Genomic DNA, 57,671 nt, shown 5'->3' with positions numbered 1-57,671 from the left:
GGCGTCGATATCACCATCACGAATGGCATCTGCAGTTTCGTTAAAATTGAGCCGCTGAGGGGTAAAATCTTCATAACTAATGCCATTGGCTTCCAATAAGGCACGCGCATTTAGCTCAGTGCCACTACCTGGTGCACCAACAGACACCCGCTTCCCGGCCAAGTCAGCGATAGTCTCGATATCCGACTCAGCCAGCGTTACCAACTGCACTGCATTCGGGTAAACAGAGGCCAGTGCACGGGTGTTTTCAATCTGACGACCGTCAAAATCGCCACTGCCGTTATAAGCCTGATAAACCGTATCAGCCAGCGCTAGCGCCAAATCGGCGTCGACGCGCATGATCAGCCCCATATTTTCGACGGAGGCACCGGTAACCTCAGCCGTCGCCTGAGCGCCTTCAATATGGTTATTAATCATCTCAGCAAAGCCGCCGCCGATCGGGTAATAAACCCCGCCGGTACCGCCGGTCGCGATTGAAAGCTGTTGCGCACTGGCTGGCAGTGCAACAGCCAACATGGATGCTGCCACTGTATATTTGAGAGTTCGCATAAGCGGTTCCTCCGTCCTGTTGGACTTATAAGTATGGTTGACGATAAGGCGCTGTGAAGTCCCTGCCTCTGGTTACCGTAAACGGCAAGCAAACGCGGTGCAATGACGTTAGCACGGCATTAGCGTGAGATGCTAATGCAACGCTATGCGCTGATAAACCCTGTATAAATATCGTTACCTATGCCAAATGTCTAAAATTTATTGATAATAGTGATTAGTTAATGCAGATCGCCACGTCCAACGTTGGCCTAAGGAGATACCATGGAGCACGATGCGCCGCGCCCGAACCTAGCCATCAGTGCCTATCGCGCCCTGAAGCACGACATTATTCGCGGCCGTTATGCACCTGAAGAGAAGCTGCTAATGAGCCGCCTAAAGGAGTATTACGGCGCCAGTACCGGTCCACTACGCGAAGCGCTTTCCCAACTAGTTGCCGACCGCTTGGTGATTGCGATTAGCCAGCGTGGTTATCGCGTTGCCCCCATGTCGCTGGCCGAGCTGAATGATATTTACGACGCACGCGCTCAGTTAGAAGGTCTGATTTTGCGCCTGGCCATTGAGCGCGGTGACGACGACTGGGAAGCCAATGTCCTCGCCACTGCTCATCGGCTAGCTAAAGTGACTGAAGTAAGCTCCCCTGATGAGCTGCTCGATGGCTGGGATTTGCGCCATAAGGCATTTCATACCGCTATTGCTAGCGGCTGCAACTCGCCACACCTGTTACAGATGCGCGACACACTGTTTGATCAGGTAGAACGCTACCGCCACCTGTGGCTGCAGGAAACGGTGATGTCTCCCCAGGCACTTGAAATCAAAAGACAAGAGCATGCCGCCTTGGTAGACGTCATCCTGGCTCGTGATACAGAACAAGCGGCTAACCTCATGCGTGATCACTTAATGACGCCCGTGCCGATCATTACCCGTGTTCTCAAGGAACGTGGGATTAATTAAATTGTTTATTTTAAAATGTAGATATTTCAAGAAAACGACGATACATTGGATCATATCAAAATGACTATGTAGGAGTTCACGCCATGACCCGCTTCAACTGGGACGACCCGCTGCTGCTCGAACACCAACTCACCGATGAAGAGCGTCAAATTCGTGATGCCGCTCACGACTACTGCCAGGAAAACCTGCAGCCACGTGTGCTGAGTGCTTTTCGTGAAGAGCGCTTTGATCGTGAGATCATGAGCGAGATGGGCGAGCTTGGCCTGCTGGGTGCAACCGTCGCTCCTGAATATGGCGGCTCAGGCGTGAACCATGTGGCCTACGGACTGATTGCCCGTGAAGTAGAGCGCGTTGATTCAGGCTATCGCTCAGCGATGAGCGTGCAGTCATCATTAGTGATGTATCCGATTGAAGCCTATGGCTCTGAAGAGCAGAAGCATAAATACTTACCTAAGCTCGCCAGCGGAGAAATGGTCGGCTGTTTTGGCTTAACCGAACCTGACCATGGCTCAGACCCTGGCTCAATGATCACGCGGGCAGAAAAAGTCGACGGCGGCTACCGCTTAACCGGGGCCAAAATGTGGATTACCAACAGCCCGATTGCCGATATTGCGGTGGTTTGGGCAAAGTCCGCCGCCCACGATAATCAAATCAAAGGCTTTATTGTTGAGCGCGGTACCGAAGGCTTCAGCACCCCCAAAATTGAAGGCAAAGTGTCACTTCGTGCCTCCATCACCGGTGAAATCGTACTCGACAATGCCTTTGTCCCTGAAGAAAACCTATTGCCTAACGTTAGCGGTTTAAAAGGACCTTTCGGTTGTTTGAATAAAGCGCGTTTTGGCATTGCCTGGGGCGTTATGGGCACCGCTGAGTTCTGTTGGCATGCCGCACGCCAATACACCTTAGACCGCAAACAGTTTGGCCGCCCGCTGGCTGCAAATCAGTTGATCCAGAAGAAACTGGCAGATATGCAAACCGAAATTACTCTTGGCTTGCAAGCAGCGCTTCAAGTAGCACGCCTGATGGATAGTGGCAATTGGGCACCGGAGATGATCTCACTCATCAAACGCAACAACTGTGGTAAAGCGCTGGATATCGCTCGCCAGTCTCGCGACATGCACGGCGGCAACGGCGTTTCCGATGAGTACGGCGTTATTCGCCATATGGTGAACTTAGAATCGGTAAACACCTACGAAGGTACTCACGATGTCCACGCCTTAATCTTGGGCCGTGCCCAGACCGGCATTCAGGCATTTTTCTAAACGGCGAGCAACAAGTGAGGCACCTAATGAGCACAACAGCCAAGCCACTAGCAGGCATCAAAGTAATCGACATTTCACGCGTACTGGCTGGCCCGTGGTGCGGGCAAATGCTCGCAGACATGGGGGCTGATGTGATCAAGGTAGAGCGCCCCGTCAGCGGCGATGATACTCGCCACTGGGGCCCTCCATGGCTCTCTGGCAGTTCAGAGTCGGCCTACTATCTATGCGCCAATCGAGGCAAGCGCTCGGTCACCGTCGATATAGCCAAGCCGGAAGGCCAGGCATTGATTAAACAGCTCGTCGCCACCTCCGATGTGTTGCTTGAAAACTTCAAAGTGGGCGGTTTGAAAAAGTACGGCCTGGACTACGAGAGCCTGAAGATACTGAATCCTCGGCTTATCTACTGCTCAATCACCGGCTTTGGCCAGGAAAGCCCTTACGCACACCGCGCCGGTTACGACTTCATGATTCAGGCAATGGGCGGCATTATGAGCTTAACCGGCAAGCCTGATCATGAGCCCGGTGGTGGCCCCGTCAAAATCGGCGTTGCCTTTACCGATATTTTTACCGGCCTATATGCCGCCAACGCCGTGCTGGCAGCGCTTTATCAGCGCCGCGATAGCAACGTTGGATGCCATATTGATATGGCATTGATGGACGTGCAGGTGGGCGTACTGGCGAACCAAGCCCTTAACTACTTAACCTCCGGCCAAATACCTCAGCGGCTGGGGAATGCACATCCCAATATCGTTCCCTACCAAGCGTTTGCCACTGCCGATGGCCATATGATTGTTGCCGTCGGTAATGACGAGCAGTTTAAGCGCTTCTGCCAGGTAATTGATCAGCCGGCACTGCCGCTAGACCCAAGATTCGCCACCAACGGCGCACGAGTGCAGCACCGCACTGTATTGGCTCCTCTACTGGAAGCCGTATTACTAACGCAGAAAACCGATGAATGGCTGGCTGCCTTTGAAGCCTCCGGTGTTCCTAGTGGGCCAATCAACACCTTGGATCGCGTTTTTGACGACCCCCATGTTAAAGCACGTGGCTTGAAACAAACGCTCCCCCACAGCCAAGCAGGCCATGTCGACTTAGTCGCGAACCCTATCCGTATCAACGGCGAGTCCATCAGCGCCCAGACTCCCCCCCCTTCACTGGGCGAGCACACGCAACAGGTACTTGACGAGCTTGGCATTACCAGCGAACAGCGTCACGCTCTGCAACAAGCGGGCATTATTTAACACTCGTCCGTCTCCCACTTTGCGTATCTACTATCTACTTAGCGATTGATCTTAGCGCCCGCTCGGGCGCTTTTTTCGTCTCAGCCTTCCCATAAGCTTCTATACAAAACCTATATACAAAGTTAGCAAGCGACTAAACGCCTTTCCGCTATGATTAGATAGTTAAAAACTTTAAATTGACCGACAATGGCTAACGTAAATTGGTCAGAAGGTAACTTGGCGCGCTGCTATAGGGGGATTTCATGGGTCACTGCGCACGGGTAGACGGTAGCTGTAAGCGATGCGAGGGGGACCTTCCTTTTAATTTTACAATGGCTTTTCAACCGATTGTGGACGTGTCACTTGCTCGTGTGGTGACACATGAGGCACTTGTCCGAGGGCCTAATGGCGAATCTGCCTGGAGCGTTATTTCTCAGGTGACTGACGGTCTACTGTATCGATTTGATCAAGCTTGTCGCGTTAAAGCGATAGAGATGGCAAGCGCTTTGAATATGCCAACGGCGTTATCAATCAACTTCTTACCCAATGCTGTTTACGAACCGGAAGCCTGCATTCAAGCAACGCTTGATATTTCTCGACGCGCTGGATGGCCAATGGAGCGGCTAATTTTTGAAATCACTGAAACCGAACGCGTGCGTGACCGCCAGCACCTGCGCAATATCATCGAAGTCTATCGCGAGATGGGCTTTAAAACAGCCCTTGATGACTTTGGCAATGGCTATGCCAACTTAGATTTATTGACTGACCTAACACCGGATAAGCTCAAAATCGACCGTGAGCTGGTGATGAACTGTGATCATGATACGCGTCGCCAAGCGCTGCTCAATTCCATCATTTTGCTGGCGAAAGAGTTGAACATAACGCTTATTGCTGAAGGGGTAGAAACACGCGAAGAAGCATTATGGCTAGCGCGGGCGGGCATTGTTCGCCAACAGGGCTTTTTTTACGCCAAGCCGGCTATTAATTCCTTAGGCCCCGACCTAACCTTTCGATTATTAGACTTACGAGAAGAGGTGTGTGCAGACTTAAAAGCATCAAGCTACTGATGCAAACCGATTACCTGCTGCCTATTACCGATTATCTTTTAACTACTCTCCATTAACTACTATCTTTTAATCAGCGTCTTTTAACGACTGTCTGTCACCTGCTGTCTGTCATCTATCACCCATTACCTCCGTTTTATCGTCTATATAACGAATCTGAAGCAATGAAGATCGAACCTGTCACATAAGCAAGTGACACTGCACATTTCTCACAGGCAACATCCAACACCCAAAGGAGTTGAGCCATGAGCAACGCCGAGCTAAACGAACTGAAACAGAAGTATGTCGCCGCGGGTGCCGCCAGCCCCGCCACTGCTTTTGCGGATCGCGCTGAGAATGCTGAGATCTGGGACGCCGACGGCAACCGCTTTATCGATTTCGCGGGGGGGATTGGCGTTTTGAACGTAGGGCATCGTCACCCTAAAGTGGTTGCTGCGGTGAAAGCCCAGCTGGATAAGCTCATGCACACCTGCCAAACCGTGATGCCCTATGAGGGCTATGTAAAAGTTGCTGAAAAACTTAGCCACCTCGTACCAGTTCGCGGCCACGCCAAAGTAATGCTGGCTAACTCTGGTGCCGAGGCGTTGGAAAATGCCGTTAAAATTGCCCGTGCAGCCACCGGCCGCTCTAACGTCATTTGTTTTGACGGTGGTTATCACGGCCGAACGTTCTACACCATGGCAATGAACGGCAAAGTAGCTCCCTATCAAAGCGATTTTGGCCCGATGCCGGGCACGGTATTCCGCGCGCCTTATCCGGTGCCCTACCACGGCGTCAGCGAAGACGAAGCTATCCGCGGCCTGAAAATGACCCTGAAAACCGACGCCAACCCAAAAGATACCGCCGCGATTGTCTTGGAGCCGGTGCTTGGCGAAGGCGGTTTCTATCCTGCATCTAAAAGCTTCCTGGAGAAGATCCGCGAAATTTGTGATGAACATGGCATGCTAATGATCATCGACGAAGTGCAGTCTGGCTTTGGCCGCACCGGCAAAATGTTTGCCATTGAGCACAGCGGCGTTGAGCCGGACATCATGACCATGGCGAAAAGTATGGCTGACGGCATGCCAATCTCTGCGGTTGTCGGCACCGATAAGGTTATGGACGCCTCAGGCCCTAATTCTCTGGGTGGCACCTATACCGGCAGCCCTACTGCCTGCGCCGCGGCACTGGCGGTAATGGAAGTATTCGAGGAAGAAAACATTCTTGAGAAAAGCCGAGCGCTGGGTGAAAAATTAGCGGCGCGTTTTGGCGAGTGGCAAACCAAGTTCGACTGCATTGATAATGTGCGCAACATGGGCGCGATGGCGGCATTTGAACTGGTCTCGAACAAAACGGACCGTACGCCCAATCCGGAACTGGCCGCAGCGCTGTGTAAGAAAGCCCGTGAAGAAGGGTTGATCCTACTTTCCTGCGGCATGTACGGCAATACGATTCGCTTTTTGATGCCCGTCACCATTGAAGACAGCGTGCTCAACGAAGGGCTGGATATTATTGAATCCTGTTTGGAGTCGCTGATTTAAAAACTATTAGCACTAACATAGACGCCGCCCAATCGGGCGGCGTCTGGCTATTTCCTGTACACACAGTTCCTGTATACGCAGTACAAGAACTACGTGCAAGAACCAGCACAAGACCAAAACGTCCCCTCCCAGATCGATTTTAACAACCGTGTCGCCATCCGGTCCCTTCACGTCGCTATTAGAAATAGTTGGCTGGTCAATGACTGTAGTTTAAGAAATCTTCAATAATAAACAGTGGGGAAGATTGCATGATTTCTAAAACTACTATGAAAAACAGCAGTTTTAAACCGCTCAGTAAAGCGTCCATGGCGTTAGGCATGTTGCTGGTTAGCGGCTATTCCTATGCGCAATCAATCAGTATGGATTTTTCCAATGAGTATAACGCTACGTCAATACATGCTCAGGGAGATGCTTACTTTATTGATAAAGTAAAAGAGCTAACAGGTGGCGATATAGGTATTACGCTGCATACAGGGGGAGCATTAGGGTTTAACTCAGGTGACCACTTTTATGCTGTCGCTGATGGCGCCGTTGATATAGCTGATACGCTCTCGGGCACTATGAGCGGGATTGATTCCATTTTTTTACTCTCTTCCTTACCGTTTATTGTGGAAGATATTGAAGATGCACGACGCCTATATGAAATAGCCAAACCTTACTATGAAAATGTATTTGAAGATAATGATCAAATATTACTCTATGCATCTCCCTGGCCACCCAGCGGTATCTGGTCAAAAACAGCAATAGCCAATCAGAGCGATCTTGAAAACTTGAAAATCCGTACCTTTGACCGCAATGGAACGGAGACCTTTCGCAACGTGGGCGCCTCCCCCGTAAGTCTGTCGTGGGGCGATGTGGTGCCGCAGTTGGCGACCGGCGGCATCAGCGCGGTATTAACCTCGGCAGAAGCCGGTGCCAACGGCAGCTTCTGGGAGCATCAAGATCATTTTTCAGCGGTTCAATATGCCATTCCGCTTAATATGGTTCATATGAACAAGGCAGTATTTGATTCATTGAACGCTGAACAGCAGCAGGCCCTTCTTGAAGCAGCCAATCTGACCGACCAGCATAATTGGGCGGCGGTTGAGGTACGTACCGAAGAAAACTACCAGACGCTTAGCGAGCACGACGTAGCCATCAGTGATCCCGTCTCAGCTGATTTGCTGAATGCCCTCTCTGAAGCATCAACCAGCGTTGTTGAGAGCTGGCTTGAAAACACCGGTGATATGGGTCGGTCAATTTTGACTGAGTTCAGGGGCGAGCAATGATCATGCTAAAGAGCATGGAGCGCATCTCCATGCTACTTAATAGAGCCGGCGCAGTGATTGCCATCATGCTGATAGTTTATATGCTTGGGCATATTCTGTTGGAGATAGCACTGAGGTTTTTTGGCCACTCCACCTATATCCTGGATGAGTATATTGGCTATGCAGTCGCCACGATGTCTTTTCTGGGCCTCCCTTATGTACTTGAAAAAGGGGGGCTTATCAGAGTTTCCCTGCTACTTGAGCGTATCCCTGCGAATAGGCGGTGGCCGCTTGAGTTTTTCAGTAGCCTATTAACTGCCAGCTGCTTTTTATGGATATCTACGTTCTGGTTTCAGAATGTTCAGCGAAGCTTTAGCCGCGGTGTGGTCAGTGAAACACTCGCGGAAACGCCGATTTGGATACCTGAAGGCGCCATACTGATTGGCATGTGGCTGATCTCCTTTTCGCTTCTTGTCAGAGCCTTGAAAATACTGATGCTGCGCTCTCAGTACTTGCCTGTAACTGAATAAGATTTAACTGATGGGAAGTGACTCATGGATATTTTTTGGACGGCTATAGGCGTTGCGCTTCTGCTGCTTTTCTTACTGACCATGGGGACTTGGATTTTTGCCGCCATGCTGGCAGTTTCCATAGGTTCTCTCTGGCTGTTTGGAGATTTCAGTGCAGATCGCATTGGCCTGATTTTATCGCGAATTTTATACCGAGCTAGCAATAGCTGGGAGTTATCAGCCATTCCCTTGTTTATTCTCATGGGAGAATTAATATTTCGCTCTAATATCTCTGAGCGCCTGTTTAAGGGTCTGGTGCCGATTACCAGCCACTTGCCTGGCGGAATCCTGCATACCAACGTTTTGGGCTGCACCCTGTTTGCGGCAGTAAGCGGATCAAGTGCGGCGACAACCGCTACGATTGGTAAAATTACCACGCAAGAGCTGAAACAGAGAGACTACGACAGAAACCTATCCATTGGCTCATTAGCGGGTGCCGGTAGTCTGGGTCTATTGATACCGCCATCGATTGTAATGATCGTCTATGGTGTTCAGGCCGAAGTCTCCATCAGTCAGCTATTTATGGCGGGCGTGGTGCCCGGACTGTTGATAGCCTTTCTATACAGCTGCTATATCGGCTTGAGATCATGGATGGCGCCAGCTTTGGCACCCAAGAGTGTGATATCTGATCAGACGATCTGGCAGTCCTTCATATTACTGCTGCCCATATTGGTGCTGATCTCCATCGTGATTGGATCAATCTATAGCGGTATTGCAACGCCTTCAGAAGCGGCAGCGGTGGGTGTTGGGGCCACTTTGCTGCTATTAGGGTTTGAAAGACAGCTAAACATCAGGCTGTTTATTGATGCATTTCGTGGAACGCTCATAACGTCGATCATGGTATGTAGCCTTCTCATCGCGGCCACGCTTTTGTCCACGGCAATGGGGTATCTGCATCTTCCGCGCGAGTTGGCTGGATGGATTGCCGAGCAGGGCTTTAGCCCCATGGTACTACTGTTTGCCCTGGCCATTTTCTATATCGTGCTGGGGCTGTTCCTAGATGGCATTTCAATTACCGTGATGAGCTTGCCAATTACGCTGCCGATTGTCTTGCTAGCGGGGTTTGACCCCATTTGGTTCGGTATCTTTCTGATTATTATGATCGAGCTTGGACAAATTACCCCACCCGTCGGTTTCAATCTCTTTGTACTGCAAAGCCTGACAGGTGAAAGTATCAGCCGCGTAGCCTGGGCTTCGCTACCATTTTTCCTGCTCATGTGTGTAGCTGCACTGCTGGTCAGTATCTGGCCACAAATAGCTCTATGGTTGCCCAGAGTCATGGCCGGTTAAGCGCAGGTAGCCATCAAAAAAATGCCGCCCGGTCCAATCGGGCGGCGTTGCTTTAACGCGGGCGTCGGTCGCCTTCGAGGAAGTTAGCTGTAAAGACCGCTTTACCGTGAGTCTCGAACGACCACTTCATCACATCGCTTAAAGCGGTCATCACCGCATCGAATTCCCCGAACACTTGGGTACTCATTCGATTAGGGTGAACTTCTAATCCCGTGGCTTCCAAACGTTTTACCACGTCTTTCACCACTGGCTTAAAATCATCGGCCAGGGGGTAATAGCTTAGCTGTACGGAAAGATACATCCTGCCTCCTTATGCGCTTTATGCGCGCTTACTGGCTCCTTGTGAAAAGCTCTGCCAGGCCGCCAATATAGCCGCCCGTGTCTCATCAGGATGCTCCATAGGGAACATGTGGGTGCCGGGAACTTCGCTAGTAACTAACCCACGACGCTGAAGCCGCTTGACCCGTGTAGGGGTGAGTAAGTGCGACTCCTGCCCTACTACCAAGTGGACCGGCACACCGACTCGCCGTGGCAATCCCGACAGGTGATCCGGTAGGTGGCGAAAAATCTCTACCTCAATACCTGGGTCAAAGGTTAGCTCAGCGCTACCGTCATCCAGTAAGCGCGTACCTGCTTCAATGTAGTCGTTCAATGCCTCTGGGGTAAAGCGGCGAAATAGCCCTCGGCGTCGCAGCGAGTCAGCCATGGCTTCTCGGCTAGGCCACACACTGCGCCGCCCCTGGGTTTTACCAGCAGGGGTGATGCGATCCATAAAACCAAATCGCTTCGCCGCTTTCATCACCCAGGCATCCGGCCCCAGCATCAACGGCGGGTCAAGCATAATGACGCCGCAGAAGCGTTCTGGCTGCTTATCTGCCGCCATGGCCATCAGCGTACCGCCTAACGAGTGACCAACACCTAATAGCGGTGCGTCTGTAACCGGTAAATAGCTCAACAGCTCATCGACTAAATTGCCCCAGTTATGGTTCACCGGGTAGTCTGGGTGATGACCCAATCGATCTAGCGGATGGAGGTCAAACGACTCTGCCAGTGGTTCCAGCAGCGTGCGATAGCTTAAGCCAGGAAAGCCATTCGCATGGGCAAACACTAAACGAGGGCGTTGGGTGGCATGGGCAGACATGGTTAGCTCGCAGGATAAGAAGACAGAAATGCTACGTGGGGCACGCCACGCTAGCTAGTAAGCACAAAAACTATCATACGTCTGTTTTAACGCGCCTTTGTATGAGCGTCAATCGACATAAGTATTAACAGGCTAATTAAAACAGCGAGAGTTGCTGAACGGCGGCTTCTTCTGCCAAGCGGTAGCCCACACCTAGTAGCCGAACTGGCTTCTCCCCTCGCGCCCAACCAATAGTCAGCAGGGATTCGAATTGCTCCTGGTTGGGTGCGGGGTCGGCGTGCTCCACTGTCGTTTGGGTAAAGTCATTGAATTTTATCTTTACCATTAACCCGCGCACGGCGGGCGCGGGGTCTAGTCTGGCATAGCGCTGCTCTAAGTCGTTGAGCAGATCCGGTATCTGTTGGCGACAGGTTTCCAGGGTAGGTAAGTCCTGGGAGTAGGTTTGCTCGGTGCTGATCGATTTACGCTCACGATGGGTTTTCACCGGCCGCTCGTCGCGCCCAAAGCTAAGCTCGAACAGCCGATGCCCGAAGCGGCCAAACTGTTCGACCAGCTCGGTGAGCGGGCGAGCCCGCAAATCCGCACAGGTTTGAATATCCAACCCCGCCAATTTTTCAGCCGTGCGCGGCCCTACCCCGTGGATTTTCTTGACCGGCAGTTGCTGCACAAAGCCATCGATATCGTTCGGCGTGATCACAAACAGACCATCGGGTTTACGCCAGTCGCTGGCAATTTTGGCAAGAAACTTGTTGGGCGCGACGCCTGCCGAGACGGTAATGCCTACTTCCTGCTTAACCCGTTGGCGAATCGCTTCGGCCATGCGGGTGGCGCTGCCGTTGCACAGGGAAACATCAGTAACGTCTAAAAAGGCTTCATCTAGCGAGAGCGGTTCAATCAGTTCGGTCACATCGCGATAAATCGCAAACACTTGACGCGCCACCGCTTTGTATTTGGCCATATCACCGCGGATCACGGTCAAATGTGGGCAGCGTTTGAGTGCCTGCGCCATGGGCATGGCCGAATGGATGCCAAATTCGCGGGCGGGGTAGTTACAAGTAGCGACAACCCCGCGCTGCTCAACGCTGCCACCTATCGCAATAGGCACATCGTTAAGCGCTGGGTTGTCGCGCATTTCAACCGCTGCGTAGAAGCAGTCACAGTCGCAATGAATAATTTTGCGCACAGGTTGCCCTTGCCTCCGCCCTTACCTGTAAATAATCACAGTTTACCACAAGAGTGATGTGAGCAATGACATCACTGATGTGCTAGGCGGAACAGCTCTTCGCGGGGGCGCTGTGAACCCGTCCGTGGGCGCTACTTTCGCCATCTGACCGCCAAGGATGGCGGGAATGCCGGAAAAGTCGGGAACTGTTTTCCGGCCATGGCGAAAGACCCCCGCTATGAGCTATTACCGCCGTGATGGCTTACTTTTCAGCTTGGGTAAATCAAGTACCGCAAAATGTTCTTAGTACCTGCTCGTTTTCCGTTGCGGGGGCTGCAAGGCGGCGTGCTTCTGCGGATTCATCAAAGGGCTGGGTGACCACCGCAAGTAAGCTGTGAAACGGCGTAAAATCGCCTTCATAAGCCGCATCAATAACTTCCTGAATGCGGTGATTGCGGGGAATAACAACCGGATTAGCACGCCGCATAGCAGCTAAGCGCTCGCTGTCTTGGCTGGCAACCTGTACGGCTTGCCACTTATCTAGCCATGCCGCCAACTCATTGGGCTGAGTCGTCAGCGCCAGCAGTGCTTCCTTGTGCGTTTCACTTGCAGTGCTGGCGTAATGCGTCAGCGCATCAAAGGTAGCGGTCATATCCATCTGCCCCTGGTGCATCTGACTTTCCAGCGCCGCCATTAGCGTTACCTCTTGGTCACTGTCCGCTGCAAGGCCAAGCTTATCCGCATGCAGGCGGCGTTGCTCGGCATCAAACAGTGACCCAAAGCGGCGGATGATATCAGTGGCCTGCTCAACGACGGTATCGCCCTCTTCGCGCATCAGCGGCAGCAGCGTTTCGGCAAAGCGGGCTAGGTTCCATTGAGCAATGGCGGGCTGGTTATCAAAGGCATAGCGCTTGCCTTGATCAATCGAGCTGTAGACTTTTTGCGGGTCAAACTGCTCCATAAAGGCACACGGGCCGTAATCAATGGTCTCTCCAGCAATGCTGCAGTTATCGGTATTCATCACGCCATGAATAAACCCAAGGCTCATCCACCGCGCCACTAGCGCTGCTTGGCGAGCAACCACCGCTTCTAACAAGGCTAAATAAGGATCGTCTGCACTAGCGGCTTCGGGATAGTGGCGCTCAATCACATGATCAGCCAACGCTTTCAGGGCAGCTTCGTCTCTACGTACCGCTGCAAATTGAAAAGTGCCTACACGAATATGACTGCTTGCCACGCGGGTAAAGACTGCGCCTGGCTCAGGCAGTTGGCGCACGACTCGCTCACCGGTCAAAACGGCGGCTAACGCGCGGGTGGTGGGTACGCCCATTGCAGCCATAAACTCACTGACCAGATACTCCCGTAGCACTGGGCCTAATGGAGAACGGCCATCACCGCTACGGGAAAATGGTGTGCGGCCGCTACCCTTGAGCTGCACGTCGCGCCGTATCCCAGCCTTATCGACGACCTCGCCCAGCAACAGTGCGCGACCATCGCCCAACTGCGGTACAAAATTACCAAACTGATGCCCAGCGTAACCAAGCGCCCGTGGTTCTGCGCCCGGTGGCAATTGGTTACCACTAAACCATTGGGCAAGGGTGGCATCATCAGGCTTATTCTTCAGCTCTGACTCAATCCCCAGCGTTTCTGCCAGGCGCTGATTAAATACAATCAGCGTGGGCTGGCTCACTGGCGTTGGCTGGCAGGCAACCCACAGTGGCTCGGGAAGCGTTGCAAACTGGTGTTCAAATGACAGCACGGGTGACTCCGCTGTTGGTGACAATCGTTACTTAGTACCCTAGCACTTTAGTCAAGTAAACGCTGCCGCAAACAGCTGACAGCGTGCTCTAACACTGGCGTTAACGGCGCACGCCACTGATGGGTTAATAGCGCATCAGCCCGCGTGACGCCCAACGACAGCGAGGCCACCGGTAAGCCCATGGCGTGGGCATCGCGGCACAAGCGGTAGCCGGAATACACCATCAACGAGGTGCCCACAGCCAGCACGGCATCAGCGTTTTGTAGCCCCGCTTGGGCAGCCAATCGCCGTGCTGGCGGCACCACATCACCGTAATAAACAACCTGGGGCTTTAAGATGCCTTGGCAGCGCGGGCAATCCAGCACCCTAAATGTCGAAAAATCAGTCTCTAAATCCGCATCGCCGTCGGGCGCATAGTGAGCATCTAGCGCTGCAAAACTTGGGTTCATCCTGGCCATTTCGCTGTGCACGGCGTGGCGCATAAGTTGATAACCGCATGCCATGCACGCCACCACGTCTGCTCGCCCATGCAGATCAATGACCTTGCTGGAACCAGCCCGCTGATGCAGACGATCCACGTTCTGTGTTACCAGCAGTTCCACGTAGCCCATGCTTTCAAGCGCCGCTAACGCCTTATGCGCACCGCTCACTTGGGCTTCTCGCATAGCTTTGAAGCCGATCAATGCACGCGCCCAATAACGCTGGCGCACGGCAAGTGAGGCCATAAAATCGCCATGCTGTACCGGCGGCGGTCGCTTCCACTGCCCGTCGGCATCGCGGTAATCAGGAATGCCGCTATCGGTGCTTACTCCCGCACCAGTAATCACCCACAGTTTGGGGTGGCGCTCGATAAACCCTGCCAGCGCCTCCCCCGCCTGCACGATGCTATTTGTCATTTCCACGGCCTGCGTCAATGGATCACCCTATGCAACACTGCGACAAGTAACCGATACTGTATGACAATAAAGGGTCATGCAATATGCCCTCGTTATTCAACGTAAGGAGTGTCTCATGCAGTGGGATCACGAGATTATCATTGTCGGCGGTGGCATGGTGGGTGCCGCTCTAGCGGCTCGTTTAGGCCATACCGGCATGTCGGTTGGGCTGGTAGAACGCGGCAGCGCCCCCACCCCGCTCAGCGGCGATTATGACCTGCGTATCTCCTCACTCAATGCCCGTTCATTGGCGTTTGTAAAAGCGAGCGGCACCGTGCTTTCCGAAGAGCGCTGCTGCCCGTTTCGTCATATTGATGTCGCCAACCAGGATGGCTCCGGCCACTCGCTGTTTTCTGCCCAAGACAGCGGTATGGACGACTTCGGCATTTTTATCGAAAACCGCACCCTGCAATATGCGTTGTGGCAACGTTTAGAGAATCTTCCCAGCGTGACCTGCTACACCCAGTGCGCACCGCTCAGCACCATGGCGGCCAGCACCGGCCGCATGCTAGAGCTAGATAACGGCAAAACCTTAAGTGCCCGTTTGATTGTTGGCGCAGATGGCGCGCATTCAACATTACGAGAACTTGCGGGCATTGCCGTTAGTAGCTACGACTACCATCAGCGGGCGATGATTATTAATGTAGAAACCGAGCTACCCCAACAGGATATTAGCTGGCAGTGCTTCACCCCAACCGGCCCGGTTGCCATGCTTCCCTTACCAGGCCATCGTGCATCGCTGGTGTGGTATGACAGCGACGAAGCCACCAAAGCTCGTGAACAGCTCTCCAACGACGCCCTAAAAACGACCATTGAAACAGCCTTTCCCAAGCGGCTAGGCAAGCTAACGCGAGTGGTCGCAAAGGCGAGCTTTCCAATTAGACGTCAGCACGCCAAACGCTATATCGGCAAGCGCTTAGCATTGATCGGCGATGCCGCCCATGTGGTGCATCCGCTGGCCGGACAAGGGCTGAATATTGGTCTGCACGATGCCGATACCCTGGCAGAACTGATCATCAAAGGCCGAGACCCAGGTGACTCTATCAACCTGCACCGCTTCGAATGCCAGCGCCGCTTGGCCAACCAAGCAATGATTGCCGCCACCGATAGCTTCCATCACTTGTTTACCGGTGCAAAACCGCTACGCCAGTTGGGCGACCTCAGCCTGCACTTAGCCGAACGCGTACCGCTCGCCAAACGCATGATGATGCAACAAGCTAACGGGCTAAACCCATTTAAAATGCGCTAAAGCCGACTAAACTAGGGGGTGGCAACGCAGCATTGCCAACAACAATCATAACAACCCCTCATTTAAGGAAGGCGAATGGTTCTCACGCAACGACACTCTTTATGGACCGTGGTGACAGTTACCAGCCTCGGATTACTCGCAGCATCACCACTACTAGCCTGGGATGGCGTCGTCGAAAAACAAGTCTTTGAGATGCAGGACTTCACCACCCAAGGCGGCGAGATGATTCCCGAACTTGCGGTGGGCTGGGAAGCCTACGGTGAATTAAACGACGCCCGTGACAATGCCATTTTAATTACCCATTTCTTTTCTGGCACCAGCAACGCAGCAGGTCGTTATGACCCAGATGGCGAGCCAACCGGCTATTGGGATGCCATCATCGGCCCCGGTAAGCCACTGGATACCGACGAGTACTACATTATTGCGTCCGATACGCTGGTGAACCTCAACGCCCACGACCCCAATGTCATCACCACTGGTCCCGCCTCTATCAATCCAGACACCGGCAAACCGTGGGGAATGGACTTTCCTGTGGTAACGATTCGCGATTTTGTCGAAGTACAGCGTGCGCTGTTAGAGAGCCTGGGCATTGAGTCGCTACATGCAGTCATGGGCGCCTCCATGGGGTCGCTGCAAGCGTTTGAATGGGCCAGTGCTTACCCTGACAAAGTGGATAGGTTGATTCCCGTTATCGGTGGCGGCGTTGCCGACCCCTGGTTGCTGGCAACGCTTAGCGCTTGGGCAGCGCCCATCCGCTTAGATGCCAACTGGAATGAAGGCGACTACTACGATGGCGAGCCACCCACCGATGGCCTAAAAGAAGCGCTCAAGATCGTCACACTTAACGCCAATCACTGGCAGTGGGCCAACGAAACCTTCAACCGCGATTGGGCCGATGAAGAGCGCGACCCCGCTCAAGATATCAACGCCCGCTACGCCATTGAGCAAACGCTAGATGACGTCGCCGCCGCCCGCGCCGAACTTTCCGATGCCAACCATCTGCTGTATTTGGTTCGTGCCAACCAGCTCTTTATGACTGGCCACGGTGATTCGTTAGAAGAAGGACTGGCCGCCATCGACGCCCCGACGCTAATGCTCTACAGCGAAAACGATCTCGTTTTCGCCCCCGAAGGCGTGCGTCGCACTGCCGAGCTGATAGAAGCCGACGGCACCGAAGTAACGCTTGAAACCCTGGAAGGCAACCGCGGCCATTTAGATGGCGTTGTCTCTATCGACCAAGCCAGCGATACCTTGCGGGAGTTTTTGAAATAGTGTTCTTGAGACAGCGTTTGAAATAGGTTTTGAGACAGCATTTAAGACAGCTTTTGGAAAAACCTGTGGGATAACGAAGTGAGCACTGGCTTCCTTAGAAGCCAGTGCTTGAAGACTACGAAGCGCTGCTGATCGTCCAGCTTCGGTATCACTACTGATAAACGCGCGGAAAACTACTCGCCCACCACCTCAGAAAAGTGGCCCGTTTTTTCCAAGGTGTATTCGCTAAAATCCCGCGCCAAGAAAAGCGAGCCGGAATAGGCGCCCTCAGCTTCTTGGCAGATGTCCTCGATAGACGGCGACGCATGGGGGCTGAGCTGATAGCGAGGGCTGAAGTGCGTCAGCACCAAATTAGGTAGCTTTATCGATTCGGCAAAAGCAGCAACAAGTTTGGCGTAGCTATGCCCCACATCGCCGGCCTTCTCGGCCATCTCTTCGGTATAGGTAGCTTCATGCACCAACACCTGCGCTTCAGCACACGCCTCGCTCAATAAGTCAGGTTGATCATTATCCCCAGCGATCACCACTTTCCTAGGCGTGTTCTTGAAGATTAAGTAGTCCTGGCTTCTTAACGGCTCACCTGCAAACTCAATATCAATCCCTTGCTTCAACTGTCCCCACAGCGGCCCTCTTGGAATCCCCTTTTGCGCTAGCTTAGCCACGTCCAGGGCAGCATCAACCTTGCGCTCCGTAAACGCATAAGCATAAGACGCCACCCGATGCGAAAGACTGAATGTCTCAACGGCGATGTTCTCAAACTCAACGCTAGGCAGGTCGTCCGAGTCGATAAATTCCAAAGCGAAAGGTAAGCATAGCTGCGTCACCTCACAGGTTGCCGCCAACCAAGTTTTGATATCCGCGGGGGCAACAATGGTCAGTGGCGCTTTCCGGCCACCCATGGCGGCACTCGCCAAAATGCCCGGCAGCCCGTAGCAGTGGTCGCCGTGCACATGAGTAATCAAGATAGCCTTCAACGAATGGAACGACAGCTTGGTACGCAAGACCTGATGCTGGGTGCCCTCACCACAATCAACCAGGTACCAGCCCTTCCCTTTGCTTTCACGCAAAGCGATCCCAGAGACATTTCTTTGTTTAGTGGGCACACCAGCGGAGGTGCCGAGGAAGAGTAGGTTCATCGCTTATTTTGAATGGTCTTTGAGGTGGTCTGTGGAAGGGCCGAATCTAATAGTGATAACGACACGAAATGATCGTAATCGCATTATCATCAACGGCGTAGACTAATCGATCCGTATCATCTATACGTCGCGACCAAAAACCAGCTAAGTTTTCCTTTAACGGCTCTGGTTTACCAATACCTTCAAAGGGTGAACGCCTAGCGTCGTTTATAAGCTTGTTTATTCGTTTCAGCGTTTTTTTGTCCTGGGTTTGCCAATACAGGTAATCGCTCCAGGATTCGTCAGTCCATGACAGTAAACGACTACTCATCAATCAAGTCTCTGTGGGTTACCTTACCTGCTTTGAATTGTTCTATTGAACGATTCAAATGCTCAGCATTCGCTGGTGAGCGCAGTAAGTGCACCGTTTCCATCAGACTGTTGTAGTAGTCTAGCGACATAACAACAGCATCTTCCGAATCACGGCGAGTAATCACCGCTGTATCCGCGTCATTAACAACGGAATCTAATACCGTTTTCAAACTATTTCTTGCTTCTGTAAAAGACACAATTTTCATAGAGCCTCCACATGTACGCTTTACAGAACAAGTATAGCTCCACACCTCAACATGTACAATATAACGAACATGTCAGCCATGACAGCTAATGCCGCCAACACGCACAGTTTTGTAGTAAAGGGGAAGCCACAGTTAAATGGGCATCGCCGTGGCGAACTTGGTTATACTTCAGGCTCCTCTGGAATCTGAACCATAAGGTCAGTAACCCCGATATCCACACCCGCCTGAGATAGCAAAGTAGAAACTTGCCCACGATGGTGAGTTTGATGATTAAAGAAATGAAGAACCAGGCTCGAGTATCGTTTATTTGCAGGAACCCCCTTGCTATTGCGATAGCTGAGAATGACATCCAGGTCACCGTCGGATAGTTCGGCTACCCAATCGATAATCCTCTGATCCAACCAGCGTCGGTGTTCAGACAGACGACCAACATCGTCAAAGACAATCTGATCCAACGTAGTCGGCTTTGGAAAATCAGCAACCTCGCGCAAAGAGACCACACAGGAGGGATGTGTAGCAAACCGTTTAAGCCAGATAGTGTCAGCCACGAGGATATGATTCAGGGTTCCTAAGATGGAACCGAAGAATGCCCCACGGTCTTTGGCTAAATCAGTGGCAGAGAGGTGGCCTGCAGCCTCATAAACCTTTGAGTTCATCCACTGATTGTAGGAAGCCAGCATTGCAAAGTGATCTTTAAGGCCCATCCGAGGTTCCTCTCAGGTATAACGCCCAACTCAGCGGACGATGGAGGCGAAGTGTAAATTGTTCCACTGTAGCTGATTGTTTAGTGTCACACCCTATTCATCGCTGCTGTGTTTATCCTTGTTTTTGCGCATATTCTTGAAGCAATTCGGGGAACTTTTCCTGCGGTGGAAACTTACAAAAACTATGCTCTGCGCCAGTGATCGCCCACTCCAGTTTTTCATCTGTGTAAGTTTCAATAAATGGTTTGTAGGTTCGAGAATCCTCTAGCAACGTTGAGCGAACATTGACAAAGTTATCCATGCCTTCGGGTCGAGTGAACAGCCAGCTCATACAATGCCCGCAGAAATAGTGGCGAGTGTTCCCATGCAGCCCACCGATAACAGGCTCTCCGGATTTAATTGAGAATGCCTCGCTCGGATAAAGCGAACTCAAGCTAAACGCGCTAGATGTCATTTGCTGACATCCTGTGCAGTGACATGCCATGGTGATCATTGGCTTAGCGCTAACCTCAAATTCTACCTGTCCGCAACGGCAATGGCCTTTAACCTTACTTGATGTACTGTCCACTGAACTTTACCTCTAAGTTGGATATGGTTAGCACTCTCCCCCTTCCTCAGTCCAGAGGTTGGGAAAATGGCTAGATGACTCATAACGCCGCACTCTGCGGAAAATTTTGAGCCGCTAAGCGGTGGCAAAATTTTCCGCCAACAGTGAATTGTTAGAGGGTATGTATACACTGCAAAATGAACGCAACACGCTCATTAATATTGCCTCGTGGGACTTCTAGTGTTTCGTACCCCCATTGCGAATACCACCTTTTCATACCCTCAAACACCGCTACGGACTCCTCAAACGTTTGATCACGCTCTGAATCAGTATCGTAAATTTCTTTCCATGGCGGCAGAAGAAAGACAACGCTGTTATAGGGAAATTTTTGAACGTATTGCGCTATTTCATCTCGCGTTAATGCGCTCTCCGCATCGAGCATATACAGAGCATCCAGTACTCCGCGATCAAACAACATGACACGGTCGCAGGAGGCTGCATTCTGATACTTTTCGATATCCGCACTAAGTATCTCTTGGGCAAAAGAGACAGGATCCGGTCGAGGCGATAACCCCGCTGCTAACCGCTCTTTGATTATTTTCCTAGCGGACTCCGGTGCGAAGCTATATCCACGCTCCGCTAGAGCACTCAGAATGGTCGTTTTTCCACCACCAGGGCCGCCGGTGACTACGAATCGATGGTTCATCTCACTCCTAATGAGGCTGTAGAAAATCTGAGTTCGAGCTGTCTCCACTGCTTAGTAGAAGTCGGCTTACCCCATCACCCGCTCATCCGATTTCAAAAGACGCCACGCCAAATAGGCGAGCTAACGGCAGAGTTGGCGCCTCACCCCGGTACATTCGGGCAGTTTCAAATGACGCCCTCATGCCATGCTGCTCGGCCAATGACACCGCCGCTGGGTTGATGGCTGGCACATCAAGGAAAATCGGGTCCGATGGCGTCGTGCGGGCCCTCAAGGCGAGAAGAAGCGACTCGGCCAATGCCGGGCTGTCCGCTAACAGGGGACCGATCTTGTAACCGTTACGGCATTTTCGGATGACCCCATAGCCAGACAGCACGCCATGCTGCATAACGCCCAGCGCATGAGCATCGGGCTGGCTGATCCAGGCACGGGTGAACTGTTCCCTGTTGGCAGGAAAAAAGGGCCGGTCATAGGCGTCAATGGTCTCAAAAGGCAGGCTGGATAGATCGACGACCCCAGCGTGCTGGGGCGCCTTTCCGCCACCCACTCCCTCGTAGCGAATGTTGCGATAGGCCAGCGTAAAACCGGATTTCCGGTAATTTTCCTGCTGATCAACGACACCATCGAGCCCGATGTGCAGGCCTTGAAGATAGCTCATCCCGGCCTGCCACAGTTGAAGCCCATACCCTTGTCCCCGGTATTCCGGCTTGACGATATAGAAGCCAAGAAAACCAAAGGCGTCATCGTATTTGATCACCGAGATGGTAGCGATAGGCTCGTCGTCAAGCAGGCCGACGAGGAAACCCTTAGGGTCGGTGGAAAAATAGCAGTCGGCATCATGGAACCCCGGATTCCAGCCTTCCTTTGCGGCCCACTCCATCGCGAGCTCCAACTCTTCGCGATTCATCGCCCTAATCCTATAGCTGTTATTGTTCATTGGTTACTCTACGGAACATGAAAACGTCTTTATAGCTTAGGCCTTATCAGAAAAGCGCACATGGCTAACTAACAGGATCGATGAAGATGCACTAACAGATGCACGCTTAGGCTCGAAACCGATTGTTGTCGCCATCTCACCTGCCCCTCCTCCATTCATCCCCTTTAGGGCACAGCCACTGTTGGCAAACTACCCAAACGTCACGTTTCGGCAACCCCGTTAACGGCCAACTAGGGGAAAGCTTAAAATAGCGGAGTTGAGCAACAGCACTAAGACTGCTTTTAACTGAGCGATATACATACTAGCCTCCCTCCAAACCATTGCTGTTTTAACCCGCGCTGTTTTTCTAGCATCAGTGTTAGGTAGTCACGCAGCGGATGGGCTGGATGTAGCACAGCGAGATGTTCGCGCAGCCTGCGTTGACTGGTGAACTGTTTGGAGGGCACGTGTAACGGCGTAGCATTTTGGCTGAGCCACTCGATGGCGGGCAGGAGCATATGGGTAGCTCTGCTATCCATTGCTTGGCTTATCCCTTTGGGATCGAAATCACCGGCGTAGATATGTGGCCGATGGTTTTTATACCAAGCCTCGGCCAGTAAGGAAGAACCACCGCCATAATAGCTATCGCCAAGGTAGACCACCAGCGGGTTATCGTAGCCGCTTAATGCTGAAATATCCGGCGAAAATTCATAAAAGCTGTCCAGGTTTTCGACCTGAATCAGAACATCGCACGCATTGAGGTGGATGTCGCGCCAGTCAATATCCTGGATAGCACGTGGTTGGGTGGTTAGCCAAGTGGGGACTGCGATTGCAGGCAGATTGACTAACACTCGCGAAGCGCGGGGCTTTTCGCGGATGTTTTTATCTTCATTGTATCCACTCTGGGCCTGCTGGATGCTGCTTGCGCCACTTTGGTAATTGCCTATTCGGGTTTGCCCCAGCTCTTGCAGAGTGAGGTCGATTGCATTGATTTGCTGTGCATTGAAGAGGTGTGCGTCGCCGCGCCGCACGTAGCTAAGCGGAACATCATGGGCATCGCACCAGTCCAGCAGCTTGATTAACGTCGTGGTCGGTTTACGAACAACGCTGGGCTTTGTGCGCAGATCAACGACTATTTTTTGTAAGAATTTATAGACAGATGCGGGAAGTACTTCGTTCATACCGCCACCGCCAGTGCAACGTCATGAATCAGGCGCAGATCATTAAATGGGCTGGCCGGTGACTCGTCTTGGTGTAAGCGAAACGCCTGCTGCTCACTACGTGGTAAGCCCTGGTATTCGGAGATCACCTGAAACAGCCAAATTTCATCCGGCCAGTCGAGGTGACTGTCATACAGATAAGCGAGAGCGCTGATTGGCTTAGCGGGGGGCTGATCTAACACCGCAAGATAAAAGCGTTCGACATCTTGTTTAAGCGCCTGTTGGCGCGCAGCGGCAAGGGTATCTTCCGGCGTGAGCGAAGGCACTGCCGACTCAAGAGTTTGCGTGGCATGGCGTGGGGTTGGCAATTCATGCAGCAGTTCGGCCAGCACGCGACTTTCTAGCGCGCGATCTAGCGCTGGTGCAGCGGCGGCATGTAACGGCGCAGCGTGGTTGAACAACGCTGGTACATCGCTGCGTTTGGCGTAATTACTCGGCACAAAGCCTGGGTGTTCGCGCATAAACGCGACCATGCCGCTGATCAGGCGGCTGCGTGCCTGCTGTTTGCGAAAGCGTGCCATTAGCTCAATTAACCGCCGCTGCACTTCCCGCAGGCTGGTGTAATGGTGACTTAAGCGCTGTTGTAGCTGGCTGATCAGTAGTTTACGCAGGCTGCCATCGCTGCCTACTAACGCAATCAGCTCGTCGAAGTCGATCAGTGCCAAGCCATCCAACAATCTAACAATCTGCTTCTGGGCGCGATCGTTTTCGCGGATCTTATCGCTCAACTGGCTAACAAAGCCGAAATCGCTGTTGAGTCGCTGCCAGAGACTATCAATGGCATCAGCAAAGCGGCCGTCTAGATCATCAACTTCCTGACGCAGGCGCAGCAGTTGCTGCTCCTGTCGCCAATGTTCGCCGCGGCTGCGGGCTTCCCGGTAGCTGTGCACCAACGAACGCACCAGCTCAAGGGTTTCCGCGACATCGGCATTTACATGACGGCGGGTCTCGTCGGCAAGCATTTCAGCGATCAGTTCGCGCACCTTGGGGGCGAGCTTTACGCCGCTCTGCTCGTCGGGCCGCCATAGCACCCGAGCGGCCAACAGCTTACGCAGCGCACTGTCGTTGAGTCCGTCTAACGGCACGTCATCACGAGTGTAGCCCTGCATCAGTCGTTCGGCATGCTTGCCCAATAGCGCCAGCCGTTCAGCGCCAGTTTTTAGCAGGCGGCTTTCCAGTTCGCTCACAGCAGCGCCTCCTGGGCACCCTCTTCCCGCTCCGCATCGATGGGCAAGTTTTCCTCATCGCGGATAAAGCGCACCACCTCGATCAGATAATCAATTTTACCGGTGACTATAAACACCTGACGCTCAGCATGGGGCTGAAGCAAATAGCCATGCTCTTTCAAGCGCTTAAATAGCTGCTTTACCTGGGCATCCAACTGGTCGCTCTGGGAACCAAAGAAGCTGTCCGTGGCCAGCCTTTCCAGGCGCTCACGCAGGCTTTGGTTGTCTTCGCACTTAGCGCTGAACTCGGCGGGCTTAAGCACATCGCCAGGGGCTGCCAAGGTGTCGCGGCCTAGCGCCTCTTGAACCAGCTGCAGCCATTCCAGCAGCGGTAACAGGCTGTTGACCGTGTCACTCAGTTGGCGCGATAGCTGCTCCCGAGCGGCTTCATTAAGCTGTCGCCAGGCTAAAAAGTAGACACTGCCTTCATCATTGCTCGCCAGCCTGCGGTTGAGCGGGCGCAGATAATCATCAATCGCGTCGCGGGTCTCTTCATTTGCCAGGTGGCGAAAGGCATTGTCGTCACTGATCGCGCAGACAAACTCACCAGCCAGTAAGCGTTCCAATAGCGGGCCATGTTCGATCATGCGGTCACCTCTTGCTGACGCTCCTTGATCCGCTGTGCAAGCGGGCTAAGGCGCGGCTCAATACGTTTTAGCAGGCGCTGGCTGGGCTGGTTAGAGTCCCGCTCAATCAGATAGCGATTAGCAAATAGCAGCAGCACATCCGATTCGGGGTTGGGGAAAGCACCGACAATATGGATACGGTTGCTGTCACAAGCGTCGAACAACTTTTCGACATTGTGATAGGCCAACGTGCCAATTTCATCAATCGGCCAGTGGATAGCGATTTGTGCATCCCCCCGCAGCAGCCGCGTAAACGCCAGCAGAAACTTACATAAAATCAGGTAGGCCATGCCATGGCTGGAAGACTCCAACAGCTGGCGGTCGTTTTTGATTACCAGATCAGTGCCACCTTCGTTTAGGTGCAGCTCAAGGCGCAGCAGGCTTTCAAAGCTGTACTGCTGGTCGCTGCGCAGCAAATCGACCACATCGGCCAGTGCGTTTAGATAATCGTCGCTAGGCAGCATCTGGCCGGATTCCCGCCACGCTTTATAGCGCTGGGCAAACAGCTTTAAAGGCTCCCAGAAGCCCAGTTCATCAATCGTCGATTGAATGCGCACTTCCGCTTTGCTGATGCCTTCTAAACGCAGGTCATCCGCCACTTCGTCGGAAAGCCGACGACTTTGCGCACTAATACGGCGGTTTAAGTCACGGAAGACAATAAAGAATTTATCCAGGTCATCGCTTAAATTGCGCCCTTCCTGAATCAACTGCTGCTGTTGATCTTCCAATAGTTTGAGCATGTCACGCAGCAGCGGCAACATCAGTCGTGGACTGTCGTTTGGCAGCTTCTCTCGTTCACTTTGCAGTGCATCGGCAAAGCCGCTGCTGGCATCTTTAATCAGTTGGCTTTCTACCTCCAGGCAGCCCCGGCGCAGCTGCTCAAGCTGCTGATGGCGGCTGGTTAACGCTTGGCGCGCACGCTCAATGCGCTCCTCCATATCACCCACGGCCTCCGCTAAGGGTGCACCCTCTGAAACGATGTCCAAACTTTCCAACTGGGTCAGTAAAGGCTTTAGGGCTTCTACACTGCCGTGGGCATTTGCGCGCTGAATTTTTAGTTTATTAACCGCTGCCTGATGCGCTTCACGTGCGCTATGGAAGTCATTTTTGAGGCGCGCTTTTTCGCGCTTCAACTGTTGATCAAGCTGAACAAGCTCGGCTTCCTGGGCCACCAGCTGAGGCTTGTGCTGGCCCCACTCCACACGCATAAAACGTTGATACTCGGTGAGTTCTTCCTGGCGAGCGGCGATTTTACGAATACGTTCACTCTGCTGCTCTAGGCGTTTCTTCGTTTCCTGCAGCTGCGCGGGGTCCACACCCTGCTCGGCAAGCTCCTGGCTAAAGGCGGCTTCCAGCTCACTGCACTGGCGCTTGTGTTCGGCGTTGGCATCGTTGAGCTGCTGTTTGTACTGGCGTAGCTGCGCATCAAGACTATCCAGTTGGCTTTGCGCGTCGGCTTTTAACTCCAGCAACTGGCCTTGATGTGTCTCAGCAAGCTCGGCAAGCGACTGGCGTTTCTCTTCGCGCAGTTCGGCCTGAGCCTGCTCTTGGCGAGTCAACGCCGCTTGGTGCTCCGCTCGGCGTGCCTGCTGGCGCTTGGTATGGCGCTCTTGCTGCTGACGGCGAGCCTCAAGGGCATACTCCACTTCCTGTTCGGCCCGCTGATACCCCATACGCGCCTGATCTTGCGCTTCGTCGGCCTGCTGAACCCGTTCGTTGTGCTGCTTTAGGGCTTTTTCGGCAGCGGCACACTCGGCTTGGGCATGCTTTTTGGCGCTATCCGCCTCTTCAATCGCCGCCAGCAAACTGGCTTCGTCCTGGGCATAATCCGGCAGTGCAATGGCACTTAGGTCCAGCGCTAGCCCGAATAGGTCATCGCTGGCGCCTTCAGCAAGCTGCGGGGCGAGGTCGCGGCGTTCAAGCAGCTCTGGCGCAATGACCTTGCCAAGCTGCTGCTCCCAACCGGGGCGGTGGTAACGCAAGAAGTGGCGCAGGCTACCCTGCTCGGGGTCGCGCTGTTGATAGAGTGCATAGCAGTGCTGTTCGGCCCGCTCACGCTGCTGACGACACTGCACTAACTGCTGCTCGGCGGCATCGCGTTCACGTTTGTGGCTTTCAAGCTCACGGCGCAGCGCTTCCAAGGTTGCAGAAGCGGCGCTGCGTTCCTGCTGTGTTTGGTCTAAACGCGCTTGGGCAAGCTCAGCTTCTTGGGCTTCTTCAGTAGTTTGGGTGGGCATTGCCAGCTGCGCTTTTAATTCGGCTAGCTGCTCAACACCCAGCTCTAACTGCGCTTGATACTCACCCTCTAGCCGCTGGCGCGCTTGCTGATAGCGCTCGTTATGCTGCTGTTCGGCTTGCCACTGCTGCTCGCGACGCTGCGCTTTTTCCTCGACCAGGGCATCTATCAATTCCTGGTTTTCTTGAGTTTGACGGGCAAGTGCTTCGGAAAGCTCGCGCAACCGGCCATCTAAGCGCGCCTGGCTCTCTTTTACCGCATCTTGCATGACTTGCAGATGCTGCTGAAGCTGATCACGCTGCTCACGCCACTGGGGCAAGGCGTTGATGTCTCGCTCCAGGCCGGTCATATCGGCATCGGCGTAGTGCTCAAACTGGGTTTGCAGATCATTCAGGCGGCGCTGAGTGTGCTGCAAATCGCTTGCGACTTCACTGTGGCGGTCGTTCAGCTCATCGCGCTGCTGGGTGTAGGCATTTTCACGCTGTTGGAATTCGCGCTGGTGGCGGTTTAACTCACCATCCAGGTTCGCAATACACTTCTCTGCCTGCTGATAGTCGGCGCTTAGCTGGGGTTTCAACTGCCACAGCGTGGTCTCTAACTGAGCCAATTCGCGGTCGATGCCGCCAAGCTTGGTCAGCGCAGCCTGCAGCGGCTCCAGGCGCATGGACTGGCGCATCTGGGCAATCCACTCCCGCGCCTTGGCACTGCGAATACGGGTAACTGGCAGCTCGACGCCATCCTCTTCGAAAATTGCCGCCAGCATGGTTTTGAGGGTGTCCATCTTGCCCTCTTTTGCATGCACAGCAGAGACCAGTTTTTCGATATGACGGATACGTCGTTCAGGGTTAACCAGGCTAAACTGCGCCGCGATTTGGCGCAGCTTTAATCCATCGCGGCTATTACCGTGCAGCTGGGTAAAATCGTTTTGAATCACCGAGCGAAACTCGGAGGTGGCCCCCAACTTGGAAGAGACAGCAATCCCGCTGCGGCGCAGTCCGCTAGACCACTGTGGGTACTCCAGCGCCAAGGGGCCTTTTTCAGTTTCGATCAGATAGTCTTCTGGCCGGTAAGGGGCACCGACAAATCGGTACTCCACGCCACCTTCTTGCTTGCGCGTCAGCACGACTTGGCAAACATTGCCTGCTTCGCGGCGGTATTCGTAGACAAGATAGCTTTGACGAGTGGGCAAGTAGAAGGCATCAAACTTCATGCGGGTTTTCGGCACCACCTTATTGGGCAGCTCGCCATAAAACACCGGCACTAACCGCTGAAGCGTGGTTTTGCCTGACGCGTTGGTGCCGCAGATATTAGTGTGGCCATCCACATTGAGTTCAACCACCCCCGACAAGTGGCCGTGAATCATAATGATGCGTAGCAAATGCGCCATGCCGTGTCCTTGGTCGTCAAACGTCCGAAAACGCTATCTTGCCAGACCTGGAGCAAGGCGACATCTGTTCAGGTGTGAACTATTGATTTATCTATTGGCAATGCACATTTAGATCGGCTGCTGGCCCATCTGCATTTCGTCCTAGCTCTCTTTCATTCGCCCTTTTAGTCACTGTCTTAGTCACTGTCTTAGTCACTGTCTTAGTCACTGTCTTAGTCACTATCGCAGTTACTATCTCAGTTACTATTTCAGCTACTCTCCCACGCCGCTCACTACAAAATCCCTAGCAACGCCTATGTGGTAATCAATGGCCTCACGGCAAGCCTCGGAACTGCCGCTTCCCAATGCATCTAGCAGCTTAAAATGACTGGTGGCAATGGTATCGGGGGCTTCGTGGGTTTTGGTAATCAGCGTAATACACAGGCGAAGTTCGTGGGTTAAGCCATCAAATGCCCGCAGCAGCCGCTCATTGCCCGCAAGATGAATCATTAAGCGATGAAACTGCAGATCCTCCTCAATGCGGCGTGTTCCATCATTGCTGGCTGCCGCGGCGCACAAGATCTCTACCTGCTGTTTTAGCGCGCGCTCTGCATCGCTGCTATAGCGCTCAGATAAGCGTTGGATAGCATGGCGTTCCAGGCATAGCCTCAGATCAAAAACATCCTCTAATTCAACGGCATTCAACGCCCTAACAAAAAAGCCGCGTCTTGGCTTTGAGATTAAAAGCCCACGACTTTCCAATAAGCGGGCGGCCTCGCGAACTGGCGCGCGGCTGACGCCTAAATCCCGGGAAAGCTGCACTTCTGAAAGCCGCTCACCGGGTAAAAAGTGTTGCTGGATAATCGCTTGCGTCAAATAGTCTGCCACTTGTTCAACAAGGTTTTGCTGTTGAATAAAGCCGCCGGGAGCCACTGGTGAAGAGGCCATAGAGTTTACTCTTATTAGATATTACGTACTTTTAGTATGACGCAAAAATACATTCTGTCGACGGCCGATTGACGACTGTCGACAGTTATACAAACCAATGCTATGTTCAAAAAGGCCTCATATAACGATCTATAACCAAAATCCATAACAACAACTGGGCTGTTTTGTATCACGCCTCGCTCGCCTAACAATAACGTAAATCCATTACGTGACAGGCTTTAGCCTAGTAACCGAGGAGCAGAAACAAAATGAGAACACCTTTGGCTTTGGCAATTTCCGCTGCAGCACTCGCTTTTTCGTCGGCCGCCCTAGCAGACGACCCGAAACAAGGGGGGACGGTTAACACTATTATTCAACCAGAACCGCCAGGCTTAGTGCTGGGAATGGTGCAAAACGCGCCTACGCGCACCGTGGCAGGCAATATCTATGAAGGGCTGCTGCGCTACACCACGGATCTGGAACCCATGCCACAGTTGGCTGAATCATGGGACATCAGCGACGATGGCCGCACCTATACTTTCCACCTTAGGGAAGATGTTACCTGGCACGACGGCGAACCCTTCACCGCTGACGACGTTGTATTTTCTGCCGATGTTTTCCACCGCGAACTGAACCCCAGTGCGCGGGCCGTTTTACAACATGTGGAAAGCATCGAAGCAACGGATGACCACACGGTGGTATTTACCTTAACCGACCCCTTCGGCCCATTCCTGATCTCCTTTGAGGCAGGCACCTTCACCATGGTGCCTGAACACCTGTATGCGGGCACCGACTTCCGCAACAACGAACACAACGATCATCCGATTGGCACAGGCCCTTTCAAGTTTGCTAATTGGGAACGCGGCACCGTGATCGAGCTGGTTAAAAACGATGACTACTACGAAGATGGGCTTCCCTATCTGGATGGCGTCAACTGGCACATCATTCCCGATGGCGGCTCCCGTGCCGTTGCCTTCGAGAACGGCACTATTGATGTACTACCCAGCGGTACCGTTGAGAACTTTGATATCCCGCGTTTATCCGCGATGGATAACGTCTGTATGACGGAAGAAGGCCATGAATATTTCAGCCCCTTCGCAATGCTATGGATGAACAACCGAGAAGGCCCCACCGCCGACAAACGCTTCCGCCAAGCGGTGATGTATGCCATGGATCGTGAGTTTGCCAAAGACGTGCTGTGGAATGGGTTAGGCAAAGTGCCGCTCTCGGCTTTTGGTTCCAACGCGCGCTTCCAACATGACGATTTAGAGCCCTACGATCACAATCCAGAGCGTGCCCGTGAACTGTTGGCCGAAATGGGTTACGACGGCGAAGAGATAACTATTCTGCCGCTTCCTTACGGTGAAACGTGGACCCGCTGGGCTGAGGCCGTACAACAGAACCTGCGTGAAGTGGGCATTAATGTAAGCACCCAAGCCACCGACGTGGGCGGCTGGAACCAGCGCCTCGGCGACTGGGATTACGATCTCGCCTTTACCTACCTATATCAGTACGGCGACCCAGCACTGGGTATTTCACGCACCTACCTTTCCGACAATATTGCCAAAGGCTCGCCCTGGAATAACGTGGAAGGCTACGAAAACGAGCGTGTCGACGAGCTGTTTAACGCCGCGGCCACGGCCTTCCCCGACGAAGAGCGCGAAGCGCTTTACAGTGAAGTTCAGGAAATCCTGCACGAAGACGTGCCCGTTGGCTGGCTGATGGAACTGGGCTTCCCAACCCTGTACCGCTGTGATGTGCAGAACCTCGTCACCTCCGGCGTGGGTGTCAACGACGGCTTTAAAGATGCTTGGCTAGATCGCTAAATCCAAGCCACCCAGGTAGCGAGAGCTACCTGGGTTTTTTAGCTATGTCTTGAAGGTATTAGCCAGGAAACAACTTATGGTTTACGCGCGTCTCATTCTGATGCGGCTGTTTAAAGCCGTGATTGTGCTGTTTTTAATCGTTATTTTTAACTTCCTGCTGATTCAGATGGCCCCTGGTGACCCTGCGGCGATTTTAGCCGGCGAGGCGGGCGCGGCTGACCAGGAGTTCCTCAATCAGTTGCGCGAACGGTTTGGTCTTGATCAGCCAATGTATGTGCAACTATGGCGCTACGTATCAGGCATTGCCATGCTCGACTTTGGCTACTCCTATCGGCTTGGTGTGCCCGTCTTTGATCTGATTATGGATCGTTTGCCCGCCACGCTGCTACTAACCGGCACGGCGTTTGTGCTCTCGCTGGCACTCGGCATTGTGGCAGGCTCCATGGCGGCGGCGCGGGTTAAAAAGCCCTCGGGCTCCCTGATAATGGCGCTGGCCTTGGTGTTTTATGCCACACCACTGTTTTGGGTAGCGCTGATGTCGGTAGTGGTGTTTTCCGTCTACCTCGGCTGGCTGCCTGCTTACGGTCTTTACACCGTTGGCGCAGACCTCACAGGCTTTGCGCTTGTGCTGGATGTCGCCACCCATTTAATACTGCCTGCTACCACGCTGGCGCTATTTTTTATGGCGATTTATACCCGCATGACGCGCACCTCGATGCTCGATGCAGCCCAGCAGGACTTCGTTAAAACCGCCCGCGCGAAAGGGCTAAAACCTAGCGTTATTCAGCGCCGCCACATTCTTCGCAATGCCTTACTACCAATCATCACCCTAGCAGGCTTGCAGGCTGGGCAGATGGTTGGTGGCGCTATTTTGACGGAAACCGTGTTTGCCTGGCCGGGTATTGGGCGGCTGATGTTTGAAGCGCTACAGCAGCGTGACTACAACCTGCTGCTGGGGATTTTCTTCTTCTCGGCGGCATTAGTGATTGTCTTCAATATTATTACCGACTTGGTTTACCGCTTGGCTGATCCGCGCATCAAGGGGGCCTCATGAGCTTTTTCGCACGCTTTGCGCAAAACCGTGGCGCCCTGGTAGGGCTGATTATTCTGCTGCTCATTATCGTCATGGCGATTCTGGCGCCGCTGCTATTTCCCGAGTCTCCCTGGCGCATGGTTCAGCGGCCCTTTTTGCCGCCGCTTTCCCAGGATGGCTTTCTGCTCGGCACCGATACCATGGGTCGCAACGTCGCCGCAGGCTTAATGCATGGCGCCTGGGTGTCGCTGCTGATTGGTTTGGTATCCACTAGCGTTGCCCTGTTGATTGGCGTGCCACTGGGGGCGATAGCGGGATACTACGGAGGCCTGATTGACGACGTACTCATGCGCTTTACCGAGTTCTTTCAAACCATCCCCAACTTTGCCCTGGCAATTGTGCTGGTGGCGATTATGCAGCCCAGCATCACCTCCATTGTGCTGGCGATTGCGCTGGTCAGTTGGCCCCCTGTCGCCCGTTTGGTAAGGGCAGAGTTTATGTCGTTACGGCATCGTGAATACGTTGAAGCGGCTCGCTTAGTCGGCCAAACCAACAGCACCATTATCCTGCGTCAGATTCTGCCTAACACGCTGTCACCGATTATTGTGCTGGCCTCATTAATGGTCGCCACCGCTATTTTGCTGGAATCGGCGCTGTCGTTTTTAGGCTTGGGTGACCCCAATGTGATGTCCTGGGGCTACATGATTGGCGCGGCACGTACGGTTATTCGCCAAGCGTGGTGGCTGAGTTTCTTCCCTGGTGTGGCGATTCTACTCACCGTTCTGGCGTTGAACTTAGTCGGTGAAGGGCTAGACGATGCGCTTAACCCCAAACTTTCCCGCGAGCGCTAGGAGCCCTTCATGACGGTCACTATCGATTCTAAAAAACAGCACCCATCAGCTGAAACAGTGCTTAGCATTCGTGACTTAAGCGTGGCGCTCCCCAAAGGGGCCGACCGTGCCTTGGCGGTGGAAAACGTTAGCTACGACGTTAATCGCGGCGAAATCATGTGCGTAGTTGGGGAATCCGGCTCGGGGAAATCAATGGCCGCCAACACCGTGATGGGCTTGCTCCCTAAAGGCGTGCGCCCCGTTCAAGGTGAGGTCAACTTTCTCGGCCAGGACGTCATCACCCTAACCGAGAAACAGCATCGTGCCCTGCGCGGCCTTAAAATCGGCATGATTTTTCAGGAACCCATGACCGCACTTAATCCGTTAATGCGGGTGGGCGCCCAAATTGCCGAGGTGTTTGAGGCGCACGGCCAACTGACCCCGAAGCAGCGTCAGGAACGCGCCTTAGAGCTGTTGATTGAAGTGGGTATCCCACAGCCGGAAAAAGCCATCAGTGCCTACCCTTTTGAGCTATCCGGTGGCCAGCGACAGCGCGTCATGATCGCCATGGCATTAGCCCTTGAGCCAGTGCTGTTGATCGCCGACGAGCCCACCACCGCGCTGGATGTGACTACCCAGGCACAGATTCTTGAGCTTATTCGTGATTTACAGCGCCGTCGTGGTATGGCGGTGATGTTTATCACTCATGACTTCGGCGTCGTGGCTGAAATCGCCAACCGCGTCTGTGTCATGCGCCATGGTCAAATTGTCGAAATCGGCGCAGCCAAAGAGGTGCTGGAAAATCCGCAGAACGCTTATACAAAAGCACTGATTGCCGCCATTCCCAGCAATGCAGTGCCGCCCCACCGGGAGAATAGCCAGGTGGCTCCGCTGTTAGAGATCAAACAGCTTAATAAAGTCTTTCGATCGCGTGGAGGCTGGCTTAAGCCTGCCCGAGAAGTCCGGGCACTGGATGATATCTCACTAACTCTGGCACGCGGCGAAACCATGGGGATTGTGGGTGAATCGGGATCGGGAAAATCCACTCTTGGCCGCTGTGTGGTGCGCCTTGAACATCCGGACAGCGGTGAACTGTTACTGGATGGCGTTAATCTTTCACAGCTAAAAGGCGACGCGCTGCGTCGTGAACGCCACCGCGTGCAGATGATTTTTCAGGACCCCTACGCCTCACTTAATCCACGCACTCGGGTCGGCATGGCAATTGCACAAGGGCCGATGGCTAATGGTACATCTAAGGATGTGGCGCTCAAGCAGGCAGGTGAGCTACTTGAGCTAGTGGGCCTTGGTGCAAGCGCCGTAGAGCGCTACCCACATGAGTTTTCCGGCGGACAGCGTCAGCGCATTGGCATTGCCCGTGCATTAGCACTAAACCCAGAGCTTATTGTGGCAGATGAAGCGGTCTCGGCACTGGATGTGTCTATTCAAGCCCAGGTGCTTGAACTGCTTGAAGAACTGAAGCAACGGCTGGCGCTTTCACTGCTGTTTATTACCCACGATTTACGCGTCGCCGCGCAAATTTGCGATCGCATCGTGGTGATGCAGCATGGCCGCATTGTTGAGCAAGGCAGCGCAGAGCAAATATTCCTTCAGCCGAAAGAGGCCTATACCCAGTCACTGCTTGACGCAATTCCTGGTCGCCAAGCGCCAGTGGCTGCTACCGCCTAATCGCTGAATTGTTAACCTCTTTATCAAGGAACACCCATGCAGATAACCCTGGAGGCGCTGCGCGCGCTTGTTGGTTCTGCCCATGTGCTCACGGGCAATGATGTCACTAGTCGCCGTGTTGACTGGATGACCGGCGCGCCCTGCCAAGCAGGTGCCATCGTGCGTCCGGCAGACACCGAACAGTTAGCGGCTGTCATGCAGGCATGCCATGCGCTTAAACAGCCCGTCGTGACCCACGGCGGCTTAACCGGTTTAGTCCATGGCGCAGAGGCGAGCCCAGAAGAGTTGGTCATTTCCCTGGAGCGCATGACCGCTATCGAAGAGATTGATCAGGTCGGCGGCACGATCACGGTACAAGCTGGAGCCCCCCTTCAGCGGGTACAAGAAGCCGCTAACGAGGTTGGTTTGCAGTTCCCGCTGGATTTAGGCGCACGTGGAAGCTGTACGATTGGCGGCAATATCGCCACCAATGCTGGCGGTGTCAGGGTGATTCGCTACGGCATGATGCGCCAGCAAGTACTGGGGCTTGAAGCAGTAATGGCCGACGGGCGTGTCGTCAGTTCCATGAATCGCATGCTAAAAAATAATGCAGGGTTTGATTTAAAGCAGTTATTTATTGGCAGTGAAGGCACCCTGGGGATTGTTACCCGCGCCGTGTTGCGGCTTCAGCCGCCTACGCCTAGCGAGCAAACGGCACTGGTGGCTTGCCACTCATTTGACGCGTTAACCGGGCTATTAAGCCATATGGGCAAAGCGCTTGGAGGTGGCCTGGGGGCGTTTGAGGTAATGTGGCAAAACCACTATCGCCTGCTCACTGAAACGCTGGCGAGGCACACACCTCCGATTCCACCAGAGCACCCCTTTTATGTGATTATCGAGGCGCTCGGCAACGCTGAAACTCACCATGCAGAACAGTTTCGCGAAGCGCTTGAACAGGCATTTGAACACGACTTAATTGTCGATGCGGTGATTGCCCAATCAAGCACGCAACGCGATGGCCTCTGGGCGATACGAGAAGATATTGAAGGGCTAGTCAAGGGGCTGGCCCCCGTCCTGACTTTTGATGTCAGCCTCCCCATTGCCGATATGCAGCGCTATACCGATGCATTAGAGCAGCAGCTGGTACAACGCTGGCCAGATGGACGCCTAGTGGTGTTTGGCCATCTTGGCGACGGCAACCTGCATATTTCTGTTAGCGTTGGCAGCGATGCGCCAGAAGAGCGCCACGCGGTAGAAACACTGGTTTACGAGCCACTTAAAGCACTGGGAGGCTCTGTTTCAGCAGAGCATGGCATTGGGTTAGAAAAGCGCCCCTGGCTTAGCACCTGCCGCTCTCAGGCGGAAATCGAATTAATGCACACACTGAAGCGGGCGTTTGACCCACATCAGTTGCTTAATCGCGGTAAAATTTTGAGCTAAAAATTTTCACTATTAGGATATCGATATGCCCTCCTACCCCCATCATCTTACGGGTGAAGGTCCCCTTAATCCGTTTCCTGGGATTAAAGTTCTGGAGCGCCGCATTGGTCGCGAGATCCCTCATCGCTTGGGATCTAATGAAGGCTTAGATATGCCCCATCGTGCGCTACGTGAACATTTTGGCGATGCTGTCGCCGAGCATGTGTATTGTTACGGCGATGCGGAAGCTCTCGGCGTTCGCCAGCGACTTAGCGCCCAGCAGGGCATACCGCTCGATCATCTGCTGGTAGATGCCGGTGCCGATAGCCTAATCGCGTTAGCGCTACGCACCACCTGCACACCGGGCGACACCGTGGTTAGCACGGCAGGTACTTACCCAACCTTTGGTTACTTTGCCAAAGGCCAGGGTTGCCACTTAGTAGAGCCTAGTTATGTTGAAGCCCCAGGGCTACTTGCTCCTGACTTAGAAGCGCTAGCGGCGGCAGCACACCAGGAAAACGCTCAGTTAGTTTATTTAGCTAACCCCGATAACCCTAGTGGCCACCTGCATAGCGACAGTGCCATTCTCAAGCTGCGCGACGCGCTGCCGGACACCTGCTGGCTGCTGCTGGATGAGGCGTATGGCGATTTTCGTGATGATGCCAACAGTGACTTCGCCGCCCAGGCACTGCCGGGTGTCATTCGCCTACGCACGCTGTCAAAAGCCCACGGCTTAGCGGGCTTACGCATTGGCTATGCGATTGCTGACCCTGACGTGCTCGCTTTAATGATGAAGGTGCGCATTCACTACGCGGTATCCACCTTTACCCAGGCCGCTGCAGAAGTCGTGCTCGATCACCCAGCCGAAGTCCAGCACCATATTGCGGAAGTAAAAGCACGGCGAGAACAGCTAACGGCCCATTTCCAAGCACTGGGTGCCGACGTACTGCCGAGCGCGACCAACTTTATCGGCATTCGCTTACCAACTGCCGAACTGGCCGAGCGGGTAAACCGCGAGCTACTGGAAGCAGGCAGATTAATCGCCCGCCCCACTCACCCGGCACTTGGTCATGTCTTACGCATTACCGCCGTCGCGGATGCTTTGGAGCCAGGGCAGTTGGCGATTCTTGAGCAGGCCATTAAAGAGAATGCCTGACTCAGTTAGAAAATCTGCCAGTGGTGTTGGTGTGCGGGGGCAGATTGAAACGAGGGTCTTTCTCCATGGCCGGAAAATGTTCCTGACATTTCCGGCATTTCCTCCATCCATGGCGGTCAGATGGCGAAAGTAGCGCCCATGGATGGGTTTACAGCGCCCTCGTGGCAAACTGCCCCCGCTAATTAAATGCAAAGCGCTCGCTAATAGCGGGCAATGAATCTAAGCGGGCGTTAACCAGTGCTTGAACGCGGCCAGCTCGCCACGCACGGCTTGGCGATACAGGCGCTGCAAACGCGCGGTCACGCTGTCGTCAGCAATCGGCGCGTCGACAGCTGGCGCGCCCGCCCTTACCCCGATGCGGCGGCCATCCAGTTCACGCAGAGGAAGAATTTCCGCAGCAGTACCGGTTAAAAACGCTTCATCGGCGGTATATAGCTCATCGCGAGTGATGCGACGCTCGCGCACTTCAATGCCTAGCGCCTCGCGGGCCAACTGAATCACACTATCGCGGGTGATACCCTGCAAGCAGGAGGTCACTTCAGGCGTATGCAGCACACCATCGCGCAATAAGAAAACATTAGCGGCGGACGCTTCGGCTACATAGCCTTCCGGATCGAGCATGATGGTTTCATCAAACCCTGCTTTCACGGCGGTATTCAGCGCCAGCATTGAATTCACATAATGACCGCTGGTCTTGGCGCGGCACAGACTGATATTGACGTGGTGGCGCGCCCAAGAAGACGTCAGCGCACGTAACCCGCAGCGAGTTGCCTGCGGCGACAGATACGGCCCAAGGTCCCAAGCAGCAATCATCACATGGGTGCTTAACCCTTTGGCCCGTAGGCCAAGGCCTTCCCCGCCAAGAAACACCGTTGGCTTCAGATAAGCGTTAGTCAGCTGATTTTTGCGCAAGCACGCCTGCTGAGCCTCGATCAGCGTTTCTTCGCTAAAAGCGATCGGAATATCTAAGGAGTGGGCGCTCTCTGCTAAGCGGCGGGTATGCTCAGCAACCCGAAACAGTGCTGCTCCCTGCTCTCCTTCATAGGCGCGCACACCTTCAAAGCAGCCCATTCCATAGTGCAGCGTATGGGTAAACACATGAACCTTGGCCTCTCGCCAAGCCAGCCATTCACCATCCTGCCAAATCCAGCCATCACGATCATAAAGCGGTGTCATTGCGTAACTTGCTCCCACTGTTGGCGCCAGTCGTCGATTAGCGCTTGCTGGTGCGGTTGTAAGGCTTGATACCCCCAGGCAGCAATTTCATCGTTTTGCGGGTCGGGGACACTAATGGTGCTACCTGCCAGCGTTTGAATAACGCTATGTCCGCATAGCGGTACATAGCCTTCCGAGTAACCACCTTCATGGACGAAGACCAGCTTCCCCTGACAGCAGCGGGCAGCAAGTGCTTTTAGCTGTGCGGTCATTTCGGCAAACGCGGCACTGTTGAGCAGCATCTTGCCTAGCGGATCTTTGGCACAGGCATCATAGCCACAGGCCACCACGATTAAGTCTGGGTTAAAAGCTTCCAGGGCTGGCAACACCAGCGACTCCATCGCATAGCGATAAGCGCCCAAACCACAGCCCGGCGGCAGCGGTAGGTTAAGGTTTGCCCCTAGCCCTTCGCCTTCGCCTTGCTCGTCAAAACTACCGCTATCAAGCGGATAGTTCGCGGCTTGGTGAACGGAAACGGTAAACACCTCAGGCTCGGCATAAAACGCCGACTGCTGGCTATTACCGTGGTGCACGTCCCAATCAAGAATCGCTACCCGTTTCACTTGTCCCAGGGCTCGGGCACGCATCACCGCTACCGGGATATTACCCAGCAAACAGAAACCTCGCCCCTGATCCGCCTCGGCGTGATGCCCCGGCGGGCGACAAAGCGCATAAGCGTTATCAACATGCCCAAGCGCCACGTCCTCTACCGCTGCGACGGCAAGCCCCGCGGAGTGCCTTGCGGCGGCCCAGCTGCCAGGAGTAAAGGGGGCGCAGTCGCCGCCATTGCCACCGCCACTTGCATCGGCGTCCGCCAGCATTTGCAGGTAACGTGGGGTGTGAAAGCGCAGCAGGTCTTGCTGCGCGACAACGGGTGGTTTGACCACTCTCAGTTCATCTATCAGGCCGCTGACTTCAAGGATATTCTTCAGTCGTCGCTTGCTTTCGGGGCTTTCTGAAGCAGGCTGAGGCTGCAGAAACTCACCGGGAGCAGAGAAAACGCCAATTGCCCCCTGGTCGTGCCAAAAGCAGCGTTCGTGCCAGTAAAACCCTGTCTTACTCATTGAGCTTCTCTCAACTTCTCTGATAACCACGCATAAAGGCGGCAAGGTTAGCGCTAAGATGTTCAGTCGGATAGCCACCTTCCTGAATCACTACGGTGGGGTACGGCAAATCGCTCAGCTGCTTACCCAATGCGACAAAGGCTTCGGTTTCCACGCTTAACCCGGCAAGCGGATCATCCTTGTGGACATCCAATCCCAAAGACACCACGACCGCCTCTGGCTGGTAACGTTTGAGTTGCTCAATCAGCGCGGCCACCGCGTTAAGGTAGGTCTCACCATCGCTGCCCAATGGCAAAGGCAAGTTGACATTGGCACCTTCACCCTCTTCGCACCCTATCTCGTCCACGCCACCCCAGAAGAAGGGATAAAAAACACTTGGGTCGACGTGTACAGAGCCAGTCCAAACATCCCCGCGGGAGTAGAAAATATCCTGAGTACCGTTGCCATGGTGCAGATCCACGTCAATGATCGCTACTTTGGCAAATTTCTCACGCAGTACGCTGGCAGCCAAGGCAGCGTTATTCAATAAACAGAAGCCACCCGCATTATCCGGCCCTGCATGATGACCCGGAGGCCGACACAAGGCGTAAGCGCGAGGAGGATAGGCAAGCGATGCGCCATTCATCACTTCCTCAGTGGCAGCCACGGCTGTCGCAGCCGAAGCTAATGCTCCTTGAAAGCTTGTTTCGCTGATTGGACATGCCATATCGTGCAAATGCCAGCCCGCCTGGCCAACGGGATGGCTCGGGTAGTGGCTAGCACCACCACAGGGATGAACGTTCGGCGCCACCAGCGCTGCCGCATTAGGCAGTGCTTGCCAACGCTCATAAATCATTTCCAAAAAGCGCAAATAGCGCGGCGTATGAATCTGCTCAAGACGTTTACGCAACATCGGCGAGTCAGTTTCACTAGGTGCCGTCAGGCTCAAACCAGCCGCGGCCAGCCCATTGCTTAGCAGCTCAGCACGCACCGGCCCTTCTGGTGATGGCGCAGGCTGTCCACGCAGCAGAAAGGTCGACGGTGCATGGTAATCCTGGTCAGGGTGGTAAAAGCACTTCATGTGTTGCACATCCGCCTTTTAAAGTAGTGAGGGAATCCAGGTTGAAAGCGCTGGAAATGCCGCTAACAAAACAATAACGCCAATGAACGCTACATAAAACGGTAGTGATGCCACAATGGCCCGCTCATAAGGCACTTCGGCTATTCGGGCAGCCGTCATTAATGTCATCCCTACTGGGGGCGTCACATTAGAAACGTTAAGCACCACAATCATCAATATGGCGAAATGCAGCGGGTCAAAACCCAGCTGAATCATGGCTGGCACAAGCACTGGCGCAACCACTACAAGTGCCGGTAACACGTCCATTACCGTGCCAATCACCAACAGTAGTAAGCACACCAGCATTAACTGCAGGAATGCAGCGTCACTGAAGGTGGTAATAAGTCCGGCAGCATCTCTGGCAATCCCTGAGCGCGTTACAAACCAGCCCAGTACCGCCGAGGTAGCCAGCAAGAAAAACACCACCCCAGAGAAACGTACCGTCACGACCAGCGCATCCCAAATTTTTCGCCAAGTGAGATTCCGATAAAACACGACGCCAATCACGATGGCATACACCGCCGCAAACCCAGAGGCTTCAGTGATGGTGGTTAAGCCCGACAGAATGCCACCCAAAATAATCAGCGGCACCACCAGGGCGGGCAGCGCAACCACAAACGACATCAGCGCGACTTTAAACGGCGTGGGCGCCTGTTTGGGATAACCCCGTTTCCAGGCGAGGAAAAAGCTCACGCCGAGCAGCGCCAACGCCATCAACAGCCCAGGAACGATGCCGCCTGCGAAAAGGTCAATCACCGAAATATCACGCAACAGCGTGGCGTACACCACCATCACCACACTGGGCGGAATAATCGGCCCAATAATCGATGAACATGCCGTAACGGCGGCCGCGTACTCAGCGTCGTAGCCCTGCTTTTTCATTTCGGGAATCATGATTTTGCCGATTGCCACAGTGTCAGTGACAGCGGCACCGGTTAACCCGGCAAAAAACACCGATACCGAAATATTGACGTGGGAAAGTGCACCACGAACACGGCCAAACAACGAGTTATTAAACGCAATTAGTTTGTGGGTTAGCCCGCCCTGATTCATTAGCTCAGCGGTAAAAATAAAATAAGGCACCGCAATCAACAGAAACCCTGAAACCCCTGAAAACATGCGGTCAGCAATGATGCCGAGCATGCGCTCTCCACCCAGGGAGAAACCACCAGCCAGCCCGGACATAGCCATGACGACCGCCACGGGGGCTCCTATAAACAGCAACAGCACAAATACAATAATCGTAGGCGTCATGGTCGAGCCTCCTCTTCAGAGCTCTCAAGAAGGTCATCGATCACCTCATGCTCGCTTGTAAAGTGCTCAAGCAGTGCAAAGCCGTGAACGAGATGCAGCAACATAATCAGGCCGCTGATAGGAACAACAATGGCCGTCACTTTGCTAGGAATACGGATTTGATCCGACACCATGTAGACTTGCGTCGCGTTGGAGAAGTAGCCCCAGCCATACCACGTAAGCATGAGTGCAAATAAGCCGAGGATAGCCAGACACATCACCGCCGCTATTTTCACCATGATTTTAGGCAGGCTACGCACTAGCAGCGTCATCGCCACATGCTCGCCATAGCGCAGTGAAATAGTCATTGAGAGAAAGCCTATCCATGGCAAAAAAAGCCGGGCCAGCGAATAAGTCCAGCTCAGCGTGCTGCCGGTAAACAGCTTGTAGAGAAAGGCGGTAAAAGAAATGCCCAGCATCGATAAAATACAGCCTATGCATAACACAATCGCCGCCTGATTGATGTGATCGCTTAGGCGGCGTAACGGGGGTAAAACGCTCATCGTGATTCCTCACGCTGGGGCAACCTTGCTACCCCAGCGTTTGTCCGTCGCTAAACCTTACTGGCCGTAAATGCGCAGATCATCATCTGCCAATTGCTGGCCAACCCGTTCAACTTCGTCAAGCAGCCCCTGCACGCGGGCTTCATCCATACCGAAGTCATCGACAATCCACTCTTTCCAAGCGGGTCGGGCAACCTCTGCCATGCGTTCCCGCTCGGCATCGGGCATCAGGTAGCACGCTTCGAAACGTTCGCAGGACTCTACCCAGCTGGCAGTGGCAAGCGCACCCGACATACCGTGGCTCAGTTGAATCGCTTCGCGGGCAGAGCTGATTAATGCCTGTTGATGCGTTTCCGGCAGCGACTGATACCAGGATTCACTGACGACCCAAGGGGCGCTGTTGTACACATGCCCTGTCAGGGTGGTGTAGTCCGTTACCGCATCAAAGTTGAACGTGGTATTCAGCACGGGAGCGTTAAACTGGCCATCCGCCAACCCCGTTTCAAGGGCAGTAATCAGTTCGCCCCAAGGTAGCGGCGTGGCAGAAGCACCAAGAGAGCGCATAATAGCGACGTGAGCGGGGTTCTCTTCAGTACGGATATTGAGCCCTTCGAGGTCTTCCATGGTCTCAATCAAACGTACGTTGTTAGTGAAGGCTACAAAACCACCGCCATCATCGAACGTTCCTAAGTAGCGCATATTGGCGTCTTCAACGGTGCCAGACATGAAGTCAGCAAACCATTCGCTGTCAAAGAAGCTCCACGCTTGGCGCCAGCTGGTAAACAAGAAAGGAGCCGTTACCGCTTGGTAGTCGCCATAAAACGACGACATTGCACCCGCTGACATAATGGTCGACTGCAGGGTACGACCACCCTGCACTTCTGAGCCATTTTCGACTTCTGAACCTAACTGACCGCCACCAAAAATAGAGACCTCAAGATCGCCATCGGTGCGCGCTTCCACAAGGTTTTTGAAATGCACCAGGGCAGGATAGATTTCGTTATTCTTCATATCCTCTGGAAGCTGGGTGGCGATGACCATTTCATAGGACTGTGCTTGGGCAGTGGCACTGGCAATAGCCAGTGGCAAAGCTGCCATAGCAGCGAATAAAAAAGATTGTGTAGGTTTCATAACTTACCTCGTTTTGGTTATTAGCTGGTTTGCGTTATGACTGACGTTTCCACTCGTAAGCGATTGTTTTATTATCGTTATTATCCATGCCGTAGACGGCAAATGTGACGATTCCCTGTAAGTTACTCGGCTCTCTGTTAGTTACTAGCTGTTAGCTACTGGCTGTCAGTTACTGGTTACTGGTTAATGGCCTCCCACACTTCAATGGCCGCTGCTAAGTCTTCAAGCGATGCGCCAACTGACTTAAACAGCGTGATGGTCTCAGCAGAGCGCCGACCCGGCTTGGTTCCCGCAAGCACCTCAGCAAGCTCTGCCTTGATATCTTCAAAACGGAACGCGCCTTCATCGATTGCCTGAAGAATATCGCCGGCTTCGCCCTTAGCCCCGGCGTAGGTGTCCACAAACACGTCAGCTCGACGCAGGCACTCAGCATCGGTTTCGCGCATTTGGGGACGGAAAGCGCCGATAAGATCAACGTGCGTGCCCGGTGTTAACCACTCACCTTTAATTAAAGGCTCTGTGGAGAGCGTGACGCAGCTGACAATATCAGCCTGTACAACCGCGTCTTGCAGATCACTAACAACCTGGGTGTCAAACCGATCGGCATAGGCCTCGGCGATAGCAGAAGCCTTTTCTGGATTTCTGCCCCATACCAATACGCGTTTGATTGGTCGAATGCTGGCATGGGCTTCAATGACCATAGGGGCCAACTTACCAGTCCCCACCACCAGTAGCGTCTCCGCTGTCTCGTTGGCTAGTGCTTGTGCCGCCAAGGCAGAAGCAGCCGCTGTACGCCGGCGCGTTAGTTCACTGCCATCAATGCACGCCAGTGGTTGACCGTGCTTACCTTCACTAAGCAAATACAGTCCTGAAATAGCAGGAATATTGTGCTGGGCGTTCTGAGGAAAGACGTTGACCATTTTGACGCCGATATAGCCTGCTGGCTCCCAGGCAGGCATCAACAGCATGGTGGCTTCACCGTCGGGACGATGCATTGCGTGATGATGGCGTGGCGGAGATTCAACGCCGTTCACAAAGGTGGTATGTAGCCGCTTAATCAAACCTTTCCAGGTTAGATAGCGTTCCACTTCCGCCGCAGACACAACCCGCATATCAGGCCTCCGGCAGCGCAGCAACAACCATGATTTCTACTTTCCATTCCGGCTTAGCAAGCTTGGCTTCAACCGCTGCACGTACGGGTGGGCGGCCAGGCACTACCCAGGCGTCCCAAGCAGCATTCATCTGGTCAAACTCAGCCATGCTGGTGACCCAAATTTGCGCCGAAACCAGTTGCTCTTTCGAGGTGCCTGCCTGGGCTAACAGTTGGTCAATACGCGCGAGCACTTGCTCGGTCTGGCCACGCATGTCAGCCGTTGCGTCACTGGGCACTTGGCCAGCGAGATAAACGGTGCCGTTGTGAATCGCGACTTGGCTCATGCGGGCATTGCTGTCTTGATAGGTAACGCTCATGGTGTCTCTCCAAGGAAAATGAGGTTCCTTTTGAGACTACGATGATGATAAGCGGCGTGCTTGCCCGAAACTCTGGCAAATTTGCCCGTAAGTGTTGTAACTCATCGAGCAATGATCACTGTTTGCCAAGCTAACGGTCTGAGGAGGGGGCGATCTCAAAGTAACGCCGATAGGCGCGAGAAAAGCTTCCTTGATCACGAAAGCCGACGAGCATAGCTATATGACCCAGACTTAGTGCACTGTGCCGAACCAGCGTACGGGCGTGTTCAAGCCGTCTGCGCTGCACATATGCTAAGGGCGTCACACCGGTTAGATCACGAAAGCAGGCATGGAAATGCCCAGGGCTTAGTGCACATAATGCGGCTAATTGCTCAACCCGGATATCGTCCGCCAAGTGCTGATCCAGCCATGCATCCAGTCTTTCCAGGTCAAGCCGTTCACTGATACAGCGAACACCAATCTGATCAGCAACTTGCTTCGGCTCATCTTGAAGGTACATATACAGCGCTCGAAGCAGCAGCACGGCAATTTCATTTTGCAGCGCTGGGCACTGCTCCAGCTGGTTCGTTAAGGCATGGGTAAGCTGATTAAGCGCTGGAGGTACGGTAAAAAAACGGGGTTTGTCGAATAGCCGCTCGATTTCACTGCCTTTTTCTAACACTGCTAAGTGCTTAACAGGAATGTCCAATACCAGCGTGCGGTTACCGCCATCGCCTTGGTACTCATGATGCCGAGACGATGGGATCAAGCAGCCGCGGCGGGCCGTGACGCGCTCGCTCTGCCCTTCCATCGCAAGCTCAGTCACGCCGCACGTTGCCAGAATTAACTGGTGAAAGTCGTGTGAGTGGGATACCTGTTCAGGGGCTAAATTACGGTTATGCAGCTCAAACTGGACCATGAACATACCGTTTGGTTCTACGTTGACGCTTGCACTATAAAACGTCTGACAGTTGAAAAGCGAGCAAGCTCCCATTAACTCCGCGAGATATCGTCAATCACTAACCTGATTTGGTCTCGCAACCAGCTCAGTCCGACATCCTTATCCGACCATATTGCCCAATTCATAGTTACCGGTGGGAAATTAAGCGGAATAGGCATTTCACAAAATGCCAGCCCGAATAACGGTGCATACTGCACGGCAATCCTTTTAGGCACTGTTGCCACAACGGGTGCATTGCGTGCTGCAGCAAGCAGCGGCATAAAGTCAGGCGCCGCTAAAATGACATTGAGCTCTATTCCCAATGCTTCCAAGGCATCACCAACACAGCCCGCGACATTTGCCGTCTGGGAAAGAACAGCGTGCCGTGCGCCAAGGTAATCATCACGCGATAATGGCGGAACTAATCGACACAGATCGGCATTAAAGCAGCATGCCACATTGGATTCGAACAGAACTTCTCCTAGATGACGAGACTGTTTACAGCCAATGGCCAGATCAATTTCGCCCGAATCCATCATCATATCTACTGTTTCGACCGTAATCGCGCGACTCAGCAGTCGAACCCCTGGTGCCGTTGATTGCAGTCGATCCACCAAGGCAGGTAGCAGAACCATCTCCATTTCACCGGCAATACCCACCCGAAAAATCCGGTCTGCCGTTTGCGGCTCAAAACTATCCGATGACTGAAGCGCATTTTGCGCCTGCGTCAACGCTACTCGCACTGGTCCAGCCAGCGCTCGAGCTTTGGCCGTTGGCTGCATTTTCTGCCCAACACGAACGAAAAGATCGTCCTGCAATAACATCCGTAGTGTTGATAAATTATGGCTCATTGCCGACTGACCAATTCGGAGCTTCTCGGCAGACTTGGTGACACTCAGCTCTTGCATCATTGCGTCAAACGCGACCATAAGATTGAGGTCGAAGGAGCGTAAATTGAAATGATCAATATTATCCATGATTGGCATCGATTTGATTACTGACCAATGGGAATATACCTTTTCCTCATCGCGATACAAACCGCCGGTTGAATTCTGGCCTGTTGATTGATTGAGAGAGGGTGTTTTTATGCTGTCACGCAGAGATATGCTTAAAGGTTCGCTGGCTGCTATGGCCGTTGGTGCAGCCGCCAGCAGCGTTTTCATCCCATTACACGCTGCAGCCAGTGCACCGCTAGTTGGTACACAAGCGCCGGGCTATTACCGTTTGATGGTGGGTGATGTCGAAGTCACTGCGCTTTCGGATGGTACGGGCCTATTTCCGATCGCCGACCTTTACCTGAATATCACTCCCGAACAGGCTCGCACCGCACTTGCCAATGCGTTTCAAGGCACGCCAACCCACCTGTCAGTTAATGCCTATTTGCTGAATTTCGGTGATCGGCTGATTCTTCTGGATGCAGGGACCGGTGATCTGATGGGCTCAGCCTTGGGTAAACTGACAAACAATATCATCGCATCGGGCTATCACCCCGACCAGATCGATGATGTGGTAATTACCCACATTCATTCCGATCATGTCGGCGGGCTCGTTCTAAACGGTGAAAAGGTGTTTGCCAACGCGATAGTCCATGTGCCGAAACTGGATGCGGAGTATTGGCTTAGTGCCGAAAATCGTGACAAGGCCCCAGAAGACGCTAAGCCGTTCTTTGATCAGGCGGTCTCGTCAACCAAGCCCTATATCGACAGCGACACGCTTAAAACCTACGACACGGATATGCCAGCCATTCCAGGCGTAATTAATTCAACCCACCGTCCAGGCCATACCCCTGGTCACAGTGCCTTATGGTTTGAAAGCAAAGGCGAAAAATTCGTCTATTGGGGTGACATCACGCACGGCGATGTCATTCAATTCGACGAACCAGGCGTGGCGATTGCCTTTGATGTTGACCCGAACCAGGCGGTCATCACTCGTGAAGCGGCCTTTGCCGATGCGGTAGCAGAGAAATACATGGTGGCTGGTTGCCATATCGCATTCCCAGGCATCGGGTACGTGGTCGAAGACAGCACGATGTTTGATTGGGTGCCCGTCAATTATCGCGCTGACGTCTGACCTGTCGCTATTATTTGTCCATGCACGACAAACGATTGATCACTATTCGAGATATTCCTACTTTCGATGACATGATGATACCTCTCGCCAACAAATCCGGTTTTTTTGCATTAGGCACCAGCCTTTGAGCCTAAGCCGTGGGCAGGTATCATCAGTCAGCCAATGGACATCTCGGAGAGTGAGAGGATGAGCAAGAAGGAAGTCACCCGCAAGCGTATTCGTGAGGCTGCCTGGGCGCTGTTCTCTGAACGCTCCTTTTCCTCTACTACCACTCGTGAGATCGCTCGTCGTGCTAGTGTTGCCGACGGCACTGTGTTCAGCCACTATCCCAACAAGATTGATATCTTGCGGGAGGGTATGGAAGAGCAGATCAGCCACATCGCTAAGACCTTCCTGGCGAGTTGGGCGGGCGGCAGCGAGCATGAAGCATTAGTTGAGCTGGCCTCCCACTTCTATCGCTATTACTTCGATCATATTGCCTTGAGCCGTAGCCTGCTGAAAGAGGCACTCTGGGACCTTGATTATTTACGCAACGTCGACGATTCACTGCTGCCTTGTATCTTAAGCGCAACGACTTTGCATGACGCCACTCGTATGCGCCTGATCGAAAACAGCTACCTCATGACACTTGTCCGCCATCTTAGCCACGATCAGCCTTGCCGAGAGGCTGCCATCAACGACTTTCGAGCCGAGCTCACGGTTATCTTACCCACCAATTAAGACCTTCCCCACCGTATTCCAGGTCTCATCTCGAAGGCCGACCAGGGCAAAATTGCTTGACTTTTTGAGCGCGCTCAATTAAAAATTGAGCATGCTCAAAAAAAAAGAGAAACCTCATGCGACATATAATTGTGAAATCCATCGACTACCTGGTTGGCATGCCATTTCTTGTGCTGTTCTGTTACATCATTGGCCCCATAATCGGCTTAGCACTGGGATTCAGCGGGCTACTTGCACTGACCTTGCTCGCAGGACGGAAGGGAATAAAAGCCTTTTATCGCGGTATGATATTAGGAATAGGTTCTGACGGCCTTCCAGCGTCAGATAGGCAAGTACAGGAACAAAAGTTGACCGCAAGCCAGGATCGTCCTGTCACCTGATTGATCGGCTGAACTCCTTCAAGACAATCAGGAGAAGGTCACTGTCGTTTTAAGAAGAGGGTTTTAAAAAGAGAGGTCTATGCACAACACCTTATTTGTTCACGCTAGCCCGCATGGCAAGCATGCGCTGGGCTATCGCTTGGCTCAAAAGATCCTAGCTGAGGAGACAGCCAGAAACTCAAACGTGGGGTTGATAGAACGCGATTTAGTTGCCGCTCCGCTGTCGCCACTAACCCATCATTACTCCTCGGCGCTACTCAGCCACAACATCGGCGATCGTGTTAACACCGCCCTGTCAGAGTCCGAGCAACTGATTCGTGAGTTGGAGCAGAGCAACCGCTTATTAATCGCGCTGCCTATGCACAACTTCAGCGTACCGGCAGCGCTGAAACTCTGGATAGACCACGTGGTGCGTATTAACCGCACATTTATCGTCTCAGAGGGAAAACAAGGGTTATTGCACGATCGCCCCACCACCGTTCTGGTGAGCGCGGGCGGCATGTTACAAGGCGATAACCCACAACCCGATTTTCTCACTCCCTACCTCACCCTTATTCTCAACACCATCGGCATTCGGGATGTCCACTTCGTATATCTGCAGGGCTTAGTGTTCGGCGAAACCGCGATCGCCAAAGCGTGGCAACAGGCGCAGACCACGCTAATCGAAGCTGGCGTACTGACTAATGACGTGTCATCGATTTAAAGCCCAGCCACTATCGGTGATGTCGATCAATAAGCGCTGCCAACTGCTGATAGCCTTCTTCGCAGGCAGGGCTGGATAGATTGGTTACGCCTAGCAGTAACCCTTTTCGCGCCCCAGCTTGGGTGGCATACCAGGGAGACAGCGGCATCGGGGCCAAGTTAAAAGCCTGGGCAGCCTCGGCAATAGCAACGTCGTCCATGCCCTCCTCCAAGGCGAGCATCAGTGACAGACCTGCCATATCGCTCAGTGAGACCGATCCATTCATGAGTGCCAGCAGCCCATCTCGTCGCTGTCTATACAAGCGTTTCATACGCCGAATATGACGCAAGTAATGACCATCGCGCAGAAACTCCGCCACGGCTAGCTGGCTCGGCAGTCCAGACGCGGGTGATAAGGCGGCAGCCGTATCGCCAGCGCGCTCTGACAGCTTGGCCGGTACGACCATAAAACCGAGCCGCAAGCGTGGGCTGATGGTCTTACTGAAAGTGCCGATGTGAATCACCCTTCCTTCACGATCCAGCGAGGCCAGCGCCGGTGTTGCTTGTCCGCTTAGCTGCAGTTCGCTTAGATAATCATCTTCGATGATCCAACCCGCATTTTCTCGAGCCCATATCAGTAGTGCTTGGCGCCGATTCAGCGACAACTGCATCCCCAAGGGGGCTTGCTGGCTTGGCGTTACAACCGCTAAGCGAGCATCCGCGGCCAGCGCTATGCCTTGCTCCACACATATTCCCTGATCATCCACCGGAACGGGAACTGATGTATATCCTGCCAGTGACAAGGCATGCCGAGTTAGCGGATAGCCAGGGTTCTCAACCCACACCCGCCGTGAATCCAGGCGTAGCAAGTGCAATGCCAAACCCAGCGCGCCCGCATAGCCATTGGTGATAATGATCTGCTCGGCAGAGCAGAGTAGTCCCCGAGATACCGCTAGATAGGCAGCAATTTCCTTGCGCAGCTGAGACTCGCCCCGAGGATCTGGATAACGCAGCGACTCAGCCACTGCCTTTCGCGTACAGCGCAGCATGATGCGCGACCACTGCTTAAAGGGAAATGCGTCCTGAGCTGGCACGCCTACTTGAAAAAGCTTGGGAACACTATCCAGATCCTGATACAGGTCAGGCAGTGGCAGGCGAGAGGCCACCGCGGCCATCTCTGGCACTGCGGGTAGCACGGAGCTAACGAAGGTACCTGCAGCCCCCTTGGAAACAACTAGCTGGTCGTCGCTGAGCCGGTCATAAGCCGTTTTTATGGTGCCCCGCGAAACACCCAGCTGCGCGCCAAGATCACGCCATGAAGGCAGCCGCGCGCCCTCATACAAATGCCCTTGCCGAATAGCATCCGCAATGCTGAAGCGTATTTGTTCGGAAAGAGACTGCTTGCCCTGGCGATCAAGCGAAAAGCGAAGTTTGTTCATAACGTAATGGTACATAAAAACCAGTCATTCTTGGTTCTTTTTTTAGACCATGATGCCATTCACAATCCTGCTCACGCTCCACACTACTTTTATCGGTCTGAAACCTTGTTCTCGTTCTTTGAGCTAGCCCAAAGCGATTGCGCAAGGCCCGAACCATTTACCCAGAGGATCTCCCCTATGCGAATAAACAGCACCAGGCTTTCAACGGCGATACTGCTCGCTATGTTGCTCGGCTATGTTGGCCCTTCACTAGCGACCGAGACCACTGAACAACAGGAATCTGAACAATCGGAATCTGACCAGGCCTATGATGCCGACGCCGATGGCGAACAGCGCGCCAAAGCGGCTGGCGAGTCGCTGATTGGTCAACCCGGCCCCGAGTTAAGCATTACCACGCTGGAGGGTGACACCATCGATCTCAGCACCCTGTATGGCGTCAAACCGGTATATATAAAGTTTTGGGCAACCTGGTGCGTACCCTGCCGCCAGCAGATGCCAGGCTTTCAGGCCATCCAGGAAACACATGGTGACGACATTCAGGTCATCGCCGTTAACACCGGCTACGCAGACAGCGCAGCATCTGCGCGTGCGTATCGCGAAGAAATGGGCCTGACGATGCCTATCACGGTAGATGACGGCACGCTGGCTGAAGCCCTTAACCTGCGCGTTACCCCGCAGCATGTCGTGATTGATCGCAGTGGTCACATCACTCACATTGGCTATCGTGACGATCAAGCCCTAAAAGAGGCATTACAAGCAGCACTAACACCCACTGAGCCCGACTCATCAACAGCCACTCACGACGCCCCAGCCGAGGGTATCGACGCCAATGCGCTAGCGGTAGGCGAGACGGTTAGCCAGATGAATATCACCACGCGTGACGGCGACGCCATCGACCTGTCCCGCACAGCGACAGATAAGCCCCTAGGCATGGTGTTCTTTGCTTCATGGTGTGAGTCCTACCTTGCCGAGAGCCAGCCGGCCACCGCCTCTGCTTGTCGCCGCGTTCGCGAAACCGTCAACCAATTGAGTAAAGACTCGGAGACTCAATGGGTAGGCATTATTTCTGGACTTTGGACCAAAGAGTCCGATGTCGAAAGCTATTTAGATACCACCGAGACAGCGTTTCCCGTGCTACTTGATGCCGATGGTGACATACACCGCCGCTTCGGCATTCAACAGATACCAACCGTTGTGCTTATTGATGCCGATGGCAAGGTAGCCGACAAGCTTGGGCCACAAGATACCGAACTCGCCGAAGCCATCGAACGCATCAGCCAATAACCTACTGCCATTTCGCGCCAGCCACGGCGCGATATACTTTTCAATGGAGCAGCCCGTCTCAAGCGGGCTGATAACCAATGCCCCGATCCATTTACCGCTATTGTGTCCTCTTTTATCTGGCGTTAATGCTGCTCCCCCAGATCGGGGCTGCTCAAGAGTTTCCCGGCACTTCGGGCGAGATACTCATCAAAAGCAGCTTGATAGCGGAAACGAACCAACCCGCAGCCGGCACCTCCAGCACGTTAGCCGTTTTCATGGAGCCGCAATCAGGTTGGCATGGGTATTGGAAACAGCCGGGCAGCATTGGCCTAGCACCGCAGTTCGACTGGCAATTACCGGATGGTGTCAGCGTGGGCGATGCCAGCTTTCCAGTGCCACATACGCTGATGACCGGCGACTTGATGAATCATGTCTTTGAGCATCCTTACGCGCTACTAATCCCCGTTGAGATAGATGGTTCGGTCGCGCCGGGAACGCCTCTGCCAATCACCGTCGGTTTGAACTATCTCGCTTGCCGTGCGGATGCCTGCGTTCCCGAACAATCGACGCTAGCCATTACCCTCACCGCAGGCGATGGCCGTATTACGCAAGAGCGCAAAGCGCGCTTCGATGAGTGGCGGCGTGAGTTACCCAGGCCACTGGGCTCGCAAGCCAGCTTTGTGACGATCAACGATGCGCGGCTACGAGTCAGCATCCCCTTGCCCGCTAGCGTAACGCTGAATGATCCACACTTATTTGTCGACACCGATAACATCGTGGATCCCGCGGCTGAACAAATCTTCAGCCGTGAAGGCGATGTCTTGATTGTTGAAACTCAGCGGGCTAACTCCTGGTCGGCAAACAGCCCGCCCGCTGCGTTCGAGGCGCTGCTGTCACTGGGTACCGGGACCGGCTTAACACTGGTTAGCCATAGCACTGAGGCGCCAACGGCGAGCACCAACGGATATCAGAGTGCCTCCACCTACAGTAGTACCACCATCGCTAGTACCACCAACGCCAGTACCACCGGTGAACAAGGCAGCCCTACTCTGCTGCTGACAGCATTCTTCGGCGCCCTATTGGGCGGTGTTCTGCTCAATATCATGCCCTGCGTTTTCCCGATCCTCAGCCTCAAGGTGCTTAGCCTTGCGCGTTTAACCGGAGGTCAACGCGAAGCCCGGCGCGAGGCGTTAGCCTACACCGCTGGCGTGGTTATCGTTTGCTTAATACTTGGCGCGACGATTATCGCTTTACGTGCAGTGGGTACTCAGGTTGGCTGGGCCTTCCAACTGCAAGACCCGCGAGTCATCCTGGTGCTGACCCTGTTGACCGCGGCCATCGGTTTTAATCTGGCCGGCCTTTTTGAGCTGGGATCCATCAATGCCGGTGGCAAACTAGCAAGCCAGGACGGTGTAGCCGGTGCCTTCTGGACAGGCGTACTGGCCGCCTTCGTCGCAACGCCTTGCTCCGGTCCCTTTATGGCCACGGCTCTTGGCGCAGCCTTGGTGCTCCCCACGTTTGCCGCACTGACAGTATTCGCTGGTTTGGGCCTGGGCATTGCCCTGCCATTTTTGCTGCTTGGTTTCGTGCCGGTACTGCGCCGCCTACTTCCCCGCCCTGGTCCTTGGCTTGCCAACTTCCGGCATATCATGGCCATCCCCATGTTCCTAACCGCTTTAGCCTTGGCTTGGGTGCTTGGCCGCCAGCTCAGCAACAACGGCATGATTGCGAGCCTCGCTCTGATCATGTTGCTGGCGATAGGGCTTTGGTTCACCGGACTACGTCAACGAAGCGCCAAGCGGTTAAGCTGGCTACCGGCAGGACTCGCTGCCGGGCTGGCGCTGACTGGAAGCGTGCTCGTTCCTGGCGCCTTTATCCCGCAAGCGGTAGACCCCAATCCGCTCCCAAGTTCAGCCGACACACGCTCACTCGACTTCAATGCGAACCGATTGACCGAACTTCGCCAACAAGGTCACGCCATTTTGGTCTACTTCTCGGCAGACTGGTGCGTCACTTGCAAGATCAACGAACAGCGGGCCATCAACACACCCCGCACGCAGCAAGCATTCGAACAGGCGGAAGTGATCACAATGAAGGGCGATTGGACTAATGGAGACCCCGCCATTACCACTTTCTTGGAGCAGCACGGCCGTTCAGGGGTACCTCTCTACTTATGGTACGCACCAGGCGCAACCGAGCCTGAAGTTCTTTCACAACTTCTTGCGCCTAATACCTTATCGGTGTTGGCGAGCCAATTGGATTAACTCTCTCTTATCCAGCATCGCCATATCGAAGATATTTTTAATGCTGCAAAGAAAAATACCCAGACTAACCAAGTGGGGTATCTTTTGATGGTGTAGCAAGCTTGGCGCACCACAAAAAAAGGGCTTAGCGATAAATCGCTAAGCCCTTGAATTTGGTGCCGGTGGCCAGACTCGAACTGGCACACCCGTAAAGGCGGCGGATTTTGAATCCGCTGCGTCTACCAATTCCGCCACACCGGCAATGGCTGCGCATTATACGTAGATAACCTCACAGGTCAATCACATTGACTGACTTTATCTATCTAAAGCGCTATCCTATGCCGCCTGTTTGACCACTGATAAGAGCCATTTCCATGCAGCGCGCGGATTTTCATTTCGAGCTACCCGACGAGCTAATTGCTCGCTACCCTTCTGAGCAGCGCAGCGACTGCCGTTTGCTATGCGTGGATGGCCAAAGCGGCGCGCTTGAGCATCGCCAGTTTGCTGATTTACTTGAACTACTCGAACCCGGCGACTTGCTGGTATTCAATGATACGCGCGTCATTCCAGCACGCTTGCACGGTCACAAGGCTAGCGGCGGTAAAGTAGAAATGCTGCTGGAGCGCCCGCTGGATAGCCACCGCGGTTTGGCACATATCCGTTCGAGTAAATCACCTAAGCCTGGCACCGAGCTGATCTTTGAAGGCGACATTCATGCGGTGGTTGAAGGCCGCCGCGATGCACTGTTTGAGCTGCGCTTTTTAGGCGACACGCCAATGATTACGCTGCTTGAAAAGCATGGCCATATGCCACTGCCGCCCTATATCACCCGTGACGATGAGCTGAGTGATCGGGAACGCTATCAAACGGTGTATGCCCGCCGCGACGGTGCAGTAGCAGCGCCTACCGCGGGGCTTCACTTTGATCAACCGTTGTTGGATGCCCTGGCCGAGAAAGGCGTTAACAGTGCCTTTGTGACCTTGCACGTCGGCGCTGGCACCTTTCAGCCAGTGCGCGTCGACAACATCCTTGAACACCATATGCATAGCGAGTGGATTGAGGTGTCTGAGACCGCCTGTCAACAAGTGCGTGACACTCAGGCTGCGGGGAAACGGATCATTGCCGTCGGCACTACCAGCGTGCGCTGCTTAGAAAGCGCTTGCCTGAAAAGTAGCGACGGCCAGATTGCCCCCTACAGCGGCGACACCGATATCTTTATCTACCCTGGCTACGAATGGCGCTGTGTAGATGCTCTGATAACTAATTTCCACCTGCCCGAGTCGACCCTGCTGATGCTGGTCTCTGCATTTGCCGGCTATGACCACATGATGCGGGCATACCGCACGGCAGTTGACGAGCGCTACGCGTTCTTTAGTTATGGCGATGCCATGCTGCTGACCCGCTAAACACGATACGTCCAGCGCCTTAACCGATTATTGACGAGTTATTTAGATGCGAAACGAATGTTTTATGCGCTTTGAGCGCCTAGCCGACGATGGCCGTGCACGCCGGGGGCGCTTGCACTTCCCCCGCGGTACCGTCGAAACCCCGGCCTTTATGCCGGTGGGCACCTACGGCACGGTGAAGGGCATGACACCTGACTCCGTGAAAGAGATTGGCGCAGAAATCATTCTCGGCAACACCTTTCACCTATGGCTGCGCCCAGGCACCGACGTGATTGAAGCCCATGGCGACTTGCATGATTTTGCCCAATGGGACAAACCTATCCTGACCGATTCCGGCGGTTTTCAGGTTTTTTCCTTAGGCGAAATGCGCAAAATTACCGAGCAAGGCGTTCACTTCCGCTCACCGGTCGATGGCAGCAAGGTATTTATGGGGCCAGAAGAATCCATGGCCGTGCAGCGCTCGTTGGGCTCTGACGTAGTGATGATTTTCGACGAGTGCACGCCGTACCCAGCCACTTTTGAAGAAGCCGAAAAATCCATGGAGCTTTCGCTACGCTGGGCGAAACGCTCACGCGAGGCTCATGGTGATTCGCCTTCGGCGCTGTTCGGCATTATTCAAGGCGGCATGCACCCTGAACTTCGCGAACGCTCATTAAAAGGGCTACTTGAGATTGGCTTTGATGGCTTAGCCATTGGTGGCTTGTCGGTAGGCGAACCCAAAGAAGAGATGATCAAGGTACTCGATTATCTACCGACGTGGATGCCTGACGACACCCCGCGCTACCTGATGGGCGTTGGCAAACCAGAAGACTTGGTAGAGGGTGTGCGTCGCGGCGTCGACATGTTCGATTGCGTAATGCCTACTCGTAATGCGCGCAACGGCCACCTGTTCACCTCCGAGGGTACGGTCAAGATCCGTAACGCTAAGCACCGCTTTGATACCCAACCGCTTGATGCTGAGTGTGACTGCTATACCTGCAAAAATTTCTCACGAGGCTACTTGCACCACCTGGATCGTTGTAACGAAATGCTCGGCTCCATGCTCAATACCATCCATAACTTACGCTACTATCAGCGGGTAATGGCTGATTTGCGCGCGGCAATCGAAGCGGGTACATTGACGACCTTTGTGGAAGGCTTTTATGCCCAGCGCGGCCTGCCAGTGCCTCCCCTAGCGAATTAATCGCCATCCGCCATTGGCGGGTGGTTTAATCGGTTCACCCATTGAGTTTTCTAACCCAGGAGTTCTCTGCAATGCTGGATTTCTTCATCTCACCAGCCCATGCCCAAGAAGCCGCTGCCGGCGGTGGCATCGCGCAAATTGTCATGCTGGTTGGTTTTGTGCTGATTTTTTACTTCCTGCTGTGGCGCCCCCAGGCAAAGCGCGCTAAGCAGCACAAACAGCTGGTAACTGGCTTGGCCAAAGGCGATGAGGTCGTCATCGGTGGCGGTCTTGTTGGTCGTGTTACCAAAGTTAGTGATGAGTTCCTAA

General features: G+C 53.7%; 54 protein-coding genes and 1 tRNA gene (2 of these 55 running past the window's edge). 25 read left to right on the top strand and 30 right to left on the bottom strand.

Going from position 1 to position 57,671, the window contains the following annotated elements; all coding sequences use genetic code 11:
• Positions 1-549: the 5' portion of a TAXI family TRAP transporter solute-binding subunit gene (locus IR195_RS03630; protein WP_206048767.1), read on the bottom strand. 411 nt of this gene lie to the left of the window's left edge; the window shows 549 of its 960 coding nt (coding positions 1-549); the start codon lies at positions 547-549; the stop codon falls past the left edge of the window.
• Positions 550-810: 261 nt separating this feature from the next.
• Here IR195_RS03630 and csiR point away from each other — a divergent pair, with 261 nt between their 5' ends.
• The 8 genes from csiR (at position 811) to IR195_RS03590 (ending at position 9,672) form a co-directional block, all read left to right on the top strand.
• A complete protein-coding gene (csiR, locus tag IR195_RS03625) occupies positions 811-1,500 on the top strand; it encodes a DNA-binding transcriptional regulator CsiR (RefSeq protein ID WP_038481603.1) in 690 nt (229 codons plus the stop codon).
• Between the two features lie 83 nt (positions 1,501-1,583).
• Positions 1,584-2,762, top strand: coding sequence for an acyl-CoA dehydrogenase (locus IR195_RS03620; RefSeq protein ID WP_125745731.1), 1,179 nt, complete (start codon positions 1,584-1,586; stop codon positions 2,760-2,762).
• Positions 2,763-2,788: 26 nt separating this feature from the next.
• Positions 2,789-4,003, top strand: a complete 1,215-nt coding sequence (locus tag IR195_RS03615) for a CaiB/BaiF CoA transferase family protein (protein ID WP_206048766.1) — start codon at positions 2,789-2,791, stop codon at positions 4,001-4,003.
• 242 nt (positions 4,004-4,245) lie between these two features.
• Complete coding sequence (locus IR195_RS03610) at positions 4,246-5,049, top strand: EAL domain-containing protein (protein WP_206048765.1); 804 nt, start codon at positions 4,246-4,248, stop codon at positions 5,047-5,049.
• A 242-nt stretch (positions 5,050-5,291) separates the two neighbouring features.
• Entirely contained in the window at positions 5,292-6,566 is a 1,275-nt protein-coding gene (gene gabT, locus IR195_RS03605; RefSeq protein ID WP_171880169.1) for a 4-aminobutyrate--2-oxoglutarate transaminase, read from the top strand.
• A 248-nt stretch (positions 6,567-6,814) separates the two neighbouring features.
• Positions 6,815-7,834, top strand: coding sequence for a TRAP transporter substrate-binding protein (locus tag IR195_RS03600; protein ID WP_241006789.1), 1,020 nt, complete (start codon positions 6,815-6,817; stop codon positions 7,832-7,834).
• Positions 7,831-8,343, top strand: coding sequence for a TRAP transporter small permease (locus IR195_RS03595; protein WP_206048764.1), 513 nt, complete (start codon positions 7,831-7,833; stop codon positions 8,341-8,343). Before IR195_RS03600 ends, IR195_RS03595 begins: the two co-directional genes overlap by 4 nt.
• A gap of 24 nt (positions 8,344-8,367) precedes the next feature.
• Positions 8,368-9,672 carry a TRAP transporter large permease gene (locus tag IR195_RS03590; RefSeq protein WP_206048763.1) on the top strand — a complete coding sequence of 435 codons (1,305 nt, stop codon included), beginning with the start codon at positions 8,368-8,370 and terminating at the stop codon, positions 9,670-9,672.
• Between the two features lie 52 nt (positions 9,673-9,724).
• Here the strand turns inward: IR195_RS03590 and IR195_RS03585 are convergent, their stop codons facing one another.
• From IR195_RS03585 to IR195_RS03565, 5 genes are all read right to left on the bottom strand, one after another.
• Positions 9,725-9,973 carry a YkoF family thiamine/hydroxymethylpyrimidine-binding protein gene (locus IR195_RS03585; protein ID WP_125745725.1) on the bottom strand — a complete coding sequence of 83 codons (249 nt, stop codon included), beginning with the start codon at positions 9,971-9,973 and terminating at the stop codon, positions 9,725-9,727.
• Positions 9,974-9,991: 18 nt separating this feature from the next.
• Positions 9,992-10,813 carry an alpha/beta fold hydrolase gene (locus IR195_RS03580; RefSeq protein WP_125745724.1) on the bottom strand — a complete coding sequence of 274 codons (822 nt, stop codon included), beginning with the start codon at positions 10,811-10,813 and terminating at the stop codon, positions 9,992-9,994.
• A 136-nt stretch (positions 10,814-10,949) separates the two neighbouring features.
• On the bottom strand, positions 10,950-11,996 hold the full coding sequence (dinB, locus tag IR195_RS03575; RefSeq protein WP_206048762.1) for a DNA polymerase IV: 1,047 nt from the start codon (positions 11,994-11,996) through the stop codon (positions 10,950-10,952).
• Positions 11,997-12,258: 262 nt separating this feature from the next.
• Positions 12,259-13,734 carry a protein adenylyltransferase SelO gene (locus tag IR195_RS03570; RefSeq protein WP_186808848.1) on the bottom strand — a complete coding sequence of 492 codons (1,476 nt, stop codon included), beginning with the start codon at positions 13,732-13,734 and terminating at the stop codon, positions 12,259-12,261.
• Between the two features lie 47 nt (positions 13,735-13,781).
• Positions 13,782-14,630 (bottom strand): NAD-dependent protein deacetylase, encoded by an 849-nt coding sequence (locus tag IR195_RS03565; RefSeq protein ID WP_206048761.1) that lies wholly within the window; start codon positions 14,628-14,630, stop codon positions 13,782-13,784.
• 115 nt (positions 14,631-14,745) lie between these two features.
• Between IR195_RS03565 and IR195_RS03560 the strand changes: the two genes are divergently transcribed.
• Together IR195_RS03560 and IR195_RS03555 are read left to right on the top strand one after the other, a co-directional pair.
• Complete coding sequence (locus tag IR195_RS03560; protein WP_206048760.1) at positions 14,746-15,918, top strand: UbiH/UbiF/VisC/COQ6 family ubiquinone biosynthesis hydroxylase; 1,173 nt, start codon at positions 14,746-14,748, stop codon at positions 15,916-15,918.
• Between the two features lie 75 nt (positions 15,919-15,993).
• On the top strand, positions 15,994-17,190 hold the full coding sequence (locus IR195_RS03555; RefSeq protein ID WP_206048759.1) for an E22 family MetX-like putative esterase: 1,197 nt from the start codon (positions 15,994-15,996) through the stop codon (positions 17,188-17,190).
• 173 nt (positions 17,191-17,363) lie between these two features.
• Here the strand turns inward: IR195_RS03555 and IR195_RS03550 are convergent, their stop codons facing one another.
• The 12 genes from IR195_RS03550 to IR195_RS03495 all read right to left on the bottom strand — a co-directional run bounded on the left by IR195_RS03550 (position 17,364) and on the right by IR195_RS03495 (position 29,375).
• Positions 17,364-18,326, bottom strand: a complete 963-nt coding sequence (locus tag IR195_RS03550) for a ribonuclease Z (protein ID WP_206048758.1) — start codon at positions 18,324-18,326, stop codon at positions 17,364-17,366.
• Positions 18,327-18,372: 46 nt separating this feature from the next.
• Complete coding sequence (locus IR195_RS03545) at positions 18,373-18,636, bottom strand: Txe/YoeB family addiction module toxin (RefSeq protein ID WP_206048757.1); 264 nt, start codon at positions 18,634-18,636, stop codon at positions 18,373-18,375.
• Complete coding sequence (locus IR195_RS03540) at positions 18,629-18,883, bottom strand: type II toxin-antitoxin system Phd/YefM family antitoxin (RefSeq protein ID WP_125745710.1); 255 nt, start codon at positions 18,881-18,883, stop codon at positions 18,629-18,631. Before IR195_RS03540 ends, IR195_RS03545 begins: the two co-directional genes overlap by 8 nt.
• Positions 18,884-19,044: 161 nt before the next feature.
• A complete protein-coding gene (locus tag IR195_RS03535; protein ID WP_206048756.1) occupies positions 19,045-19,587 on the bottom strand; it encodes a DinB family protein in 543 nt (180 codons plus the stop codon).
• Between the two features lie 112 nt (positions 19,588-19,699).
• Positions 19,700-20,080 (bottom strand): GFA family protein, encoded by a 381-nt coding sequence (locus tag IR195_RS03530; RefSeq protein ID WP_125753443.1) that lies wholly within the window; start codon positions 20,078-20,080, stop codon positions 19,700-19,702.
• A gap of 226 nt (positions 20,081-20,306) precedes the next feature.
• Complete coding sequence (locus IR195_RS03525; RefSeq protein ID WP_206048755.1) at positions 20,307-20,840, bottom strand: AAA family ATPase; 534 nt, start codon at positions 20,838-20,840, stop codon at positions 20,307-20,309.
• An 82-nt stretch (positions 20,841-20,922) separates the two neighbouring features.
• Positions 20,923-21,744: a GNAT family N-acetyltransferase gene (locus tag IR195_RS03520; protein ID WP_241006788.1), complete on the bottom strand. Its 822-nt coding sequence runs from the start codon at positions 21,742-21,744 to the stop codon at positions 20,923-20,925.
• A gap of 311 nt (positions 21,745-22,055) precedes the next feature.
• The gene (locus IR195_RS03515) at positions 22,056-22,934 is read right to left on the bottom strand and encodes a DUF7281 domain-containing protein (protein WP_206048753.1); all 879 of its coding nucleotides are present in this window, start codon (positions 22,932-22,934) and stop codon (positions 22,056-22,058) included.
• Positions 22,931-24,160 (bottom strand): hypothetical protein, encoded by a 1,230-nt coding sequence (locus tag IR195_RS03510; RefSeq protein WP_206048752.1) that lies wholly within the window; start codon positions 24,158-24,160, stop codon positions 22,931-22,933. Before IR195_RS03510 ends, IR195_RS03515 begins: the two co-directional genes overlap by 4 nt.
• Entirely contained in the window at positions 24,157-24,786 is a 630-nt protein-coding gene (locus IR195_RS03505; RefSeq protein ID WP_146944708.1) for a condensin complex protein MksE, read from the bottom strand. Before IR195_RS03505 ends, IR195_RS03510 begins: the two co-directional genes overlap by 4 nt.
• Complete coding sequence (locus IR195_RS03500; protein ID WP_206048751.1) at positions 24,783-28,448, bottom strand: ATP-binding protein; 3,666 nt, start codon at positions 28,446-28,448, stop codon at positions 24,783-24,785. Before IR195_RS03500 ends, IR195_RS03505 begins: the two co-directional genes overlap by 4 nt.
• Before the next feature lie 252 nt (positions 28,449-28,700).
• The gene (locus tag IR195_RS03495; protein ID WP_125745694.1) at positions 28,701-29,375 is read right to left on the bottom strand and encodes a GntR family transcriptional regulator; all 675 of its coding nucleotides are present in this window, start codon (positions 29,373-29,375) and stop codon (positions 28,701-28,703) included.
• Positions 29,376-29,623: 248 nt separating this feature from the next.
• Between IR195_RS03495 and IR195_RS03490 the strand changes: the two genes are divergently transcribed.
• The 6 genes from IR195_RS03490 to IR195_RS03465 all read left to right on the top strand — a co-directional run bounded on the left by IR195_RS03490 (position 29,624) and on the right by IR195_RS03465 (position 37,283).
• The gene (locus IR195_RS03490; protein WP_125745693.1) at positions 29,624-31,180 is read left to right on the top strand and encodes an ABC transporter substrate-binding protein; all 1,557 of its coding nucleotides are present in this window, start codon (positions 29,624-29,626) and stop codon (positions 31,178-31,180) included.
• A 76-nt stretch (positions 31,181-31,256) separates the two neighbouring features.
• On the top strand, positions 31,257-32,234 hold the full coding sequence (locus IR195_RS03485) for an ABC transporter permease (RefSeq protein ID WP_125745691.1): 978 nt from the start codon (positions 31,257-31,259) through the stop codon (positions 32,232-32,234).
• Entirely contained in the window at positions 32,231-33,064 is an 834-nt protein-coding gene (locus IR195_RS03480; protein ID WP_089039116.1) for an ABC transporter permease, read from the top strand. The genes IR195_RS03485 and IR195_RS03480 overlap by 4 nt, the downstream gene beginning before the upstream one ends.
• Before the next feature lie 9 nt (positions 33,065-33,073).
• Positions 33,074-34,729: an ABC transporter ATP-binding protein gene (locus tag IR195_RS03475; RefSeq protein WP_206048750.1), complete on the top strand. Its 1,656-nt coding sequence runs from the start codon at positions 33,074-33,076 to the stop codon at positions 34,727-34,729.
• Between the two features lie 36 nt (positions 34,730-34,765).
• Entirely contained in the window at positions 34,766-36,148 is a 1,383-nt protein-coding gene (locus tag IR195_RS03470; RefSeq protein WP_206048749.1) for an FAD-binding oxidoreductase, read from the top strand.
• 25 nt (positions 36,149-36,173) lie between these two features.
• Positions 36,174-37,283, top strand: coding sequence for a pyridoxal phosphate-dependent aminotransferase (locus tag IR195_RS03465; RefSeq protein ID WP_206048748.1), 1,110 nt, complete (start codon positions 36,174-36,176; stop codon positions 37,281-37,283).
• Positions 37,284-37,502: 219 nt separating this feature from the next.
• Here the strand turns inward: IR195_RS03465 and IR195_RS03460 are convergent, their stop codons facing one another.
• The 10 genes from IR195_RS03460 to IR195_RS03415 form a co-directional block, all read right to left on the bottom strand.
• On the bottom strand, positions 37,503-38,459 hold the full coding sequence (locus tag IR195_RS03460) for a branched-chain amino acid transaminase (protein ID WP_125745683.1): 957 nt from the start codon (positions 38,457-38,459) through the stop codon (positions 37,503-37,505).
• Positions 38,456-39,562, bottom strand: coding sequence for a class II histone deacetylase (locus IR195_RS03455; RefSeq protein ID WP_206048747.1), 1,107 nt, complete (start codon positions 39,560-39,562; stop codon positions 38,456-38,458). Before IR195_RS03455 ends, IR195_RS03460 begins: the two co-directional genes overlap by 4 nt.
• A 10-nt stretch (positions 39,563-39,572) precedes the next feature.
• Entirely contained in the window at positions 39,573-40,622 is a 1,050-nt protein-coding gene (locus tag IR195_RS03450; protein WP_206048746.1) for a histone deacetylase family protein, read from the bottom strand.
• A gap of 18 nt (positions 40,623-40,640) precedes the next feature.
• Positions 40,641-41,915: a TRAP transporter large permease gene (locus IR195_RS03445; protein WP_171880167.1), complete on the bottom strand. Its 1,275-nt coding sequence runs from the start codon at positions 41,913-41,915 to the stop codon at positions 40,641-40,643.
• The gene (locus tag IR195_RS03440; protein ID WP_125745677.1) at positions 41,912-42,457 is read right to left on the bottom strand and encodes a TRAP transporter small permease; all 546 of its coding nucleotides are present in this window, start codon (positions 42,455-42,457) and stop codon (positions 41,912-41,914) included. Before IR195_RS03440 ends, IR195_RS03445 begins: the two co-directional genes overlap by 4 nt.
• Positions 42,458-42,514: 57 nt before the next feature.
• The gene (dctP, locus tag IR195_RS03435) at positions 42,515-43,588 is read right to left on the bottom strand and encodes a TRAP transporter substrate-binding protein DctP (RefSeq protein WP_038481511.1); all 1,074 of its coding nucleotides are present in this window, start codon (positions 43,586-43,588) and stop codon (positions 42,515-42,517) included.
• A 176-nt stretch (positions 43,589-43,764) separates the two neighbouring features.
• On the bottom strand, positions 43,765-44,700 hold the full coding sequence (lhpI, locus tag IR195_RS03430; RefSeq protein ID WP_125745675.1) for a bifunctional Delta(1)-pyrroline-2-carboxylate/Delta(1)-piperideine-2-carboxylate reductase: 936 nt from the start codon (positions 44,698-44,700) through the stop codon (positions 43,765-43,767).
• 1 nt (position 44,701) lies between these two features.
• Positions 44,702-45,058 (bottom strand): RidA family protein, encoded by a 357-nt coding sequence (locus tag IR195_RS03425; RefSeq protein WP_089039125.1) that lies wholly within the window; start codon positions 45,056-45,058, stop codon positions 44,702-44,704.
• Between the two features lie 130 nt (positions 45,059-45,188).
• Positions 45,189-45,956 (bottom strand): helix-turn-helix transcriptional regulator, encoded by a 768-nt coding sequence (locus tag IR195_RS03420; protein WP_089040905.1) that lies wholly within the window; start codon positions 45,954-45,956, stop codon positions 45,189-45,191.
• 74 nt (positions 45,957-46,030) lie between these two features.
• Complete coding sequence (locus IR195_RS03415) at positions 46,031-46,954, bottom strand: LysR family transcriptional regulator (protein WP_164517058.1); 924 nt, start codon at positions 46,952-46,954, stop codon at positions 46,031-46,033.
• A 109-nt stretch (positions 46,955-47,063) separates the two neighbouring features.
• Between IR195_RS03415 and IR195_RS03410 the strand changes: the two genes are divergently transcribed.
• The 4 genes from IR195_RS03410 to IR195_RS03395 all read left to right on the top strand — a co-directional run bounded on the left by IR195_RS03410 (position 47,064) and on the right by IR195_RS03395 (position 49,850).
• Entirely contained in the window at positions 47,064-48,047 is a 984-nt protein-coding gene (locus IR195_RS03410) for an MBL fold metallo-hydrolase (RefSeq protein WP_206049741.1), read from the top strand.
• Between the two features lie 186 nt (positions 48,048-48,233).
• Positions 48,234-48,767: a TetR/AcrR family transcriptional regulator gene (locus IR195_RS03405; RefSeq protein WP_193068542.1), complete on the top strand. Its 534-nt coding sequence runs from the start codon at positions 48,234-48,236 to the stop codon at positions 48,765-48,767.
• A 116-nt stretch (positions 48,768-48,883) separates the two neighbouring features.
• Entirely contained in the window at positions 48,884-49,147 is a 264-nt protein-coding gene (locus tag IR195_RS03400; RefSeq protein WP_193068541.1) for a hypothetical protein, read from the top strand.
• Between the two features lie 79 nt (positions 49,148-49,226).
• Complete coding sequence (locus IR195_RS03395) at positions 49,227-49,850, top strand: FMN-dependent NADH-azoreductase (protein WP_125745665.1); 624 nt, start codon at positions 49,227-49,229, stop codon at positions 49,848-49,850.
• 10 nt (positions 49,851-49,860) lie between these two features.
• Here IR195_RS03395 and pdxR read toward each other — a convergent pair whose 3' ends face one another.
• Positions 49,861-51,282, bottom strand: a complete 1,422-nt coding sequence (pdxR, locus tag IR195_RS03390; protein ID WP_206048745.1) for a MocR-like pyridoxine biosynthesis transcription factor PdxR — start codon at positions 51,280-51,282, stop codon at positions 49,861-49,863.
• A 162-nt stretch (positions 51,283-51,444) separates the two neighbouring features.
• Between pdxR and IR195_RS03385 the strand changes: the two genes are divergently transcribed.
• A complete protein-coding gene (locus IR195_RS03385; protein ID WP_206048744.1) occupies positions 51,445-52,551 on the top strand; it encodes a TlpA family protein disulfide reductase in 1,107 nt (368 codons plus the stop codon).
• Positions 52,552-52,628: 77 nt separating this feature from the next.
• On the top strand, positions 52,629-54,794 hold the full coding sequence (locus tag IR195_RS03380) for a protein-disulfide reductase DsbD family protein (RefSeq protein ID WP_206048743.1): 2,166 nt from the start codon (positions 52,629-52,631) through the stop codon (positions 54,792-54,794).
• A 153-nt stretch (positions 54,795-54,947) separates the two neighbouring features.
• Here IR195_RS03380 and IR195_RS03375 read toward each other — a convergent pair.
• Positions 54,948-55,034: transfer RNA gene (locus tag IR195_RS03375), tRNA-Leu, on the bottom strand.
• Between the two features lie 113 nt (positions 55,035-55,147).
• Between IR195_RS03375 and queA the strand changes: the two genes are divergently transcribed.
• The 3 genes from queA to yajC all read left to right on the top strand — a co-directional run.
• Complete coding sequence (gene queA, locus IR195_RS03370; RefSeq protein WP_206048742.1) at positions 55,148-56,179, top strand: tRNA preQ1(34) S-adenosylmethionine ribosyltransferase-isomerase QueA; 1,032 nt, start codon at positions 55,148-55,150, stop codon at positions 56,177-56,179.
• Between the two features lie 64 nt (positions 56,180-56,243).
• Positions 56,244-57,362, top strand: a complete 1,119-nt coding sequence (tgt, locus tag IR195_RS03365) for a tRNA guanosine(34) transglycosylase Tgt (protein WP_125753431.1) — start codon at positions 56,244-56,246, stop codon at positions 57,360-57,362.
• Between the two features lie 71 nt (positions 57,363-57,433).
• A protein-coding gene (gene yajC / locus IR195_RS03360; protein WP_038481485.1) for a preprotein translocase subunit YajC crosses the window boundary here: on the top strand, positions 57,434-57,671 show its 5' portion. It continues 89 nt past the right edge of the window; 238 of the gene's 327 nt are visible here — the first part of the coding sequence; it begins with the start codon at positions 57,434-57,436; its stop codon lies beyond the right edge, outside the window.

This window comes from Vreelandella venusta (genome assembly GCF_015689495.1).
Classification (GTDB): Bacteria; Pseudomonadota; Gammaproteobacteria; order Pseudomonadales; family Halomonadaceae; genus Vreelandella; species Vreelandella venusta.
This window is presented reverse-complemented; position numbering and strand designations above follow the sequence as displayed.

Excerpts from the sequence above, each read along its gene's own strand:
- csiR (WP_038481603.1), top strand. The coding sequence starts at position 811 with ATGGAGCACGATGCGCCGCGCCCGAACCTAGCCATCAGTGCCTATCGC.
- IR195_RS03620 (WP_125745731.1), top strand. The coding sequence starts at position 1,584 with ATGACCCGCTTCAACTGGGACGACCCGCTGCTGCTCGAACACCAACTC.
- IR195_RS03615 (WP_206048766.1), top strand. The coding sequence starts at position 2,789 with ATGAGCACAACAGCCAAGCCACTAGCAGGCATCAAAGTAATCGACATT.
- IR195_RS03610 (WP_206048765.1), top strand. The coding sequence starts at position 4,246 with ATGGGTCACTGCGCACGGGTAGACGGTAGCTGTAAGCGATGCGAGGGG.
- gabT (WP_171880169.1), top strand. The coding sequence starts at position 5,292 with ATGAGCAACGCCGAGCTAAACGAACTGAAACAGAAGTATGTCGCCGCG.
- IR195_RS03600 (WP_241006789.1), top strand. The coding sequence starts at position 6,815 with ATGATTTCTAAAACTACTATGAAAAACAGCAGTTTTAAACCGCTCAGT.
- IR195_RS03595 (WP_206048764.1), top strand. The coding sequence starts at position 7,831 with ATGATCATGCTAAAGAGCATGGAGCGCATCTCCATGCTACTTAATAGA.
- IR195_RS03590 (WP_206048763.1), top strand. The coding sequence starts at position 8,368 with ATGGATATTTTTTGGACGGCTATAGGCGTTGCGCTTCTGCTGCTTTTC.
- IR195_RS03585 (WP_125745725.1), bottom strand. The coding sequence starts at position 9,973 with ATGTATCTTTCCGTACAGCTAAGCTATTACCCCCTGGCCGATGATTTT.
- IR195_RS03580 (WP_125745724.1), bottom strand. The coding sequence starts at position 10,813 with ATGTCTGCCCATGCCACCCAACGCCCTCGTTTAGTGTTTGCCCATGCG.
- IR195_RS03565 (WP_206048761.1), bottom strand. The coding sequence starts at position 14,630 with ATGACAAATAGCATCGTGCAGGCGGGGGAGGCGCTGGCAGGGTTTATC.
- IR195_RS03560 (WP_206048760.1), top strand. The coding sequence starts at position 14,746 with ATGCAGTGGGATCACGAGATTATCATTGTCGGCGGTGGCATGGTGGGT.
- IR195_RS03555 (WP_206048759.1), top strand. The coding sequence starts at position 15,994 with ATGGTTCTCACGCAACGACACTCTTTATGGACCGTGGTGACAGTTACC.
- IR195_RS03550 (WP_206048758.1), bottom strand. The coding sequence starts at position 18,326 with ATGAACCTACTCTTCCTCGGCACCTCCGCTGGTGTGCCCACTAAACAA.
- IR195_RS03545 (WP_206048757.1), bottom strand. The coding sequence starts at position 18,636 with ATGAGTAGTCGTTTACTGTCATGGACTGACGAATCCTGGAGCGATTAC.
- IR195_RS03540 (WP_125745710.1), bottom strand. The coding sequence starts at position 18,883 with ATGAAAATTGTGTCTTTTACAGAAGCAAGAAATAGTTTGAAAACGGTA.
- IR195_RS03535 (WP_206048756.1), bottom strand. The coding sequence starts at position 19,587 with ATGGGCCTTAAAGATCACTTTGCAATGCTGGCTTCCTACAATCAGTGG.
- IR195_RS03530 (WP_125753443.1), bottom strand. The coding sequence starts at position 20,080 with ATGATCACCATGGCATGTCACTGCACAGGATGTCAGCAAATGACATCT.
- IR195_RS03525 (WP_206048755.1), bottom strand. The coding sequence starts at position 20,840 with ATGAACCATCGATTCGTAGTCACCGGCGGCCCTGGTGGTGGAAAAACG.
- IR195_RS03520 (WP_241006788.1), bottom strand. The coding sequence starts at position 21,744 with ATGAATCGCGAAGAGTTGGAGCTCGCGATGGAGTGGGCCGCAAAGGAA.
- IR195_RS03515 (WP_206048753.1), bottom strand. The coding sequence starts at position 22,934 with ATGAACGAAGTACTTCCCGCATCTGTCTATAAATTCTTACAAAAAATA.
- IR195_RS03505 (WP_146944708.1), bottom strand. The coding sequence starts at position 24,786 with ATGATCGAACATGGCCCGCTATTGGAACGCTTACTGGCTGGTGAGTTT.
- IR195_RS03500 (WP_206048751.1), bottom strand. The coding sequence starts at position 28,448 with ATGGCGCATTTGCTACGCATCATTATGATTCACGGCCACTTGTCGGGG.
- IR195_RS03495 (WP_125745694.1), bottom strand. The coding sequence starts at position 29,375 with ATGGCCTCTTCACCAGTGGCTCCCGGCGGCTTTATTCAACAGCAAAAC.
- IR195_RS03490 (WP_125745693.1), top strand. The coding sequence starts at position 29,624 with ATGAGAACACCTTTGGCTTTGGCAATTTCCGCTGCAGCACTCGCTTTT.
- IR195_RS03485 (WP_125745691.1), top strand. The coding sequence starts at position 31,257 with ATGGTTTACGCGCGTCTCATTCTGATGCGGCTGTTTAAAGCCGTGATT.
- IR195_RS03480 (WP_089039116.1), top strand. The coding sequence starts at position 32,231 with ATGAGCTTTTTCGCACGCTTTGCGCAAAACCGTGGCGCCCTGGTAGGG.
- IR195_RS03475 (WP_206048750.1), top strand. The coding sequence starts at position 33,074 with ATGACGGTCACTATCGATTCTAAAAAACAGCACCCATCAGCTGAAACA.
- IR195_RS03470 (WP_206048749.1), top strand. The coding sequence starts at position 34,766 with ATGCAGATAACCCTGGAGGCGCTGCGCGCGCTTGTTGGTTCTGCCCAT.
- IR195_RS03465 (WP_206048748.1), top strand. The coding sequence starts at position 36,174 with ATGCCCTCCTACCCCCATCATCTTACGGGTGAAGGTCCCCTTAATCCG.
- IR195_RS03460 (WP_125745683.1), bottom strand. The coding sequence starts at position 38,459 with ATGACACCGCTTTATGATCGTGATGGCTGGATTTGGCAGGATGGTGAA.
- IR195_RS03455 (WP_206048747.1), bottom strand. The coding sequence starts at position 39,562 with ATGAGTAAGACAGGGTTTTACTGGCACGAACGCTGCTTTTGGCACGAC.
- IR195_RS03450 (WP_206048746.1), bottom strand. The coding sequence starts at position 40,622 with ATGAAGTGCTTTTACCACCCTGACCAGGATTACCATGCACCGTCGACC.
- IR195_RS03445 (WP_171880167.1), bottom strand. The coding sequence starts at position 41,915 with ATGACGCCTACGATTATTGTATTTGTGCTGTTGCTGTTTATAGGAGCC.
- IR195_RS03440 (WP_125745677.1), bottom strand. The coding sequence starts at position 42,457 with ATGAGCGTTTTACCCCCGTTACGCCGCCTAAGCGATCACATCAATCAG.
- dctP (WP_038481511.1), bottom strand. The coding sequence starts at position 43,588 with ATGAAACCTACACAATCTTTTTTATTCGCTGCTATGGCAGCTTTGCCA.
- lhpI (WP_125745675.1), bottom strand. The coding sequence starts at position 44,700 with ATGCGGGTTGTGTCTGCGGCGGAAGTGGAACGCTATCTAACCTGGAAA.
- IR195_RS03425 (WP_089039125.1), bottom strand. The coding sequence starts at position 45,058 with ATGAGCGTTACCTATCAAGACAGCAATGCCCGCATGAGCCAAGTCGCG.
- IR195_RS03420 (WP_089040905.1), bottom strand. The coding sequence starts at position 45,956 with ATGGTCCAGTTTGAGCTGCATAACCGTAATTTAGCCCCTGAACAGGTA.
- IR195_RS03415 (WP_164517058.1), bottom strand. The coding sequence starts at position 46,954 with ATGGATAATATTGATCATTTCAATTTACGCTCCTTCGACCTCAATCTT.
- IR195_RS03410 (WP_206049741.1), top strand. The coding sequence starts at position 47,064 with ATGCTGTCACGCAGAGATATGCTTAAAGGTTCGCTGGCTGCTATGGCC.
- IR195_RS03405 (WP_193068542.1), top strand. The coding sequence starts at position 48,234 with ATGAGCAAGAAGGAAGTCACCCGCAAGCGTATTCGTGAGGCTGCCTGG.
- IR195_RS03400 (WP_193068541.1), top strand. The coding sequence starts at position 48,884 with ATGCGACATATAATTGTGAAATCCATCGACTACCTGGTTGGCATGCCA.
- IR195_RS03395 (WP_125745665.1), top strand. The coding sequence starts at position 49,227 with ATGCACAACACCTTATTTGTTCACGCTAGCCCGCATGGCAAGCATGCG.
- pdxR (WP_206048745.1), bottom strand. The coding sequence starts at position 51,282 with ATGTACCATTACGTTATGAACAAACTTCGCTTTTCGCTTGATCGCCAG.
- IR195_RS03385 (WP_206048744.1), top strand. The coding sequence starts at position 51,445 with ATGCGAATAAACAGCACCAGGCTTTCAACGGCGATACTGCTCGCTATG.
- IR195_RS03380 (WP_206048743.1), top strand. The coding sequence starts at position 52,629 with ATGCCCCGATCCATTTACCGCTATTGTGTCCTCTTTTATCTGGCGTTA.
- queA (WP_206048742.1), top strand. The coding sequence starts at position 55,148 with ATGCAGCGCGCGGATTTTCATTTCGAGCTACCCGACGAGCTAATTGCT.
- tgt (WP_125753431.1), top strand. The coding sequence starts at position 56,244 with ATGCGCTTTGAGCGCCTAGCCGACGATGGCCGTGCACGCCGGGGGCGC.